Annotated in this window: 67 protein-coding genes, 1 pseudogene and 1 riboswitch (2 of these 69 cut by a window edge); of the genes and pseudogenes, 38 read left to right on the top strand and 30 right to left on the bottom strand. The window is 34.1% G+C overall.

Features of this window, described 5'->3' with window-relative positions; genetic code table 11:
• Positions 1–433 carry the 3' portion of a DNA alkylation repair protein gene (locus tag MHI39_RS18595; protein WP_212942633.1) on the top strand. 275 nt of this gene lie to the left of the window's left edge, so the window shows 433 of its 708 coding nt (coding positions 276–708); its start codon lies beyond the left edge, outside the window; it ends in the stop codon at positions 431–433.
• Between the two features lie 237 nt (positions 434–670).
• The gene (locus MHI39_RS18590) at positions 671–1,942 is read left to right on the top strand and encodes an MFS transporter (protein ID WP_342539916.1); all 1,272 of its coding nucleotides are present in this window, start codon (positions 671–673) and stop codon (positions 1,940–1,942) included.
• A gap of 389 nt (positions 1,943–2,331) precedes the next feature.
• Here the strand turns inward: MHI39_RS18590 and MHI39_RS18585 are convergent, their stop codons facing one another.
• The 8 genes from MHI39_RS18585 to MHI39_RS18550 all read right to left on the bottom strand — a co-directional run bounded on the left by MHI39_RS18585 (position 2,332) and on the right by MHI39_RS18550 (position 7,097).
• Positions 2,332–2,466: a hypothetical protein gene (locus tag MHI39_RS18585; RefSeq protein WP_276513968.1), complete on the bottom strand. Its 135-nt coding sequence runs from the start codon at positions 2,464–2,466 to the stop codon at positions 2,332–2,334.
• A 54-nt stretch (positions 2,467–2,520) separates the two neighbouring features.
• Positions 2,521–3,120 (bottom strand): nitroreductase family protein, encoded by a 600-nt coding sequence (locus MHI39_RS18580; protein ID WP_071977153.1) that lies wholly within the window; start codon positions 3,118–3,120, stop codon positions 2,521–2,523.
• Positions 3,121–3,748: 628 nt separating this feature from the next.
• A complete protein-coding gene (locus tag MHI39_RS18575) occupies positions 3,749–3,958 on the bottom strand; it encodes a hypothetical protein (RefSeq protein ID WP_180212745.1) in 210 nt (69 codons plus the stop codon).
• A gap of 136 nt (positions 3,959–4,094) precedes the next feature.
• Complete coding sequence (locus tag MHI39_RS18570) at positions 4,095–4,472, bottom strand: SET domain-containing protein (RefSeq protein ID WP_212942629.1); 378 nt, start codon at positions 4,470–4,472, stop codon at positions 4,095–4,097.
• A 209-nt stretch (positions 4,473–4,681) separates the two neighbouring features.
• Entirely contained in the window at positions 4,682–5,077 is a 396-nt protein-coding gene (locus MHI39_RS18565; protein ID WP_342539915.1) for a MerR family transcriptional regulator, read from the bottom strand.
• A gap of 80 nt (positions 5,078–5,157) precedes the next feature.
• Positions 5,158–6,000 (bottom strand): SDR family NAD(P)-dependent oxidoreductase, encoded by an 843-nt coding sequence (locus MHI39_RS18560; protein WP_212942625.1) that lies wholly within the window; start codon positions 5,998–6,000, stop codon positions 5,158–5,160.
• Between the two features lie 136 nt (positions 6,001–6,136).
• Positions 6,137–6,604 carry a CBO0543 family protein gene (locus MHI39_RS18555; protein ID WP_342539914.1) on the bottom strand — a complete coding sequence of 156 codons (468 nt, stop codon included), beginning with the start codon at positions 6,602–6,604 and terminating at the stop codon, positions 6,137–6,139.
• Positions 6,594–7,097 carry a CBO0543 family protein gene (locus tag MHI39_RS18550; RefSeq protein WP_212942621.1) on the bottom strand — a complete coding sequence of 168 codons (504 nt, stop codon included), beginning with the start codon at positions 7,095–7,097 and terminating at the stop codon, positions 6,594–6,596. Before MHI39_RS18550 ends, MHI39_RS18555 begins: the two co-directional genes overlap by 11 nt.
• Positions 7,098–7,392: 295 nt before the next feature.
• On the opposite strand from MHI39_RS18550, the gene MHI39_RS18545 reads away from it, so the two are divergent.
• The 6 genes from MHI39_RS18545 to MHI39_RS18520 all read left to right on the top strand — a co-directional run bounded on the left by MHI39_RS18545 (position 7,393) and on the right by MHI39_RS18520 (position 12,334).
• The gene (locus MHI39_RS18545; RefSeq protein WP_180212750.1) at positions 7,393–8,091 is read left to right on the top strand and encodes a Crp/Fnr family transcriptional regulator; all 699 of its coding nucleotides are present in this window, start codon (positions 7,393–7,395) and stop codon (positions 8,089–8,091) included.
• Between the two features lie 330 nt (positions 8,092–8,421).
• Complete coding sequence (locus MHI39_RS18540; RefSeq protein WP_342539913.1) at positions 8,422–9,030, top strand: ECF transporter S component; 609 nt, start codon at positions 8,422–8,424, stop codon at positions 9,028–9,030.
• Positions 9,023–9,763, top strand: a complete 741-nt coding sequence (locus MHI39_RS18535) for an energy-coupling factor transporter transmembrane component T (protein ID WP_342539912.1) — start codon at positions 9,023–9,025, stop codon at positions 9,761–9,763. The genes MHI39_RS18540 and MHI39_RS18535 overlap by 8 nt, the downstream gene beginning before the upstream one ends.
• On the top strand, positions 9,760–10,614 hold the full coding sequence (locus tag MHI39_RS18530; protein WP_342539911.1) for an ABC transporter ATP-binding protein: 855 nt from the start codon (positions 9,760–9,762) through the stop codon (positions 10,612–10,614). Before MHI39_RS18535 ends, MHI39_RS18530 begins: the two co-directional genes overlap by 4 nt.
• Positions 10,615–11,427: an ABC transporter ATP-binding protein gene (locus MHI39_RS18525; protein ID WP_342539910.1), complete on the top strand. Its 813-nt coding sequence runs from the start codon at positions 10,615–10,617 to the stop codon at positions 11,425–11,427. It abuts the gene before it with no gap.
• A complete protein-coding gene (locus MHI39_RS18520; protein WP_280616805.1) occupies positions 11,381–12,334 on the top strand; it encodes a nucleoside hydrolase in 954 nt (317 codons plus the stop codon). The genes MHI39_RS18525 and MHI39_RS18520 overlap by 47 nt, the downstream gene beginning before the upstream one ends.
• Before the next feature lie 320 nt (positions 12,335–12,654).
• On the opposite strand, the gene MHI39_RS18515 is transcribed toward MHI39_RS18520, so the two are convergent.
• The gene (locus tag MHI39_RS18515; RefSeq protein WP_342539909.1) at positions 12,655–12,897 is read right to left on the bottom strand and encodes a hypothetical protein; all 243 of its coding nucleotides are present in this window, start codon (positions 12,895–12,897) and stop codon (positions 12,655–12,657) included.
• A gap of 848 nt (positions 12,898–13,745) precedes the next feature.
• Here MHI39_RS18515 and MHI39_RS18510 point away from each other — a divergent pair.
• Positions 13,746–14,099 (top strand): hypothetical protein, encoded by a 354-nt coding sequence (locus MHI39_RS18510; protein ID WP_058004999.1) that lies wholly within the window; start codon positions 13,746–13,748, stop codon positions 14,097–14,099.
• Positions 14,100–14,340: 241 nt separating this feature from the next.
• Here the strand turns inward: MHI39_RS18510 and MHI39_RS18505 are convergent, their stop codons facing one another.
• Complete coding sequence (locus MHI39_RS18505; protein WP_342539908.1) at positions 14,341–14,661, bottom strand: hypothetical protein; 321 nt, start codon at positions 14,659–14,661, stop codon at positions 14,341–14,343.
• Positions 14,662–14,841: 180 nt separating this feature from the next.
• Between MHI39_RS18505 and MHI39_RS18500 the strand changes: the two genes are divergently transcribed.
• From MHI39_RS18500 to MHI39_RS18485, 4 genes are all read left to right on the top strand, one after another.
• Entirely contained in the window at positions 14,842–15,078 is a 237-nt protein-coding gene (locus tag MHI39_RS18500) for a hypothetical protein (protein ID WP_180212754.1), read from the top strand.
• 46 nt (positions 15,079–15,124) lie between these two features.
• Positions 15,125–15,697 carry a GNAT family N-acetyltransferase gene (locus MHI39_RS18495; protein WP_342539907.1) on the top strand — a complete coding sequence of 191 codons (573 nt, stop codon included), beginning with the start codon at positions 15,125–15,127 and terminating at the stop codon, positions 15,695–15,697.
• A 368-nt stretch (positions 15,698–16,065) separates the two neighbouring features.
• A complete protein-coding gene (locus MHI39_RS18490) occupies positions 16,066–16,608 on the top strand; it encodes an RNA polymerase sigma factor (RefSeq protein WP_342539906.1) in 543 nt (180 codons plus the stop codon).
• The gene (locus MHI39_RS18485; RefSeq protein ID WP_342539905.1) at positions 16,595–18,202 is read left to right on the top strand and encodes a DUF4179 domain-containing protein; all 1,608 of its coding nucleotides are present in this window, start codon (positions 16,595–16,597) and stop codon (positions 18,200–18,202) included. The genes MHI39_RS18490 and MHI39_RS18485 overlap by 14 nt, the downstream gene beginning before the upstream one ends.
• Before the next feature lie 159 nt (positions 18,203–18,361).
• On the opposite strand, the gene MHI39_RS18480 is transcribed toward MHI39_RS18485, so the two are convergent.
• From MHI39_RS18480 to MHI39_RS18470, 3 genes are all read right to left on the bottom strand, one after another.
• The gene (locus MHI39_RS18480; RefSeq protein WP_342539904.1) at positions 18,362–19,450 is read right to left on the bottom strand and encodes a hypothetical protein; all 1,089 of its coding nucleotides are present in this window, start codon (positions 19,448–19,450) and stop codon (positions 18,362–18,364) included.
• A 350-nt stretch (positions 19,451–19,800) separates the two neighbouring features.
• Positions 19,801–20,622, bottom strand: a complete 822-nt coding sequence (locus tag MHI39_RS18475) for an STAS domain-containing protein (protein ID WP_342539903.1) — start codon at positions 20,620–20,622, stop codon at positions 19,801–19,803.
• Between the two features lie 105 nt (positions 20,623–20,727).
• Complete coding sequence (locus MHI39_RS18470; RefSeq protein ID WP_342539902.1) at positions 20,728–21,198, bottom strand: hypothetical protein; 471 nt, start codon at positions 21,196–21,198, stop codon at positions 20,728–20,730.
• Positions 21,199–21,460: 262 nt separating this feature from the next.
• Between MHI39_RS18470 and MHI39_RS18465 the strand changes: the two genes are divergently transcribed.
• The 9 genes from MHI39_RS18465 to MHI39_RS18425 all read left to right on the top strand — a co-directional run bounded on the left by MHI39_RS18465 (position 21,461) and on the right by MHI39_RS18425 (position 27,571).
• On the top strand, positions 21,461–21,973 hold the full coding sequence (locus MHI39_RS18465; protein ID WP_342539901.1) for a PAS domain S-box protein: 513 nt from the start codon (positions 21,461–21,463) through the stop codon (positions 21,971–21,973).
• A 48-nt stretch (positions 21,974–22,021) separates the two neighbouring features.
• Positions 22,022–23,150 (top strand): IS3 family transposase gene (locus MHI39_RS18460; RefSeq protein WP_152984831.1). Its coding sequence is split into 2 segments (ribosomal slippage): positions 22,022–22,285 and positions 22,287–23,150, totalling 1,128 coding nucleotides; the frame shifts between segments, so codons are not numbered across the junction.
• A gap of 321 nt (positions 23,151–23,471) precedes the next feature.
• Positions 23,472–23,945 carry a HAMP domain-containing sensor histidine kinase gene (locus tag MHI39_RS18455; RefSeq protein ID WP_342539900.1) on the top strand — a complete coding sequence of 158 codons (474 nt, stop codon included), beginning with the start codon at positions 23,472–23,474 and terminating at the stop codon, positions 23,943–23,945.
• Between the two features lie 293 nt (positions 23,946–24,238).
• Entirely contained in the window at positions 24,239–24,871 is a 633-nt protein-coding gene (locus MHI39_RS18450; protein WP_342539899.1) for a hypothetical protein, read from the top strand.
• Positions 24,872–25,250: 379 nt separating this feature from the next.
• Positions 25,251–25,736 carry a YjdJ family protein gene (locus tag MHI39_RS18445; protein WP_342539898.1) on the top strand — a complete coding sequence of 162 codons (486 nt, stop codon included), beginning with the start codon at positions 25,251–25,253 and terminating at the stop codon, positions 25,734–25,736.
• Between the two features lie 92 nt (positions 25,737–25,828).
• Complete coding sequence (locus MHI39_RS18440; protein WP_342539897.1) at positions 25,829–26,254, top strand: hypothetical protein; 426 nt, start codon at positions 25,829–25,831, stop codon at positions 26,252–26,254.
• A gap of 102 nt (positions 26,255–26,356) precedes the next feature.
• Positions 26,357–26,917, top strand: coding sequence for an AAA family ATPase (locus MHI39_RS18435; RefSeq protein ID WP_342539896.1), 561 nt, complete (start codon positions 26,357–26,359; stop codon positions 26,915–26,917).
• Positions 26,918–26,920: 3 nt separating this feature from the next.
• Complete coding sequence (locus MHI39_RS18430; RefSeq protein WP_342539895.1) at positions 26,921–27,169, top strand: DUF4362 domain-containing protein; 249 nt, start codon at positions 26,921–26,923, stop codon at positions 27,167–27,169.
• 108 nt (positions 27,170–27,277) lie between these two features.
• Positions 27,278–27,571, top strand: a complete 294-nt coding sequence (locus tag MHI39_RS18425; RefSeq protein ID WP_212942592.1) for a DUF4362 domain-containing protein — start codon at positions 27,278–27,280, stop codon at positions 27,569–27,571.
• A 38-nt stretch (positions 27,572–27,609) separates the two neighbouring features.
• Here MHI39_RS18425 and MHI39_RS18420 read toward each other — a convergent pair whose 3' ends face one another.
• Positions 27,610–28,062 (bottom strand): SRPBCC family protein, encoded by a 453-nt coding sequence (locus MHI39_RS18420; protein WP_342539894.1) that lies wholly within the window; start codon positions 28,060–28,062, stop codon positions 27,610–27,612.
• Positions 28,063–28,274: 212 nt separating this feature from the next.
• Here MHI39_RS18420 and MHI39_RS18415 point away from each other — a divergent pair.
• Positions 28,275–29,403 (top strand): IS3 family transposase gene (locus MHI39_RS18415; protein ID WP_152984831.1). Its coding sequence is split into 2 segments (ribosomal slippage): positions 28,275–28,538 and positions 28,540–29,403, totalling 1,128 coding nucleotides; the frame shifts between segments, so codons are not numbered across the junction.
• Between the two features lie 295 nt (positions 29,404–29,698).
• The gene (locus MHI39_RS18410) at positions 29,699–30,049 is read left to right on the top strand and encodes a hypothetical protein (protein WP_342539893.1); all 351 of its coding nucleotides are present in this window, start codon (positions 29,699–29,701) and stop codon (positions 30,047–30,049) included.
• Positions 30,050–30,160: 111 nt separating this feature from the next.
• On the opposite strand, the gene MHI39_RS18405 is transcribed toward MHI39_RS18410, so the two are convergent.
• From MHI39_RS18405 to crcB (MHI39_RS18380), 6 genes are all read right to left on the bottom strand, one after another.
• Entirely contained in the window at positions 30,161–31,579 is a 1,419-nt protein-coding gene (locus tag MHI39_RS18405; RefSeq protein ID WP_342539892.1) for an NAD-dependent succinate-semialdehyde dehydrogenase, read from the bottom strand.
• Positions 31,580–31,941: 362 nt separating this feature from the next.
• Complete coding sequence (locus MHI39_RS18400; protein ID WP_341043374.1) at positions 31,942–32,955, bottom strand: DUF3231 family protein; 1,014 nt, start codon at positions 32,953–32,955, stop codon at positions 31,942–31,944.
• Positions 32,956–33,219: 264 nt separating this feature from the next.
• A complete protein-coding gene (locus MHI39_RS18395; RefSeq protein WP_341043373.1) occupies positions 33,220–33,519 on the bottom strand; it encodes a hypothetical protein in 300 nt (99 codons plus the stop codon).
• Positions 33,500–34,093 (bottom strand): MarR family transcriptional regulator, encoded by a 594-nt coding sequence (locus tag MHI39_RS18390; RefSeq protein ID WP_212942742.1) that lies wholly within the window; start codon positions 34,091–34,093, stop codon positions 33,500–33,502. Before MHI39_RS18390 ends, MHI39_RS18395 begins: the two co-directional genes overlap by 20 nt.
• Positions 34,094–34,323: 230 nt before the next feature.
• A complete protein-coding gene (gene crcB, locus MHI39_RS18385) occupies positions 34,324–34,683 on the bottom strand; it encodes a fluoride efflux transporter CrcB (RefSeq protein ID WP_341044216.1) in 360 nt (119 codons plus the stop codon).
• On the bottom strand, positions 34,683–35,093 hold the full coding sequence (gene crcB, locus MHI39_RS18380; RefSeq protein WP_342539891.1) for a fluoride efflux transporter CrcB: 411 nt from the start codon (positions 35,091–35,093) through the stop codon (positions 34,683–34,685). Before crcB (MHI39_RS18380) ends, crcB (MHI39_RS18385) begins: the two co-directional genes overlap by 1 nt.
• A 148-nt stretch (positions 35,094–35,241) precedes the next feature.
• Positions 35,242–35,301, bottom strand: a riboswitch (Fluoride riboswitch).
• A gap of 434 nt (positions 35,302–35,735) precedes the next feature.
• Between crcB (MHI39_RS18380) and MHI39_RS18375 the strand changes: the two genes are divergently transcribed.
• A complete protein-coding gene (locus MHI39_RS18375) occupies positions 35,736–36,224 on the top strand; it encodes a PCYCGC motif-containing (lipo)protein (RefSeq protein WP_341043372.1) in 489 nt (162 codons plus the stop codon).
• A gap of 39 nt (positions 36,225–36,263) precedes the next feature.
• Here MHI39_RS18375 and MHI39_RS18370 read toward each other — a convergent pair whose 3' ends face one another.
• Positions 36,264–37,604: a hemolysin family protein gene (locus MHI39_RS18370; RefSeq protein WP_212942578.1), complete on the bottom strand. Its 1,341-nt coding sequence runs from the start codon at positions 37,602–37,604 to the stop codon at positions 36,264–36,266.
• A 248-nt stretch (positions 37,605–37,852) separates the two neighbouring features.
• Between MHI39_RS18370 and MHI39_RS18365 the strand changes: the two genes are divergently transcribed.
• Positions 37,853–38,266: a GNAT family N-acetyltransferase gene (locus MHI39_RS18365; protein WP_342541462.1), complete on the top strand. Its 414-nt coding sequence runs from the start codon at positions 37,853–37,855 to the stop codon at positions 38,264–38,266.
• A gap of 154 nt (positions 38,267–38,420) precedes the next feature.
• On the opposite strand, the gene MHI39_RS18360 is transcribed toward MHI39_RS18365, so the two are convergent.
• From MHI39_RS18360 to MHI39_RS18345, 4 genes are all read right to left on the bottom strand, one after another.
• Complete coding sequence (locus tag MHI39_RS18360; protein WP_212942570.1) at positions 38,421–39,350, bottom strand: alpha/beta hydrolase; 930 nt, start codon at positions 39,348–39,350, stop codon at positions 38,421–38,423.
• Positions 39,351–39,441: 91 nt separating this feature from the next.
• Positions 39,442–41,061 carry a glycerol-3-phosphate dehydrogenase/oxidase gene (locus tag MHI39_RS18355; RefSeq protein ID WP_342541461.1) on the bottom strand — a complete coding sequence of 540 codons (1,620 nt, stop codon included), beginning with the start codon at positions 41,059–41,061 and terminating at the stop codon, positions 39,442–39,444.
• A 251-nt stretch (positions 41,062–41,312) separates the two neighbouring features.
• Positions 41,313–42,674, bottom strand: coding sequence for a glycerol-3-phosphate transporter (gene glpT / locus MHI39_RS18350; protein WP_342539890.1), 1,362 nt, complete (start codon positions 42,672–42,674; stop codon positions 41,313–41,315).
• Between the two features lie 286 nt (positions 42,675–42,960).
• Positions 42,961–43,515 carry a glycerol-3-phosphate responsive antiterminator gene (locus MHI39_RS18345; RefSeq protein ID WP_342539889.1) on the bottom strand — a complete coding sequence of 185 codons (555 nt, stop codon included), beginning with the start codon at positions 43,513–43,515 and terminating at the stop codon, positions 42,961–42,963.
• A 233-nt stretch (positions 43,516–43,748) separates the two neighbouring features.
• Between MHI39_RS18345 and MHI39_RS18340 the strand changes: the two genes are divergently transcribed.
• The 7 genes and pseudogenes from MHI39_RS18340 (at position 43,749) to MHI39_RS18310 (ending at position 48,712) form a co-directional block, all read left to right on the top strand.
• Positions 43,749–44,828, top strand: coding sequence for a LytTR family transcriptional regulator DNA-binding domain-containing protein (locus tag MHI39_RS18340; RefSeq protein WP_058005027.1), 1,080 nt, complete (start codon positions 43,749–43,751; stop codon positions 44,826–44,828).
• A 168-nt stretch (positions 44,829–44,996) separates the two neighbouring features.
• Entirely contained in the window at positions 44,997–45,845 is an 849-nt protein-coding gene (locus MHI39_RS18335) for an ABC transporter ATP-binding protein (RefSeq protein WP_342539888.1), read from the top strand.
• Entirely contained in the window at positions 45,842–46,549 is a 708-nt protein-coding gene (locus MHI39_RS18330; RefSeq protein WP_058005028.1) for an ABC transporter permease, read from the top strand. Before MHI39_RS18335 ends, MHI39_RS18330 begins: the two co-directional genes overlap by 4 nt.
• A 163-nt stretch (positions 46,550–46,712) precedes the next feature.
• Complete coding sequence (locus MHI39_RS18325) at positions 46,713–47,168, top strand: NUDIX domain-containing protein (RefSeq protein ID WP_342539887.1); 456 nt, start codon at positions 46,713–46,715, stop codon at positions 47,166–47,168.
• 32 nt (positions 47,169–47,200) lie between these two features.
• A complete protein-coding gene (locus MHI39_RS18320; protein WP_058005030.1) occupies positions 47,201–47,974 on the top strand; it encodes an AraC family transcriptional regulator in 774 nt (257 codons plus the stop codon).
• Positions 47,975–48,030: 56 nt separating this feature from the next.
• Complete coding sequence (locus MHI39_RS18315; RefSeq protein ID WP_342539886.1) at positions 48,031–48,387, top strand: VOC family protein; 357 nt, start codon at positions 48,031–48,033, stop codon at positions 48,385–48,387.
• Positions 48,388–48,389: 2 nt separating this feature from the next.
• Positions 48,390–48,712: pseudogene (locus tag MHI39_RS18310) on the top strand (VOC family protein).
• Between the two features lie 34 nt (positions 48,713–48,746).
• Here MHI39_RS18310 and MHI39_RS18305 read toward each other — a convergent pair.
• The 4 genes from MHI39_RS18305 to corA form a co-directional block, all read right to left on the bottom strand.
• Positions 48,747–49,712 carry a nuclease-related domain-containing protein gene (locus MHI39_RS18305; protein WP_342539885.1) on the bottom strand — a complete coding sequence of 322 codons (966 nt, stop codon included), beginning with the start codon at positions 49,710–49,712 and terminating at the stop codon, positions 48,747–48,749.
• Between the two features lie 178 nt (positions 49,713–49,890).
• Positions 49,891–50,514, bottom strand: a complete 624-nt coding sequence (locus tag MHI39_RS18300) for a LysE family translocator (RefSeq protein ID WP_058005035.1) — start codon at positions 50,512–50,514, stop codon at positions 49,891–49,893.
• A gap of 195 nt (positions 50,515–50,709) precedes the next feature.
• Positions 50,710–51,174 carry a hypothetical protein gene (locus MHI39_RS18295; protein ID WP_071977271.1) on the bottom strand — a complete coding sequence of 155 codons (465 nt, stop codon included), beginning with the start codon at positions 51,172–51,174 and terminating at the stop codon, positions 50,710–50,712.
• A 140-nt stretch (positions 51,175–51,314) separates the two neighbouring features.
• Positions 51,315–52,265: a magnesium/cobalt transporter CorA gene (gene corA / locus MHI39_RS18290; RefSeq protein ID WP_180212778.1), complete on the bottom strand. Its 951-nt coding sequence runs from the start codon at positions 52,263–52,265 to the stop codon at positions 51,315–51,317.
• Positions 52,266–52,433: 168 nt separating this feature from the next.
• Between corA and MHI39_RS18285 the strand changes: the two genes are divergently transcribed.
• On the top strand, positions 52,434–53,138 hold the full coding sequence (locus tag MHI39_RS18285; protein ID WP_180212779.1) for a gamma-glutamyl-gamma-aminobutyrate hydrolase family protein: 705 nt from the start codon (positions 52,434–52,436) through the stop codon (positions 53,136–53,138).
• Between the two features lie 15 nt (positions 53,139–53,153).
• Positions 53,154–54,080 carry a dipeptidase gene (locus tag MHI39_RS18280; protein WP_342539884.1) on the top strand — a complete coding sequence of 309 codons (927 nt, stop codon included), beginning with the start codon at positions 53,154–53,156 and terminating at the stop codon, positions 54,078–54,080.
• On the opposite strand, the gene MHI39_RS18275 is transcribed toward MHI39_RS18280, so the two are convergent.
• A complete protein-coding gene (locus MHI39_RS18275) occupies positions 54,065–54,439 on the bottom strand; it encodes a DUF3899 domain-containing protein (protein ID WP_071977268.1) in 375 nt (124 codons plus the stop codon). The two genes, MHI39_RS18280 and MHI39_RS18275, sit on opposite strands and share 16 nt — an antisense overlap.
• A 145-nt stretch (positions 54,440–54,584) precedes the next feature.
• On the opposite strand from MHI39_RS18275, the gene MHI39_RS18270 reads away from it, so the two are divergent.
• From MHI39_RS18270 to opp3C, 3 genes are all read left to right on the top strand, one after another.
• Positions 54,585–56,243: a peptide ABC transporter substrate-binding protein gene (locus tag MHI39_RS18270; protein WP_058005041.1), complete on the top strand. Its 1,659-nt coding sequence runs from the start codon at positions 54,585–54,587 to the stop codon at positions 56,241–56,243.
• Positions 56,244–56,348: 105 nt separating this feature from the next.
• Positions 56,349–57,281: an oligopeptide ABC transporter permease gene (gene opp3b, locus MHI39_RS18265; RefSeq protein ID WP_058005042.1), complete on the top strand. Its 933-nt coding sequence runs from the start codon at positions 56,349–56,351 to the stop codon at positions 57,279–57,281.
• Positions 57,278–57,671: the 5' portion of an oligopeptide ABC transporter permease gene (gene opp3C, locus MHI39_RS18260; protein ID WP_342539883.1), read on the top strand. It continues 680 nt past the right edge of the window; only the first 394 of its 1,074 coding nucleotides appear in the window; it begins with the start codon at positions 57,278–57,280; its stop codon lies off the right edge, out of view. The genes opp3b and opp3C overlap by 4 nt, the downstream gene beginning before the upstream one ends.

Raw genomic sequence — 57,671 nt, 5'->3', positions numbered from 1 at the left:
TATGCTGTCCGATTATGTAGTGGCAGTAACATTATCAGAATCTGATATTGCACAAGATGTTGCCGATAAATGGATTGCAAGCGGGGACGAGTTAAAAATGTCAGCGGGATGGAGTTGCTACTGCTGGCTTTTGGGAAATCGATCGGACCATGAGTTTTCCGAAAGCAAGATTTCCACTATGCTTGATATGGTGAAAAATACGATTCATCATTCTCCAGAAAGAACGAAATCTGCTATGAATAATTTTCTATATACTGTGGGGGTATCCTTTTTACCATTACATGAAAAGGCAGTCGCGACAGCAAAGGAAGTAGGTATAGTAGAAGTTAAGCGGGACAAGAAAAAGAGCAGTTTCCTAAATGCTTATGAAAATATTCAAAAAGAAATTGAGAGAGACAGGCTTGGTTTTAAACGTAAATATGTAAGATGTTAAAAATCATCTGAATAACGGGTGTTGGTCCAAGGAGGATTAACGCTCTTTTTGTTGAAGTATTTAACTAAATAGGCTAATTGTCTATCTATTTTCATATTATACATATTAGGACTTTAAATGTAATTTTGATAGAAAGTGGTTTCATACTGAACCTCCAAACCAAACATTATTTTTGGATGCTTTTGTAAAATCCACTATTCTAAAGAAAAACAAATCAATCTAAGCAGGTGTATATGAATGTTGGCAAAAGAGCAAGCTTCCTTTGAGAGTTTTATAGATTCGCCAGAACAGCTAAAAAAAATATATAGACGTGTGTTGTTCGTCGTGAGCTTATCACAAATATTTGGTGGGGCAGGGCTTGCAGCAGGAGTTACGGTAGGTGCTCTTTTGGCACAACAAATGCTTGGAACAGATGCCTATGCAGGAGTTCCATCTGCTTTAATTACTTTGGGTTCAGCGGGTGCGGCTTTTCTCGTAGGAAAGCTTTCACAACGTTATGGGCGTCGTACAGGTTTATCAACTGGTTTTATTGTAGGTGGACTCGGAGCAATTGGCGTAGTCATTGCTGCCATGATGAATAGTGTCATTTTATTATTTGCATCGCTCTTAATTTATGGGGCAGGAACTTCGACCAATTTACAAGCTCGTTATGCGGGGACTGACTTAGCAAATAGTAAACAGCGAGCAACTGCGATTAGTACGACCATGGTGATGACAACATTTGGGGCAGTGGTAGGACCGAATTTAGTAGAAATTATGGGCAAATTCGCAGTGTTTATAGGTGTGCCTTCTCTTACAGGTCCATTTATTTTATCAGCTACAGCATTTATCTTGGCAGGGATAGTGCTTTTTAGTATGTTGCGCCCTGATCCCCTAGAAATTGCTAAAAGGATTGCAGCGTATAAGCAGGTTAAAGGGCATGGAAATAAATCAGATTCTGTCAATAGGTCAAGAAATAAAAGCGGTCTTATGGTTGGTGCAACAGTCATGGTTCTAACTCAAATTGTGATGGTTGCTATTATGACGATGACACCAGTCCATATGAAACATCATGGCCATGGATTATCTGAGGTAGGATTAGTGATAGGATTTCATATAGGCGCAATGTATCTGCCTTCACTTGTCACAGGCATCCTTGTTGATAAAATTGGACGAACAGCAATGAGTATAGCTTCAGGGATTACATTGTTATGCGCTGGCCTGTTAGCAGCATTAGCACCAAGCGATTCTCTTGTTCTATTAATAATTGCTCTATCTTTACTTGGATTGGGGTGGAACTTTGGTTTAATTAGTGGAACGGCTCAAATAGTTGATTCTACAGAGCCTTCAACCCGAGCAAAAATTCAAGGAACCCTCGATGTTTTTATCGCATTAGCAGGGGCTTCAGGTGGAGCCCTTTCGGGAATGGTGGTAGCTAATGCAAGTTATACAGCATTATCTTTGAGTGGGGGTCTTTTATCCTTACTTCTTATACCAATTGTCATCTGGTCTCGTAGAGGGAATGCATAATAGAGGTTTAAAAGAAATCACTTTTTTAAGAATGAATGGAAATGAATGTATCTTAGGTAAAGTCTTGTTACTGCAAAATGTAATAGGGCTTTTATTTTTGAAATTAAAAGTATGATAAGATCGTGTTGTGATAGAAGGTAAGAGTCATAAAATGCAGATGATGAACAAGTATTTTCGTAAAACTGCTCGTATGGTATTTATGAAACTGTATTTGCTACTTCTTCGAAATAATGGTCCTTATATTGGATAATTTTAATATATCATCAGGTTCGGGTTTGTAACGAAACTTCTTCCAATCAGTGGAGCTGCTTTTAGGTAAACATCTTTTCCTTTACTTTAAATAAAAAGCATCCCTTGTTAAAGGGATGCTTACTATTGTTGCTCTTTCTTCAAATCATCTGCAATCGTCCAGAAGTTTTTGTCTGTAATTCTACAGCTGTTTTTACATCATTAAAGATAAAACCGTATAAGTCGATTGCTACTCTTTCATCATGGACGGTCAGTGAATAAAATAGATTTTTCAATACCTCTAGATAAAAAATGTATTTTCTAAAAGAAGGTTCACTTTTTAAATCATCTTATTTATAAAATTTCACACGGTCTTCAAGTGGTTGGAATTCTTTTTCACCCACTGGAGCTGTTGGATTACCAAATGGCATTTGCGCAATAAGCTTCCAATTACCAGGAATATTCCATTCTTTTTTCACTTCATCATCAATTAGGGGATTATAATGTTGTAAAGATGCTCCTAATCCCTCTGATTCCAATGCTGTCCACACAACTAATTGGTGCATACCTGATGCTTGGTTTGACCAAATTGGAAAGTTATCAGCATATAAAGCAAATTGTTCTTGAAGTGATTTAACTACGGCCTCATCTTCAAAGAATAATACTGTTCCATAACCTGCTTTAAAAGAATCCATTTTCTGTTGAGTTCCTGTAAAGTCTCCGTTACCAACTACTTTTCTTAATGTTTCAGTTGTAATGTCCCATAATTTATTATGTGCTTCACCAGTTAATACAACTAAACGTGCAGTTTGAGAATTGAAAGCTGACGGAGTGTATTTTACAGCAAATTCTACTATTTCTTTAATTCTTTCGTCTGATACTTGTACTTCCTTATTAATTCCATAGTAAGAACGTCTTTCTTTAAGTGCAGTATAGAAATCTTTTGTCATAGTCTTACTTCCTCCTAAATTTTACTATCCTTCAAATCTAAAATAAACTGCTGCTTGTCCAATCTACTTCAGAATTACTAACCATTCTCTTTTAATGTATCCTGAGTATTAAGTATTTACACAAGTTTGAACAAGAGTATTTAAAATATCTTGAATAAAGGTATCTTCAATTCGAGATAATTATATTAAATCAAATTCGTATAGTCAACAAGAAAGCTCAAATTACATCGATAAGAATAAAATAAAATCTTGCAACTATTTTCGAAACTTCGCGCCTTTATTACAAACTCGTACTTTAATTCAAATTCACAACAATCCTAATTTCTTGAGATTGCATATAGAAATTAGGATTTTTAATATTGTTGTTTCCTTAACATTGTAAATCCGCATTTATCTTCATTTCATTATGAGAACCATGATCAAAGGTTCTCACATCTTTTACAAGTACACAATGTGTAAAAACAAGGACTTGCTAATGTCCATGTTTCACTTAGAGATGTAGTCCAAAAGTATCAAAAAAAAACACCTTACCGCCAAGAAGATAATAGGAGTAAGGTGTTTTTAAGTAATTTTAATAAAACATAGAGTTCCCTAAAAGAAATTAAGCAATCTCGTATGGAGGATACGTTTAACGGGATGCTTTTGGCGGTTGGCATACGTCACATTTACGTTGATGATTATTTTTAAATTTTGTAAATGTTTTTTCAAAATTGCTGCCACATGCACATTTAAATTGTAACTTTTGAGAAAAACCATGAAATTCAGTCGTTAACAACTTACTATCTGAATTCTTCTCAACGAATTCCTTAATTTTATCGATTGTCCATCGTTTATTCATTCTCTAACACCTCAATATTTTGACATCATAAACGGAGGCTTTTTTATGGCAACCGTTCTATTATGAGTAAAAGTAGTCATCTCATCATCATATGAGCAAACATACAATGAAACAGATCGTTTATTTTGCTATCCTTTTAGTCCTGATTAAACCACAGCTGTTCTTTGTCATCCACATCACCATTATAATTGATTAGAATTTCATCCCCAGCTTTTATATCTGTGTAAGCAAAGAAATCAAATGTGTGATTTTTAAAGTTAATCTCATAAATTGCATTAGGTTCATAAGAATGGTTAAACAACATTCCATAACCAAGAAGGATTGCAGAATGATTTATGCCATACTCAAAAGCGTAATCAGCGAGTATGGTTTGTTCAATGTATTGATGCTGGTCGTTTGGATAGGAAATGACAGGTGCTTCATGGATAAGTTCTCCTTTTTTGATATCACATGTCGCAAATACCCCTCTATTGAATTCTCCATCACTTAGTGGAGATGTTTTTATTTCAATCATATTGTTCGCCTTCCCACTTTAAAAATTTTCTTACTAACTGTATCATTAAATTGGACAAAAAGCTCATTTTATTTAATAAAACCGAATCTTTTTATTCTACTTCATCTATGTAAGCAAGTGTGTTGCTTTAAGTACTACCATTGAATTTCAAATGGTTGGTGCTATTCTATATTCATCCCTCTACCTACAGTTAAAACGCATGTCCTGCACTAACCATATTTGTTGCCTTTATTTATTTGTGGACGAAATAGCGTTTCATCGTTTTCTAGCTTAGCATCAATAAACGCCACAATACTTTGAAGATCATGTATTTGAGTCATGACTTTTTCTTTATATTCTAAAAGAGTTCTTTTTAACTCGGGAGTAGAACTAAGTTTATCTTTTACAGGATATTGTAAAAGATGTTTCATCTCGTTTAATGACATTCCTGTTTTTTTTAGACAAATGATTAGTTCCATTCTCTCTATATCTTCTTCATCGTATATTCGATGTCCATTCAGTTTTCTTTTTGCATAAGGAAGCAAACCGATTTTTTCATAATAGCGAATCGCATCTTCGGTTAAACCGGATTTCTTGGATACTTGCTTGATAGAATATGCACCCAAATCATCACCCCTAACTTGATTTTATTATATGTTAGAATTTAATCCACCGTAATCTACAGCCTAATAGATGTAATTAAAAACTAAACGAGAAACTCATTTTTGTAAATATCATACAGTCGATTAAGAATCGTCCCCTCATACTCCGAGAATTTAATTACAGTTTCTTTGCCCTTGTTTATAAAAATCCCAGTAGTTTCACTGTTGAAATCGAAAGCAGCATCGTATAAGCGAGATGCACCTTTACTTGGCGGAGAAAAAATAACGTTTCTTATTGGAATGAGGTAACTGGGTATTCTTTTGCCTTTAGTCAACTTCGTTCTGTTTGGTCCTGGACAGACACTACGGATTTTTATTCCCTCAATCAATAGCTTCGGAGCAATTCCATTTGTCCACAGCGAAAGGGCTAATTTACTGTTCCCATATGGACCTATAATCTTTTTAAATGGAATGAGCTTAGGATCGATTACTGTATTTAAGTCAAATTGCTTTAAAAATAATAAAGAATTGGAAGATGTATTAATGATTGTTTTATCCTGGCCCTGTAGTAACAGTTCTTTAAGTTCCATCGTAATGATGTAGGGTACTAATGTATTAACTTCAAAATGCATTTCACGTCCCTGTTTGGAATATTTGTATTCAGCAAAACAAACTCCTGCATTATTGAAAATCAAGTCAAGCTTGGCCTCTCTTTTCTTAATCTGACCTAGTACGTTTCTTAGGCTGGAGAAATCGGCTAAGTCAGCTTTATATATTCTTAACTTTTTCTTTCTAAGAGCATCAATGATTATTGGGTGGTCATTTGGAAAGTCAGATCGTATTAAAGAAATTACTTCCATTCCTTGGGATAACAGATTTTTCGTCAGCTCCAAGCCAACCCCAGAGTTAGCCCCTGTAATCAAAACTACTTTATTTTGTGCGTTCATTTTGTTCTTCCTTTCTGTGTTCCAATAGTAAACACAGAATACAACTTGGAGTGAACACCAAGTCAAGATAAATTGATTTAATTACAATATTGTGATTCAGCTTAGAGAAACTCTACTAGTATTAATAGCACATATATCAAATTTTAGATTTTGAAAAAAACCAAATACAGAAACTCCGTACTATAAAAAATGAAATAAAAATTGTAATCCAGCTGATATACCATTCCCAATGTATGTAATGAATGAGTTCGGTGTAATTTTCTAAAATTATTTCACCGATCGTCAATACTGTGCTGAAAACTATATAATAAACCAACTGGATAAGGGGACTTCGATGATTTGGATACCATACATTAAAAACGGCACATGTGACTGGAAAGAAATAAAATTCATAGTCAAAGCTAGTCCGGTTAATTGAAGCAAATGACCGAATAGGATATTCAATCAGTCCCAATTCTACGACCAATAGACCTACAAGAAAAGTAATGACCTGTTTAAACAAAAAGGCAACTACTGCAAGTCGAATTTTATTTTTTGGTATAAACAATAGAATTCCTGTTGTTACTGCATACAAAGATAACAAGATCCACCATTCAATCCTCATTAGTGCCTCCAACGTACGAATGAATCGGAGTTTTTTCCTTATAGAACCAATTACAGCAGACTAGACTTATAGAAAAAAGAAATCCAATGTAAATCCACATACCTAACCAAGTTAAGGATCCATATTTTATTAAATCTGTATATCGTTCGAGAATGTAATCATAAATGGTGATGATAGAAATCCATACGAAAAAGGATGTAATTTTTAACCAAAGACTGTTCATTGACTTGCTATGTACATAATAAATGGAAAATAATATCGGATAAAAGAAATAATTGATTGTAATCGTGAGGTCAGTTGCTTTAGGAAATATACGAACGGGCGCACTTAACAAACCATATGTAAAAGAAGGCATATCACACAGCCAAATCAATGCTTGAAACATAATAGCGGCTAATAATCCCTTGCGCCGATCCTTTTGTGGTATAAACAGAATAAAGCCAATCGTTCCGAATAGCCACATTGCTGTCAAAATCATGTACTCCTTTACCATATTACAGAAATCCCCCTCCTATAAGAGAAGTATTGTTTTAGTATTTTGCCACCAAAGTTCATTTTTAATTATTTTCCAATCTACTTTGTTTTCCCTATTAAGGAAGTAACACATGATATAATATCTGTTAATTAAATAAACAGATTGAAATAATCAGTTATACGCTACTTTGATGTACTAATAAGGACATTTGGTATAAATTACTTCAACTAAGCTTTCAGGAAATGTCGTAAAGGATTATCTGCATAATCATTTTGAATGATCTATGAGTATAAAGATATAGGAGAGAATCTGGATGAACTTAAAAAAAATGTGGGAGAAGTATGGGAATGAAACCGAGTTTAACTTTTCCGTAATATCCGAGTTTATAGATGAGTTTGGGACAGAGTTAGTGTTTGAACCAAACTCTGTCATTATTTCTAGAGGAGACTTTCCAAATCATGTCTATTTCATTAAAGATGGCATAGCTATGGGTTTAAGAGATTATGAAGATGGAAGTGATTATTCCTATTTTCAAGTGGATAAAACGAACGGAAACATAGGGTTATTGGAGATAATGTCTAGAAGAGAACAATACATTGCCACGATAACCTGTTTAACAAAAGTAACGGCAGTTAGAATAGAGTCGGCATTAGTTTATCAGTTGATTATGTCAGATATCTCCCTTTTGAGACGATGTTCTGTGTTATTAGCTGAAGATTTATATATTAGTTCAGGAAACGATGGTATTTTTTATCAATATAAAGGTATTGATCGAGTCAGATATTTTTTGATTAGATATTATGAGAGGAATAGTAATAAAAATAGTCTAACGAGATCAATTTATATTGATGATCAATATAAGGATATTGCAAGTCAAATAGGGCTAAGCATTCGTACAGTTGGTAGAAGCATCAAACAATTAAAAGAATTGAATGAGATATCAAGTTCTAATAGAAAATTAACGATGTCAAAACAGCAATATATAAAGATGAAACATAGTATAAATGAATGAAGTGCAAAAATGATAAAGTTCACTCCAAAGGCGATATCCTATAAAAAGAATATCCGAACGTTATCGAATCTTTTCGCAAGGATTTGATGACGTTCGGATTATTTTTTGCCTGAAAAAAATAGTTGTTCCATCTCATTATGAAATATCAAGCGAAAGGACATTTGACCTTTTATCCGCTTTATAGCTGAATATATACTATATTTAAATCTTATATCTAGTGAACAATGAAATGTTAGCGCTTTAAAATAAATGATTACTGGAAGCAATATTTATTTGTGACATGTCATTTATACATATGAAATTTTAAATCTAATAAAAAGGAGCAGGATGATGAAAAGAGGGATAAGGTATGATTTTTCATTACTAGCATTATTATTAATCCCAGTAGGTGTTTCATTAAATGTAGTTGGTTATCAACTATCGACTATATTAAAGTTGCCAGTTTTTGTTGATCAAATAGGAACAATAATGGTATCGATGATTGCAGGACCTTGGATTGGATTGCTAACTGGTCTTTTAGGAAATGTCGTAAATGGGATGCTTAATCCTATTGCAATAGGGTTCAGTATCGTGTCAATGAGTATTGGTTTTGTATCAGGCTACTTATCAAAATGGAAATTTTATACGAATATTTTTGGTATCATTCTATCTTGTATACTATTAACAATTGTATCAGCATTCACGGCAGCTATCGTTACAGTTTTTATGTTTGGTGGAGTAACTGGTGCAGGGACAGATTTAATTACAGCAACGTTTCTTGCAACAGGAAAAGAATTATGGAATTCCGTTGTATCCACAAATTTAATTTCAGGTTCTATTAATACAATCATAAATTTCGGTATTAGTTGGCTAATTATTAGAAGAGTTCCAGATAGATTTTTAATTAAGTTAAATTATGGTGAGCCATATATTAAGAATGGGGGAAATGTGAATGGATAGTCGTATTGGAAAACTTTATCCTTCATCTAAATTTGCTTTTGTCATTCTAATTATTTTATTAAGTATGTTCACACCTGGATACATATTCCAATATATGGTTCTTCCATTCATGTTACTAATAAGTCTTTGTTCCAGAACAGCTACTAAGTTTTTAGCAACGTTTGTGAAGTCAATCGTAATTGTTGTGTTATTTATATTTATTATCCAAGTTTTTATTGTTGTGAATGATGATTCTCAAAAAATTTGGGGAATCATTCATTTTTCTCAAATTGGTTTAACGACAAGTTTAAATATGACAGCAAAGATTATTGCTATCAGTTCTAGCGTTATTTGGTTTTTCCAAGTCACTAGTGTAAAAGATATTATCTATGCTTTAGAGAAATCTGGAGTTTCTCAAAAAGTGACTTTTGTAATCGCTTCTACTATTCAGCTTATTCCGCAAATGATGAGTTTATCTAAAACGATCACTGATGCTCAAAGATCTCGAGGAATTGAAACCGAGGGGAGTATGTTCGTTAGAATGAAAGCTTTTGTTCCTATGATCGGTCCGTTAGTTTTATCATCTATTCAACAAATTGAAGAAAGAGTGTTAACTTTGGAATCACGCGCTTTTTCTTCTGGAGCAAAAAAGACATCCATTTACGAACTTAAAAAGCAAAAGGCTGATTATCTGATTATAACGTTATGTGCAGTCATTCTAATCAGTTATATTGTTTGGAGGATACTATCATGAGCATTCTATCGTTAAAGAATATTAGTTACAAATATCCTTTAGAAAATAAAGAAACGATTCACGATGTTTCATTTGAGTTTGAAAAAGGACGCGTCTATGGTCTAGTGGGAGCAAATGAGTCAGGAAAAACAACATTATGCAATATCATTAGAGGCTTTATCCCTGAACTTTACAAAGGGCAGTTAGTAGGGGACGTAATGGTAAAAGGGAAACATTTAAATGAATATAATATCGGAGAGCTTGCCACAATCATCGGTTATTCGTTTCAAAATCCTTTTACCCAGCTATCCGGGGTAAAAGATACCGTATATGAGGAGCTTGCTTATGGGATGGAAAATATAGGTGTGCCACGTGATGAAATGATAAAAAAAGTTAATGATCTAGTCAAAATGTTTCGCTTAGAAGATTTGATTAACAAGAATCCTTTTGAATTATCGGGTGGACAAAAACAAAGGGTTGCAATAGCGTCAATCATTGCTTTAGATCCTGAATTTATCATTTTGGATGAGCCAACTTCACAATTAGACCCTAAAAGTAGTGAAGATATTTTTAAAATTATCCATCTTTTAAAAAAGCAAGGTAAAACCATCTTGCTAGTGGAGCATAAAGTCGATTTATTAGCGGAGTATTGTGATGAAATTCTATTAATGAGTAAAGGACAGCTGGCTATGACCGGTCCTACAAAAGAAATTTTATCAGATCCTAATGTGCTGAAGTATGGAGGACAATTGCCACAAGTAGCGTTATATTATATCCAAAAGACTAAGGACCATCATTCGGAAACTGCGGATACGATACCTTTAACAGTACAAGAAGTTCAGGACATCTTACGTAAGGATGGTGAAGTGTAAGTGCCTTATCTATCACTAAAAAATGTTTGGTACACATATTCGAACGGTTATGAAGCTGTTCAAGATATTAAATTAGATTTTGAACTAGGTGAATCAGTTGCCATAATTGGGCAGAACGGTGCAGGGAAGACAACGACAGTTAAACTAATGAATAGGTTGCTAATACCAACGAAAGGTGAAGTTTTAGTAGAGGGTGTTTCTACCAAGAAGGCAACGACTGCAGAGATTTCTAAGAAGGTTGGTTATGTATTTCAAAATCCCGATGATCAAATTTTTCAAGATACTATTTATAAAGAGATTGCATATGGCCCTAAGAACCAAAAATTAGGAGATGCTGTCGTGAAAGAAAGAGTAGAGAAAGCAGCTGAAATTTGTGGTTTAACAGAGTCTTTAGATGAACATCCTTATAACTTACCTTATTCGAAAAGAAAATTTATCACTATGGCTGCGGTAATAGCTATGGATCCGCATGTGATCATTTTAGATGAACCTACTGCTGGACAAGATAGAGAGTCAACTGAACGGTTAGGCAATATTATTAACTATTTATCAGATCAAAAGAAAACAGTAATTACGATTACGCATGATATGGAATTTGTTGTACGTGAATTTAAACGAGTGATTGTTTTTGCGGATAAACAAAAAAGAAGAGATGCATCACCAATGGAAATATTTTGGGATGAAAAACTTTTAGAATTTAGCGATTTAAAACAGCCAGTCATTTGCCAATTGGCTACTATTTTAGGCTATGAAGGCGTATTAACAATTGAAGATTTATTGGAAAGGGAAAAACATGAAAAATATAATAATTGATTGTGATCCAGGACATGATGATGCCTTAGCTATTTTGACAGCGATAGCTAATTCTAACAAATTAAATATATTAGGAGTTACAACGATTGGTGGTAATCAAACATTAGAAAAAGTTACAACGAATGCAAAAAACATATTGGAATTTGTAAATTCTACTATTCCGCTAGCAATGGGACAGTCAGAACCATTAACAAAAGATCTCTGCGTTGCTCCAGAAGCTCATGGAGAAAGTGGTATGGACGGCCCTTACTTTAATGGAGAAAAGTACCCAATCACTTCAAACAATGCTATTTTATTTATGTATGAAACAATAATGAAATGCAATGATAAGGTGATTTTAGTTGGTTTAGGTCCATTGACTAATATAGCGTTATTAATAAAGGTATTTCCTGAGGTTCGAAGTAAAATAGAATACATTAGCATTATGGGTGGGGGACTTGACCGTGGCAACAAAACACCATTGGCTGAATTTAATATTTATGTAGATCCCGAAGCGGCACAAATAGTGTTCCATTCTGGCATACCTGTTGTTATGTCAGGTTTGGATGTCACGGAGCAGGCTGAAATAACTATAGAAGAAATTAATTCACTAAAAAATAAAGGTAGAGTCAGTCATTTAGCTTACGAACTACTTCATTTTTACAATAAATCGGGCAGACAATTTGGTTTTATCAATAGCCCGATTCATGATTTATGTGCAGTGGCATATATATTAAATCCTAAGATGTTTTCTGGAACTTCCTACTATGTCGATGTGGTGACAGAAGGAAAAGCAAGAGGATTAACTTTTGCTGATAAAAGATTAGTCGCAAACCAAGCAAAAAACATACTAGTATTAGAGAAGGTTAATCGAGAAATGTTTATATCTGAGTTAATAAATGCTTTAGAAGTTTTGGATGAGATATAACCATTGAAAAAAATCATTTAGAAACACTAAGAATGGTATTAATAGGAACAGTTATTGGATAGATATATAGAAGCATAAATTATGAAATTTTTTAACTTGAATATTATGTTTTATGTATCATTTCGTACCAAGAATTTAATAAAACACTCCATGAAATTAGAGTCTTAGCTTCTATGCAAATTCTCAACTTGAATTGCCCCGTAAATGTTAGACACCAACTAATTTTCACGGGGTGTTATTTATATATTGAATATACGGCAATATGCTTGCCTAGTAATGTTTTATAGCAATGATGCTAGAGCTATTATTTTTTTGCTAAACTAATAGTAAATAGTTTGAATCATTCTATAGATGCAAGAAAATATTCCTAACAAACCAGCAATTATGAATAAAATTTTTACAAGCCAATAATTTATAATTTGCGGTAGTGGTGTAAATTTTAATAAATACTCCATTCCATCATCTGGGTCCTTATATCTTCTTTTTTTAAGATAAAAAATGCCTGTCCATAGTAAAATTACACTCACGGTAAAAACAAATATACCTGAAAAAACTTCTTCCACAATATCCCTACTTATCTCTAAGTCTTATTTAATAATAAATTAAAGCAGTAATAACAGTAAACCAGCTAAAATAAATAAACCTCCAAAAAAAATACGAATTCCTACACTAGTAATTGGATCTGATATAATATCTAAAATAACCTCTAAAATACCAATTATGTAGTACCACCATTTTTTATCTTTTTTATTCTCTTTTAATAAAGGCTATTTTTGTATAGTTTGTTGCTTTTGTAAAAGCCTAACTACCGGCTTTTTACTCCTAATTAAGGATTCTAGCGGTTCTTACAAGATAGCAGCTCTTTTCTCAGTAAAATGAATCATGTAGCCATCCTCAGTCGATATTTATTCGTTATAACTTTACTTAAATAGCAACAATGTTTGAGAAAAGAGCCTTAAAAAACATTAATTCCAGATGCAACTAAATAAACTCCAACAAAAATAAATAATATGATAGATAAATATAACAACCGAACATCTCCTTAAAAAATTTCAACCTTTGCTCCTATAAGCTATTGTTTTATACAACTTAACTGAGTTTGAACCAAAGTTAATCATGTTATTTTCAACGCTGACAGTGACAGGAACATTACAAAATTATCTAACCATAAAATTTGATTGATTTCCTACTGGAAGTTTTCCGAAAGGATTGTAACATTTTTAATTAAATTATTTCCATGTTTTATTGTGGTATTTATTTAAAATAAAGGAAATGTTGGTATATTAGTCATGTAATATAGTAAAAGATTTATTCTAAAATGAGAGAATAGAAGGGGATAGAGGAGACTGTGCAAGCTTTATCCTATCAATGGCACTACATAATATTCATATTAAAATAAAGGAGGCAAACCATGAAAAAAATGATTTGGTCAGTTATTACATTAGGTCTTATCCTTTTGGCTAATTGGGGGATTGCCAAACTATTCAACAGTTCATTTCTTGATTGGTCCTTTCTAACCGGACTTTTAGCAACCATCATCATCAGTTTTTTTAATTCTTCAGGTGGTTTTGCTTCAGAGCTCACTAATTCTAAACTGCAAAGCAGTAATGAAGATAATGAACTCGAAGTAGAGGTTTGGACTAGATTGGATAAAGTAGAAAGGAGCTTTCGAGCAACACCCTCATTTTATTTAGCTTTGAGCTATACAATTATTACAGGCATCCTAACGTTTATTTTCTACAAAGATTTTATTTTCACTAAATAAACATTCATGTACGATAATTAAATTTTCCTTCTTATGCATGACTTAATATAAAAAGCGAGTATTTCCAATACTCGCTAATCCCGTTTTATAAATAAACAATTTGAGACATAATTCTGAACCAGATTTTGTTTATTAAGGTAATTATGGTAGCTCCTTTTAGCAAAAGACGCTATTTATCATGATCTTTTAGTGCTAATTCATTCCTATTCCTGTTGGTTAACAAGAGCATATGGATAATGAATCACAGCAAATAATCTCTATAATAGATTAGTAATACGATTAAAGAAATGATGGTGTAAATGAGTGATGTGAGGAATGTAATAGTAGGTGAAAATTTATATCTTTGTTGTTCAATTTTGTATCCAGTCGTCGATTGAACCTGCATATCTAAGCTATGACTGGTTATACCTCCCTTTGAAGAAAAGAACCAAATAACTACAGTGACTATTACTCCTACAAAAAATGTGATGTCTATAATTTTTGTATTTGTAAAATACGCTGTTCCGAAACTGAGTATGAATAAAATGATTAATGTAGTGAAGATTTTTAATAACTTTTTCATCGTTTAATTCATTCCCCCTTTTACTCTCAATAATAGCATAAAATGGAAAGTGTATTCAAAAAAGTAGAAATATTTAAAGAAAACTATATCAAAACGAAAAAACATAAGGGATTAATCATGCTATAAACAATTAGTATGATAAACTAAAATTACAAATAATTCTAAAAAAGGAGGGTGTATATGAAAAAATATATTATTTTTATCGTTAGTTTTCTATTGTTTTATGCGGTATTACAAATAATATCAGGTCTCATTTTAACTGCAGTATATACTCCAGATCCTTCGATATTAGAGGGTAATCATCCTCAAGAGGTAGTGTTTGGAGGAACTTCTGCAATGCCACTACTGATAATATTGATTACTGCTACAGCTTCCTATATTCTGTCTCAAAAAATAGGCAAAACAACAAAGAATTGAATAAACCCAAACCAGAAATGATTCATTGATGGGAGGGGATGAATAGTTGATTACATATAGAGAAATTGATGAATCATTTTTAAATGAATATGACAGGATTCCTATGCTAATACATGTAAAGAGTATATTTAGTATAGAAAAGATTGACAATGGATTAGGAGGATTTCTATTAAAAGAAACTCCAGTTAAAGAGTACATAAAAGATCTAGGCGTATATGAACTGGCGACGAACTATTCTCAAAGTTTCGATATTTCCAATTGGGCATTTTTTATGGCATTTGATAATGAAATTCCTATTGGTGCTGTGACTATAGCTTCAAAAACAAAAGATGTCGATATGCTTGATGATCGAGAAGATATGAGTGTGTTATGGGATATAAGAGTGGATGATAGATATAAGCAACAAGGTGTAGGTACAGAATTATTTAAGAAGGCTGTTGAATGGTCTAAATCAAATGGAATGAAGCAAATGAAAATAGAGTGCCAAAATAATAATGTTCCAGCATGTAAATTTTATCATAAACATGGTGCAGTATTAGGAAAAGTAGACGAATATGCCTATTACAAAGATGCTGAAATAAAAGATGAAATTCAATTTATATGGTATCTAGATTTATAAGCTTCTCATTGGAATATTAGAGGTGAAATTATTAATCCATTATCGATAAATGGAAGCGATCCCTTTAACAAGGAGATCGCGCTTTTTTTTTTCCTTCAGTAAAATTTTATTAATTAAAATGAACGTTTTAATCGATAAAATTGTTACTTGTATAGAAAAAGGCACTTTTCTCATAGATTCCTACGTTCAATAAGTCAGGTTTCAAGTCTCGATTCTAATCTTAGAAATTCTTAGTAATAGTAAACAACGATAAAAGTCTCTTGTATATAGGGAAATCAGAAAGGGAGATTTTACAGTTGAAATGCACAAGGGTATTTAACAGCAGTGTTTTAGAAGAGAGCCTTAAAAATAAAATGGGGGGTGGATTAATGGAACAAGTTAATGAAGGGAAGGAGCTATTTCATACTTATTATAAAGATGTTTTTCGAGCTTGTTATTATATGGTTCAAAATAAATATGATGCGGAAGATCTTTGCCAGGACGTATTTGCTAAAGCATTATGTGAGGATTTTCAAGCGATTCAAAATCAAAAATCCTGGCTACTCAGTATTGCCATGAATATGTCACGAAATTATTTAAAGAATAATAAAAGAATGATATTAAAGGAAACTGTTCAACTTCTTACATTCATGCGTTTCGGGGATAGCCTAACTATCGAACAAAAAATCGAAAAAAGTGAAAGTAAAAGTGAAGTAGTTGAATTAATGAATAAACTACCTATCCGTTTAAGAAAGGTCATGGTATTAAAGTATGTTCATGAATGTAAAGATAAAGAAATAGCAGATATTTTAAAGATTCCAGAAGGTACGGTAAGGTCTAGACATTTTAAAGGAAAACAATTAATTAAAAAGTTAATTCAGGAAGATAAAAATCTTTTCATTGAATGGAGGAATGGGCTTGAGAAGTATTGAGGATCTATTAAAGGTAAAAGTAAAAAACGATAATGTTGATATTCCTAATGAAAATAAAATGTGGAATAAAGTTGTCTCTAATCTTCAAAAGGGTGATCAGGTCACAACTAAACGTTTAATGAAGCCAAAGCTTGTAGTCTCGGTAATATTAATGGCGATCGTTTTAACAACTACTCCTGTATTGGCAAAATACTCGAATGAACTTTTAGAATGGATGCGAGATATAAATGGAAATGGAATTATCACCTCTTTAGAAAATGGATTCGGACAAGAAATCAACAAAACGACAAAAAATGGACTCGGAGTGTTACAGGTGCATAATGTCGTTTCGGATGAAAATGGTACTACTATTAATATTAGCTTAGATCTCGATCATGATCATTCAATAAGTGCAGCAGGATTTGATGATGCACTGTTAATAATGGAAGATGGAAAAGAAGAGAAGCTTGAAGCAACTGTAGTTTATAATAAAAAATCTGATAAATTAGTCGGCTACTTGCATACTGATAAAGAGATTCCAGCGGATAGTAAAGTCATTCTCCAAATTGGCGGTCTTTCCGAAATACAAACGAAAACAGTAAAGCTTAAATCTTTGATTCGGGACGATACAAATACGATTCCAATAAATCAAGACGGCATATCTCAAATCAAGTTCATTTCTAATGAATATCGTAACGGGGAGTATCAAATAGATTATCTTATTGAATTAGAAGAGAAAAATAATATCAATCATGCTTCCTTAGTTTTTAGTTTTCAAGATAATCGCATTTTAAGTTCAGGAGTAGTATATAAACGTCCCCAACCGAATGTTCTAAAACTCAGTGAATCATTCAGGCTGGATAAAAATGAACTGGATAATGTAGAAATGAGTTTAGAATATAATGATAGAGACAATTATTATCCTGAAATGTGGAAGCTGGAATTTGAATATAATCATAATCTCGCAAAAAAATCTACCTATTCGATGAAATTAAACAAAACAATTAATATGGGTATCCAGCAGCTTCGATTGAAGAACTTAGTCATCACTCCAAGTAGAGTGAAGATATATTTTGACAAGAAAAATATTAATAGTGAATCAAATGAAGTTTTTATTAATTATAATGAAGTAACTTTGCAAATCGGTGAAGAAAGTTTGGAAGGATATATAGATAGTGAAGGCTATATTTCTTTTGAAACTCAGGGAGTTTTAGAGAATATAAAGAGTAAACAAATTTCACTGTCCTTTAATGATGCGAGAGTTAGTTATAAAGGGGAAAAACAAGACAAAGTTCGCCTTACGAACATTTCTAATGAACCAAATACCATTCACACGGAAATAAAAGGTTTTCCAATAGAAATTACTTATTATTCTAAAGGTGATGATTTGATTGTAGAGTCTGAAAGTAATGACAAGCGCTTTGGTGGGATTACACAAAGTGTCATTTATAAAAAGGACAAAAGGATTTTTGCTGATAAGCGCTCCGAGGATGGATTGCATCGACATAATAATCAAGTAGAAACATTTAAAAATATAAAGGATAAAGATCTTACTTTAAATATTTTTTTATTTACTGTTTACGAGGAACGTCCGAAAACTGTTATTCTTAAATAAACCATGTAATAATCTTAGCTCTAACGATCACTCATTTCGGGACTCATTCAATGGAAAGAGTCCCGAAAATACTTGGTCAATCAAGATTCATGGACGATTTTTTGCTTCAGTAAGGGTTTCGTTCTTTCAAGTAATCTTCGTAAAACCGAAATTACTTAATTACTTTCGATTCGCCAGTGTGATAGGTAATCCATTCCCATCGATTTTGATACAATTTGTCGGTCTGTTTTGATCGTTAATCATTTCTTTATATACTCCGCTATTTCCACTTAAGAATTCCTGAAGAAATGCTATCGTTAGTTCTTGAATGGACTTCATTACTTCAGGTGATTCTTCAGAGATAAGCCTACTAATCGTTGAAAATGATAAATGCTTCGCTCCGATTACTTTTATAAATGAGCTACTTTTAGGTAAATGCTCATACATTTCCATTTGTTTCTTGATATAGCGTGTAGCAATATTCTTGTTCTGTTCTTCGTCATCTTCGTCTAAAATTGCAACGAGATACTCTTCATAAGAAGACGCTTCTTGACGAATATTCAGAATTGGGATTTTAGGCATCGTTTGATCGATTAAATGCAAACTTGCATCATATAAAATGGCACATCGTATACGTTCATCAATTGCAGCAATATTGAAAACGGTTGCTCCACCTAGAGAATGGCCTAGTACGGCAATGTTATCGGTATCAAATAATCCATTGAAAAATTTCTCCTGGTTCCATTTTTCTAAAGAATCCAATACTAATTGTACATCCTGCATTCTAGTTTTGATCTGTGTTTTGTCATTTGGATGTCTTTCTGCTTGTATCACGACTTCACCATTTGGAAAGACCGTTAAGAAACTATCATATGGAACACTAATTGCAACAACAATGTATCCTTTTTGGACCAATGCTGTTGTGATCTCAATATACAAATCTCGATCGATCCCAAATCCTGGAGAAAATAATACGACCGGAAATGACGTATTTGGAATAGGATTCGCATGATCTTTAAGAGAAATATTAACCTCTTTTAACTTTTCAATATGAATCCCTACATTGGAAAAGGTGTCTATTGCTTCATGAATGGCAGGGGAGAAAAGAGAGATAAGATTTGTTTCTATGTCATTTATTGCATTATCTAATGCTGGGTAAAAGATGCTGATAGGAAAAGAGCGCGATCCCCTATCTTCTTTATATATATCTTTTCGACTTGTATCCTCAACTACTTTAATTACTCTACCAACCTTTAGATTAGCGAACATCCGAATTCCCCCATATAAAAGAAATATCTAGTTTATACTCTTAGTTTTGTTTTCACCATTCACGTAAATATTCCACAAATAGATAAATATTCCTCCTATATTACAGCGAAACTAGATATAAATTAGTATAAAATTGCAATTAAGCATAGCTTAAAACCATACTACATCCTTTATTACTATTTAATTTTCAAAACACGTGAATATTAGAATGATAAAGGAAGTAAAAGCGGGGAAAAATGAAGTAGGAAAGAAGCCACTCTGGGGTCAGACCCCCACCCGGGATATCTAGAATACATATAGCTTTTCTGTATTAGATACAAGAATTTGGGGTCAGACCCCCCTTTTACCCATTAATAATTAACAGCTTTTTCTTCATCAAGGGCTTGTGCAAGGGAAGCTTTGATTGTTACCTTATTTAAAGGTAGATTTAAGTGAATAGCAGCCATAGCTATTTTAGGGTGGAGGCCAGACAATATCGTTTTTACACCGATTAGTTGTAGGGCATCGATTAATTGGGAGAGATGATAGACAGACTCTTCATCAATTGTATGTACACCTGACAAATCTATGTACAGTGTTTGAATACCGTTCTGTGCACACTTTTGAAGCGTACGTTCTATTAATAAGCTTTTATCAAAGTCAATATCTCCGATTAAAGGTAGTAGAGCACTATTCTTGTTTAGTGAAATGACTGGGGTGCTCAATTCACGAATAGTATCTTGTTGTGCTTTATTATTTGCTTCAGTAAATTTTTCAATGACTTTACTAAAAGCTTTAATAATGACTAAATGCCAGGAATGAATTTGCGAATGATTAAATTCCCCTTCATTTATTGATATAAACTCTTCAATTAAATGGAAGTATTGATCCTGTACTCGAAAAAACTCCCTTATTATTCTGTTAATAGGAGTTTTTACATGCTCTTCATCATAGGCAACTTCATTGATCCATTCCTCAAAGGAATTAAAAAATTTTGCTTCCTCTTCAATAAAAACTTTGCATAAGTGCTTATGGAAATCATTATTTTGCCTTTTTAATTTCCTTATAACTTCAGAATTATTGGAACTATATACACCATCATCATCATCTTTATTTAATGAGTCATACCAATCCTCAGTTAATTGGTTGATTTTATTTAATAAAAAATTATACAAATCATTATTTCTATGCATATTTTTCCACCCCCAAATCAAAGTTACCAATTAATTATATATCTTTATTCTTTTGGAGGGAATATTATTAATATTTAAATAAGAAAGGGGTTATTACAAAGACTATTATTTCACCTTATTTTTGAATTTAATTAGTAATGTTTTGATTGCCCAACCAATAGCTATCCCTGGTATAACAGACAAAATCGGTAACCAAATCGGACCAAATAACTGGCCGAATAAAGTAAATGTTGATGAGTATATTGTGCCAACTGTAACGGTATATGCGGTGAACACAAATATGATGGAGGTATAAGATTTTTTGTCACCACCTGCATCTTTGAATGCATCCCACATTGAAAAGAAATATAAACATGGGTAAAACATGAGCCAATCATAATTTGCCAGTGCAATGGATTTTTCAATTTCTCCATGAAAACTCAATACGATAATCGCATTAAAATGAGCTTTGACATTAATTAATACTTCCAATATTAAAAAAACAAGTCCTTTTACATACTTACCATTAATAATTTGACCGAATCCTGGGAAAGCGATACTCCATAATAATGCTTCTGTTGGTTTTTGTCTTGCCACATTACTCTAACCCCCTATTTAATTATTCTACGGGTAAAGTTGCAACTATCTCTCTAGAGTTTAATTTCTATTTTAATATGCCCTAATCAAATTTCCTTCAAAAATGTAACTATTGGCAGAACAACTAATGGAATGGGTCTGAAAAAAATCAAGTTAATATTCGAAATGAATAAATAATGATATTATTCTGATTTGGCTGTGAAATAAAGTTTAATTAAATTTATTTTTGGGTATATAAATAAATTGCAAAGGAGGTTAATCAATGGAAATAATCATGAAAAATATGAATTTTGATTTTCAACAAATCATAGAAGGAAATTTAAATGCAAATATTATTTTAGATGACCGAATCATTGTTTATGCCAATAAAGCAAGTAAGTTGTTATTAGGATTTAATGAAAATGATGAGATCCTCGGTAAAAGATTCGATCAATTTTTACATCCAGAATTTCATTCCATATGTAAGGAAAGACTAAGACGAGTGACAGAAAACATGGAGATTGCTCCATTAATGGAACAAAAAATGTTTCAAAAAGATGGTTCAGAAATTGATGTAGAAATAATGGCCATACCTTATAAACATTCAAATAATAAGATGATGTCTCAAATTGTTGTACGGGATATAACCGAAAAAAAACACACTCAGCACCTTATCATGCAAACAGAAAAATTATCACTTATTGGAGAATTAGCAGCAGGTATTGTACATGATATCCGTAACCCCATCACTGCTATTAAAGGATTTCTGCAATTATTAAAAGCAGAAATAGTATAATGGACCCAAGAAACTAGACACGAAATGAGGAGATGTTAAAGTAGGTTTATGAAAAGAAATCGATACACACCAGAGTTTAAAGCTCAAATCGTGCTAGAGGTCCTAAAGGAAGAAAAGACCATGAATGAAATCGCTTCATCTCATGGAATTCACGTCAATCAAATTAGACAATGGAGGAATGCATTTCTTGATCAAATGCCTTCGATCTTCGCTAAAGAAAATAAAAAAGCGGATCAAATGAAGGCGGAATATGAAAATCAAATTGAAAACCTCTACGCTGAGGTTGGCCGTTTAACCACGCAATTGTCGTGGCTTAAAAAAAAATCTGGAATCAAGGAGTAGGGCCGAGCGTATTCAAATGATTGATTGGGATGATAAAGAGCTGCCAATCACTACCCAGGCTCAGCTGCTTGGGCTCAATCGTACTAGCTTGTATTATAAGCCAGTCGAGCCTTCTCCTGAGGAAATATTTATCAAGCACAAGATTGATGAAATTTATACCAAGCATCCCTATTTTGGGTCTAGGCGAATTACTGTTGTTCTAAACAACAATGGAATAAATATTAATCGCAAGGCTGTACAACGTCATATGCGGGAAATGGGCATTGCAGGGATTTCTCCCGGCCCTAACCTTAGTAAACGCAATCTTGAGCACCGGATCTATCCGTATCTTCTTAGAAATTTGGCCATTAGCCACCCTAACCACGTCTGGGGAATCGATATTACCTACATTCGCCTCCAACGAGGCTGGATGTATCTTGTAGCTCTGATAGACTGGTATTCTCGCTTTGTCGTTAGCTGGGAGCTAGACCAAACACTAGAGATTGACTTTGTCTTGGAGGCAGTGAAACGGGCTCTGTCGGTAGGACAGCCAGAGATCTTAAATAGTGATCAGGGTAGCCATTTTACCAGTCCCCAATATACCGGATTACTGCTGGATAAGGACATCCGAATTAGCATGGACGGCAAAGGAAGAGCCCTTGATAATATTGTTACAGAGAGGTTATGGAGAACGATTAAATATGAGGAGGTTTACTTAAAAGATTACGAGAGTCCAAGAGAAGCAAGGAAAGAGATTAACAATTTTATCCACTTCTATAACTATGAACGCCCTCACCAATCGATTGGCTATAAACCCCCCGCCTCCGTTTATGGCCTCGGAGTGATTCATCCATAAGGGATGATACTTCTCAGGGAAGAACCTGTCAAGGGTATGGCTAGCCCTCGCTCCGCTCGCCCTTGACAGAACCTCCCCTGAGAAGGAAAAATAGAGTAGGATGAATCACTCGCAAAAAAATGTGCACCTACCACCCCCCTAGCCCCAGTGAGCACCTCTAGCTCCTATAAAGCAGATATCCATAATGGATTCTGACCCACCTTAAAAAATTTAAATTAGTGTCTTGACGAAGGGGTCCACTTTATAGCTAATAACACATACATAGATATAATTGAAACAGAAATTCAGCAAATTGAGGATATTGCCAATGAATTATTATTTTTGGCAAAACCTAAAGAAACCGTATGGCAAGTTGAAAGCCTGTTTGATATCTTAAATGAATCAGTAAATTTATTTAGTACGGAAGCATTTAAAAGGAAGATAAATATTAATATTTATACGGGGAAATATAAAAAGCTTTTTGTACTAGGAGATAAGGTTCAGTTAAAGCAAGTTTTTGTTAATTTAATCAAAAATGCACTCGAAGCCATTAATAAGAGCGGAGAAATTACCATCGATATTAATAAAGATGATAAATATGTTTATACGAATATTCGAGATAATGGAATAGGGATTCCTTCTGATAAATTAGATCATATTGGACAATCCTTCTTTACTAGCAAAAAGGAAGGAACAGGTCTAGGTTTAATGGTTACCCAAAATATTATTTCTAGCCATAAAGGGAAAATTATGGTGAAAAGTAAAGAAGGAATTGGAACAAATTTTACCATCCAGTTGCCATTATACCCTTCATAAAAGTTCATTTTTATATCAATAAATTTATTTATACATATATCTTTTCAAGTTCATCTTTTACATAGTAGAAAATAATTTTTCTAACAGCTTTCATTCTTAGATAATAAATACAATTAACATATGTAAATTATTACGGAAAAACGTTTGGAGATTACTGCCAAACGTTTTTTTATTATTGGTGAACGAAATGTAGAATAGTCATTAGGGTGAAATTACCAGATGAAAGAGATGAATCAAACAATTACTATAAAAGGAAGAAATATCATTTCAATGAAATTTTAGAGGATACATAAATGAAATTAATAATTAAGAATCTGCTATATTATTTTTGTATATTTTTATGTTGCATATTGTTGAGCGCAATATTTAAACATCAGTTAAACCTTTCATCAACTTTTTTTAGTTGCCTAGGTTTGTTTTTGGAAAATTTAGTGCTTGTCTATTTCAGATCAAAAGGATTAGTAAAAGACAATCTAAAGGGAATAGCGAATTTAATGTATGAAGATGTTTCAGAAGAAGAATGGGATCAAGAAAACCTTACAAAAAGAAATTTAGATTTCACGATTGAAAGTATTCAATATATTGATTTGTATACAAAAAAACTAATGAAAACCGAAAAGGGTACTGTATTGTTAAATGAAGCTCTTGATAATATGGTAAATCGCATTGGTGCATATATTGGTGAAGTAATAAAAAGGACTATCAATCAAGATTTTACTTGGTATGAATTCAACTCTGTTTATCATCATTCTAAGTCACTTGCTTGTGTGGCTGAAATTACTAGGCCATATACTCTCCTCTACTCTAAAAAGAAAGATAGAGCTATTTTACCTTTGAGCGTGGTAGAACAATTTTTAAAAGGGGATTCAGTATATACAAGCTTACAAGAATATGTTGAAAAAATGATACGTGCCTATTCACAATGATAAAAACTGTGTCCTAATATTTATATTCTGACAATAAAAATCCATTCATTCAATTATTTTGAAATAGTAGGTAGACAATTTTAAGTCTACCTTTTTTGCGACTTATTTTTCTATTTAACGTCTAAGTATGTAGAAAGGAGATTGAAATAATAAATAATGGTATGGCAATTACGTTTGATGGTGAGGGTCTATCAGTAAGCTGATACTTAACTCAGGATACCTTTGTCAAGCTTACCGAAAATAAATTTTAATTGCTAATTAGTAAGGTGTTAATGAATAAATATCAATTAAGTGGAAAATGAAGTAAATTATCCAAATAACATACAATGGAATGATATAATTTAAGAACGATTTAAATAGTAAAGGGAGGTAAGTGTAAGTGGTTTCTTTTATCGTTCAAATCGGTATTGCTAGTACTTTATTTATATTCTCTAGTATTGCCGCATGGTATGAAGGTAGCGAAATAATGGATAACCCTTGGGAATGGAGGTACTCTACACCTTTTACACATTTATTAAAGGGGGGAGTTAGTGATGCAAACGAAATACTTCCTCTAGATTATTTTGTATATGCCGTAAAATTTCAACCTACCTTTCCAATCATTATGCTGATGACCAGTTTATATTTGACCATAATCATTGGACACCGTTTATTGAAACAAAGAAAAAAATGGTTTGCTTATTTTCTGACTTATATAGGTGGCACATTCGTTTTAGTTAGTTATTTCACTTCCAGTTCACCAACCGTTGGAGGTCGCATGATGTTTAAACTTTTCTTAGCTCTTGGTTTCTTGTTTATAGGAATTGGACTGATGAGTTATTTTAAGCGATTCAATCGAATGAAGGTGAAAAGGGGAATAAACTAGTTTGAACGTTAACTGCAGTGGCCCATTTAAGAAGGATGAACTTTTGGACTTCACAATATTATTGTGATAGTGAAGAAAGGAGAATGAACGGATTGAGTTTAACGAATTACCTAGGATGTAATTTTATTCTACCAACCAATAATTTTTCTAGTAATAATATGATTATCATAGGAAATAACTTTTCAGATCACAGTAATAGAAAAAATGTTAGAAAACATATGACAACACAAAATATCTATGAAATATCTACTTCAGAGAATGTGGGAATTTGTTTGGATAGGCAAGAAAGTAAAATTTCACCTCATAATTATCAAAAGGAACTACGAGCATTGAAAGCTCTACTTAACATGCTGGATAATTATCTCGATAACGGAGATTATTGTGAATTATATACTTGTTGGGTTGGAGAGGAATTAGAAGAAAGAAATATAGAACTGGATCAAACGATTATCCTCGGTGATTTAAAGATAAATAATGTTGAAATTAAAGAGAATACACTAATAACTATAAGAAAGTAATTTTTTATCATAATCCACTGAACTATATAGGTTTAATGAGTCGAAATGAAAGTGACAGTTAAAATTTACACTGTAACAATTGTTATAAAGGAGTGAAGGGATATGAAAAGGTTTGTGATTATAACTGTAGGTAAAACACATAGCGGAAAAACTACTTTTGCTAAATACTTAGAGCAAAAATTGCCTCATTCACTTGTCATTGACCAAGATAATCATGCTGAATTCATCAACAAGTATTATAGAGGCTTAATACCTAATAAAGGGCCGAATATGATCAAATACACCATTACTCAAACAATTGTTGATTACGCGGTTAATCAAACAAATGATCATCTTATTATTTGTAATTCAAATCGTGCTCGTAAAGGCCGCTTGGATTTGCTTCATTACTTTCAGCAAAAGGGATTTTTTCGTATCCTCGTTCATTTTGATATTCCAGATCATGTTCTTCAAGAGCGAGTATCTACCACTAAGCGAAGTACAGCTATATTTAGGAGTGCTTCTACATTTGAAGAGGTACTTACTCGTCAACAAGCGGAGTCGAATAGAAGTGACATAATGGATCCAATAGAGGGAGAAGCAGAACACTTATTTATCATTAAAAACCCAGAGGAAGTTCATTTAATCACCCAAAAAATTATTCATATTGCACAAGGTTGTTAAGGTATGGGCAAATTGAATTCAAGGTATTTCTCTATGCGTGATAAAAAGGTTTATTTAATGCTTATCCTATTTGTTTTCCTTGTATTCTTTGGTTGTACGAAATCACCATCTCATAAAGAACCATTCGTACCTGAATCAACAGACATAGTAAGCTCATATAAAGGAATAGAAAATGTAGCAAGACTTAAAGATTTTATTCGGAATGTACGGAATGAGAAAGAAGATCAGATAAGGGTAGTTTCCTATACATAGGCGGTTTCTGTATAATAGTCTTTTGTAAAAGCCCTACTGCCGGCTTTTACACCTAATAAAGTATTCAGCGGTTGTGATGAAGCTTGCAACTCTTTTCTCAGTGAAATGATGGGAAAAGCATTTTTCACCAGATATTTATTAGTAATAACTTACTTAAATATTTACAATGTTCGAGAAAAGACTATAGAAGGGGATCCTATCATCAGTGATATTTCTTTCAATGGAGAATTTCTTGAAGTGGAAAGAGATACAACACGAGATAAGTATGGTGAAAATACAATTACAAACCATCATTGTAAATCAATATCAGTGATGAAAGATGAGAATAATTATGATCAATATATTTTGACGGAGTGTAGTGGCTTTCAAAGACCTTATTATTTAGGAACAGATAAAAAATAAGATTCATTTATTTCCTTTAAATTAATCAAATATCTGAATCATGTTTTCTCTATAATTCTCTTTAATTCTTTTGCGCGATCTTCAAGAAAACACTGCATATATTTTTCTAAAAATAATCTATCTGCTATGCTTCCGAGTATTCCAAAGGGTGATTGATAGTCAAAGGTTTCCATCATAAGTGTACCTTTTCCGTATTCAACAAACTCATGTGTATGAATAAACGAGTGGAATGCACCTTTTACCATAATGTCGATAAATTTATGTAGTTTGTCCATTTCTATAATCTTAGCTGTCAATTTTTGTTTTACTCCAAAATGTATAGCTTCCCATACAACTATATCTCCATTTTCCAAGAGACCAGCAGTAACACCGCCAATTGCTCGTTCACTTGTTTTTCTAGTGGTTTTCATATGTATTTCTACACTTCGAGCATAATCAAAACAAATAGTAATAGGTGCTTCAATATAAATCGAATACTTAATAATTGGCATGTTTTTATATCCCCCTGTATATAGTAATGGATAGTTATTGTTTTAATTAGGCTGTATTAGTATAGTTTGTTGCTTTTGTAAAAGCCCTACTGTCAACTTTTACACCTTAAAGGAATTCAGCACTTTTTTTGAAAATTGTGAAACATTCAATGCGATCTCTATAATGGACCCAAGAAACTAGACACGAAATGAGGAGATGTTAAAGTAGGTTTATGAAAAGAAATCGATACACACCAGAGTTTAAAGCTCAAATCGTGCTAGAGGTCCTAAAGGAAGAAAAGACCATGAATGAAATCGCTTCATCTCATGGAATTCACGTCAATCAAATTAGACAATGGAGGAATGCATTTCTTGATCAAATGCCTTCGATCTTCGCTAAAGAAAATAAAAAAGCGGATCAAATGAAGGCGGAATATGAAAATCAAATTGAAAACCTCTACGCTGAGGTTGGCCGTTTAACCACGCAATTGTCGTGGCTTAAAAAAAAATCTGGAATCAAGGAGTAGGGCCGAGCGTATTCAAATGATTGATTGGGATGATAAAGAGCTGCCAATCACTACCCAGGCTCAGCTGCTTGGGCTCAATCGTACTAGCTTGTATTATAAGCCAGTCGAGCCTTCTCCTGAGGAAATATTTATCAAGCACAAGATTGATGAAATTTATACCAAGCATCCCTATTTTGGGTCTAGGCGAATTACTGTTGTTCTAAACAACAATGGAATAAATATTAATCGCAAGGCTGTACAACGTCATATGCGGGAAATGGGCATTGCAGGGATTTCTCCCGGCCCTAACCTTAGTAAACGCAATCTTGAGCACCGGATCTATCCGTATCTTCTTAGAAATTTGGCCATTAGCCACCCTAACCACGTCTGGGGAATCGATATTACCTACATTCGCCTCCAACGAGGCTGGATGTATCTTGTAGCTCTGATAGACTGGTATTCTCGCTTTGTCGTTAGCTGGGAGCTAGACCAAACACTAGAGATTGACTTTGTCTTGGAGGCAGTGAAACGGGCTCTGTCGGTAGGACAGCCAGAGATCTTAAATAGTGATCAGGGTAGCCATTTTACCAGTCCCCAATATACCGGATTACTGCTGGATAAGGACATCCGAATTAGCATGGACGGCAAAGGAAGAGCCCTTGATAATATTGTTACAGAGAGGTTATGGAGAACGATTAAATATGAGGAGGTTTACTTAAAAGATTACGAGAGTCCAAGAGAAGCAAGGAAAGAGATTAACAATTTTATCCACTTCTATAACTATGAACGCCCTCACCAATCGATTGGCTATAAACCCCCCGCCTCCGTTTATGGCCTCGGAGTGATTCATCCATAAGGGATGATACTTCTCAGGGAAGAACCTGTCAAGGGTATGGCTAGCCCTCGCTCCGCTCGCCCTTGACAGAACCTCCCCTGAGAAGGAAAAATAGAGTAGGATGAATCACTCGCAAAAAAATGTGCACCTACCACCCCCCTAGCCCCAGTGAGCACCTCTAGCTCCTATAAAGCAGATATCCATAATGGATTCTGACCCACCTTAAAAAATTTAAATTAGTGTCTTGACGAAGGGGTCCACTTTACTCCTCGTATATTTTTACTAACAGAAAAAAGTGAAAAAGGGGGAGATATATATGTTTATGGGGATGCAAACCTTGCCTGTTGTATATGTTGATAATAATACCATTGAAACCTTAGAGAATGTAACTATTACATTTGATGGTGATAATGCGAAGGAGCCTACTTTTAAAAAAAATAAAAGTGGAGAAAGAGTTTCGACAGCATTGTATAATAAAGTGGATGGCAAAAAAACAGTATATATGAAGTATTATAATAAAAAATTAAGGATTACAGAAAGACAAGAAATCTTCGAAGGGCTCGATCAATCACCATTAGGTACAATGGGGACGATATTGGTCGAAGTTCAAAATAAAAAAAGCGACGGGAGATATGAAATTAATATATTGAAAAATTTCACTTTATAGAGACAATGTGGGAATGCAGTCTTAAACTCATACACTCACGACAAATATGAAAAAAAGAGGTGAGTGTATGAATAGCATTAAGGCCGACATATTAATAAGGCTATTATTCTTTTATAATCCTAATGAAACATATTTAACTTCTAAATATTCCTCAATTCCGTGGTGACCACCTTCACGCCCAAGTCCACTTTGTTTGAAACCACCAAAAGGAGCTTGAGGGGTGGAAGGGAGACCATCATTGAATCCGATGATACCGTATTCCAAACCTTCGATAATTCTGATGCCTTCTGAGATGTTTTCAGTAAAGACGTAAGCAGCCAGACCGAAAATGGAATCATTTGCTCGTCTAATTACTTCCTCTTCACTTGTGTAGGAAGCAATAGGAGCAAGTGGCCCAAAAGTTTCCTCTCTCATACAAAGCATTTCATCATTTACATTTGAAAGGACAGTAGGTTGGTAGAATAATCCGTTTTCTAAGTTACCACCTGTTTCAATCTTTGCCCCTTTCTGTACAGCATCCGATACATGCTGTTGTACCTTAGAAATCGCTGCCTCATCAATTAAAGGACCAATTTCTGTTCCTTCATCCATTCCATTCCCAATCCGTAGCTCTTTTACCTTCGCAGTAAATTTAGTTGTAAATTCATCTAGAATTTCTTCGTGTACATAGATTCGATTTGAACAGACACATGTTTGTCCAGCATTACGAAATTTAGCGGCAATTACACCGTCAACCGCTTTATTCATATCAGCGTTTTTAGTTATGATGACAGGGGCATGGCCACCAAGTTCAAGCGAAATTTTTTTAACAGTGTCTGCTGAGCCGCGCATTAACAGTTTTCCTACTTCTGTTGAACCAGTAAAAGTAAGTTTTCTCACCTTTGGATCCTGTAGCCATACTTCACCAATTTCCTTCGGATCACCTGTAATAACATTAATAACGCCTTTTGGGATTCCGGCCTTTTCAGCTAATTCAGCAAGCTTTAAAGCCGTTAACGGAGTCTGCTCTGCAGGCTTGACGACAACAGTACAGCCAGCAGCAAGTGCTGGACCCACTTTACGTGTAATCATGGCAGCTGGAAAATTCCAGGGTGTAATAGCAGCAACGACACCAACGGGTTGCTTTTGAACCCACAGTCGTTTGTTTCGCTGTGTGGCAGGAATCATTTCCCCATAAACTCTTTTTCCTTCTTCAGCGTACCAGGATAGAAAACCATTTGCATATTGAATTTCTCCAAGTGCTTCCTTTAACGGTTTTCCTTGTTCAGCGGTCATGATGTTTGCAAGCTCCATTTCATGTTCTTTAACGAGGTCATACCATGCTCGAATAAGATCTCCGCGTTCATAGGCTGAAAGTGCAGCCCAGTGAGGAAATGCATCACTTGCTGCGTCAATGGCAAGCTGTGCTTCTCTTTTTCCACCAAAAGGCACTGTTGCGATGACTTCACCTGTAGCGGGATTAGTAACCTCTAATACAGGGTTATCGCTTCCTATCCATACGCCATTGCAATACATTAACTGTTTTTTCATGCTTTTTCACTCCATTCTGTTAAACTTCTACTACCTATCGAGAAAAACGTATGATTCATTTCTTTCGAAGTCTTTTCTATAATTAAGGATACAAGGAAGTATCCATTCAGTAAAACCATTTGCATTCGTATCCATTACATAGAAGATGTTTTTCAGGAAACTACAGAAAAAATAGATACAAAATAGAAGAAGGAAAGAGTAAAAAAATCATAATCAAAATTTGCAGCGACTTATTAGTAGTCAATCTATTTTGGAAACGAACATGAAAAAATCCTCCATTAATAGAAGTTATCACTTTCTACCAATAGAGGATTTGTAATGTATTATAGATTAAAGCTCTGTGAATTATAATTCATCCAACTTTATTTTCCTTTTGCTAATTTTTCATGATCAATAAATTGAGGAGGCTGTTCCATCCAGCCCTTTTCTATCATTAATGTCATCCCATCTTCACCGTAAGCACCAGTTTTTGTAATGAAACTTCCATACATCGCACTTATATCCCTACGCATTGTAGCCGATAATCCAGCACCATATGTCATCATTCCAAGATTTGAAAGAATGCCGATTATATAAAGCATTAGCTGATCTGAAAAAGGGGCAGTGGTTGAGCCATTTACACTTTGATCCCATATATTAGGAAAGGGTATATCACATTCTTCTAGAACATCACGAATTGAACTGAGGATGTGTTTACTCAATTGTTTGCCACGACTAAAATATTCTCGGAGTACTTGTTCCTGTGCTACTTGGGAAAAGCCTATACAGATTGCTCGCCCAATTTCGTTCTGATAGGCATTGGTGATTAAATGAGTGACTTCGATACTTAATAGGGAGCGCTTACGTCCAAGCCATCCTGTCAAGAAGTTTTCTTTTTTGACAAAGTCTATCTTGGTAGGATAGGTCATAAAAGGCATTCGAACAAAAATTCCTTTTTGCTGCAATTTATCAATGGTATCATTATATAGCTGAGACGCATCATCGATAAAGTCTTTGAACATGAAACGAATATCTTCTCTTGCAGAGCTTGCAAAGAATGTAGAGTGGGAACTAATCCCAAAACGGCACATTTGATAGGCACTTTGTATATAAAAAACGTCAGAAAATAATTTAGGAGCTTTCGGAACTACATGTTTTTCAATTTTAAAAGCCTCAGGTATAACAATATTTTCCTTTTGGAAGAGTTCAGCGATCCGGTCTATATGTTTATTTACAATCTTTTGAATGCTTGTAAGCACTGAATCTATTTCTGGATCTGTGTTTGTTTCTATAAAGTGAGTCAGTAGACAATTAGCTACACTATCGTTCAAATATGTTGTCCAAAGAGCTGAAATTTCAGCACTTGTTAGCTTCACAATATTTATTTTATCGCTCATTTTTCATATCCCTCCATATTTCTATATTTCCCGAATAGATGAAAGGATATAATAACTAATTCACGACATTCTTAAGAGAAGGCTGTTTTCGTATCGTTTGTTGCTTTTATTCCCAATAAAGGGTTCTAGCGTATCTTATGGTGATTGCAGCTCTTTCTCAGTAATATGAAACGTGTAGCGATCCTCAGTTAATATTTATTAGTTAAAATTTTACTTAAATAGAAACAACGTTTGAGTAAAGAGCCTAAGAGAAAAATATTACTCTTAATAAGACGAACGTTTTATCAGATTGATAAAGAGTAATAAACTATTACTTAAAATACTTGCAATGCCTAGCCAAAACAACCAATGGTTAGAGGTGACCCACGCTGTATATAGGATAAATAGTGCAATAAGGATGGAAATATAATTTCCCGCCCGATTTGTTTTTCTATTACTTTGAAGCTTTTGAGTTATTTTAGAAATAGAATGCTTTACTGATTGTTTTACGTAATAGGATTTTTCTTTGATCTTTTTTTTAACAAGCGTTTTCTGCTCAATTAAATTATTTACAGTTGAATTCATCATTTTTCCCACCCCGATTCCGACGTCTGGAGAACTCAGTCAATACTTGTTTTTGAAAACGATCGATCATTTGGGGATCCTCTTCCTGAATTTCAATCGTTGCTATTTCTTCAAAACCATCATGCTCTTCTCCATCAAAGTGATAGAGCTTTTTTAATAATTTCCAAAAAGTTTCTATTTCATCCGTTGTAAAATCATGAAATAGTTCTGCTAAAAAATACGTGGATCTTTCCGAACATGCAACCAATATTTTATACCCTTCTGGTGTAATTTCGATATTAATCGCTCGCTTATCTAGTTTACTTGAAACTGTTTTTATGTATCCTTTTTTTGATAGACTTGAAATTAACTTGTTTGCATTCTGTTTTGTCGTACCTAGCTTTTTAGCAATATTCATAAGAGTGGTACGTTCAAGGGGCAAATGTGCAATGGCGATAAGAGCCATATGCTGTCGAGAAGTTAAATCCTCTAGAAATTCATCACCGTGAGATTGAACTTTATTGACAACGGAAAACAATGTCGCATAACTTTGCTGCATAAAATGCAGTTCTTTTAGTAAAAGATTAATATTCATATGTGGTTCCTTTCTAAAAAAAAGTCAACATGTTTACAAAATAAGAATACCATTTCTGGAATAAAAGTCAATATGTTGACTAAAATGATGTAAGTATTGATTAGGCTCTCAAAACTTGTTGTTAAGTAATATTATAAAAAAATAGGCTCCTAAAAATGAGAGATAGTAACCTCATAGTTTTTTTAGGTAGCCCTAAATAGCGTAAAATATGATGGAGCAATTTTAGCTTATTACATTTTCCCAATGATTACTCCTAGAAAGGCTAGGCTTATCCCTAAAAGATAGCTAAAGACTAAATAAATAACTTGAGTATTCCATTTTTTATTTACTATTAATTGAATATTTTCTAACTTAAAGGTTGAAAATGTTGTAAAAGCACCCATAAACCCAGTTCCTAATAATAGGAGGGGGAGACCACCTGTTTCTGTTCCATAAATGAAACCTAGTAGAAATGATCCCATTAAGTTAATGATAAATGTTGCTAGCGGGAATGAGGTTGGTTTTCTCTTTTTCATCCACTGACTGATCGAATAACGGGTAATGGCTCCAAAAAAGCCTCCAAATGCTACCGCAATTGCGTTAATCACCATCATTTGTATGTTTCTCCTTCTCTTTGTAATCGATTCTTTGTACATATTTCTCCTAAACGGTAACCGAAGTATGAAAAAAATAATCCACCGAAAAGACTACCAAGGACATAGAGAATAGCAAACCCCCATAGTGAGTTTTGTATTAATTGAATGGACTCGACACTAAAGGTTGAAAAGGTGGTAAACGATCCTACCAGCCCAGTACCGAAGCCAGTTAAAAGGGCAGGTGAAAGAAGTTTTAATTTGGATAAATAGGTTGTAAACCACCCTAAGACAAAACACCCAATTAAATTAATTATTAATGTTGCAATAGGGAATGGGAAGGACCACCAAATAACGGAACTTAAACCAATATAATAACGTAAAAGGGAACCAATTATCCCTCCAATTCCTACAGATAAATAGCTCATTTGCTCACCTCAAAAATTATTCGTTTGATTCTATTTTCTCTATACTCACTAAAAAAAGGTGTGTTGAAATCGTAGTATAAATCAATCATTCCAGTTTATACGATAAAAGGATCGACTTTTGCCTAAAAAAAATTAGACTCCTACCCTATATAGGGTAGGAGTCATTAGCTTTAAGCACTTAAGGGCGAACTCCATCGCCGCATATTTAATTACATGTATTTTATCATAATTGCGTAAAAATGTTTAGTGTTTTTAGTGAATTTTAAGATCCTTGCTGAAAAGGTTACTATATAAAAGTTCATGAATATCCTCTTTTTCAGCTTCGTATGAACTTTTGGAAAAGACTCTTTTCTCAAACATTGTTGGATTTAAGTTGAGTGATAACTATTAAATATCAACTGAGGATCGCTACACGTATCATTTTACTGAAAAAGAGCTGCAATCTCCATCAGAACCGCTAGAATCCTTTATTGGGAGTAAAAGTCGGCAGTTCGGCTTTTACAAAAGCAACAAACGATAAGAAAACAGCCTTGGAAAAAGCAAGTTGTGATGATTTTATGTCATTCATAGGAGAGAACTTGTTTGTTGCAATAATTGTTTCTAAAATAAAAGGAAAGATTATCCTTGAAAGGATGGAAATAAATGTTTAAGAAAAGTGTCTTAATTATTCCACTGATCGTAGTAATGTTCATCATTTCAGCATGTTCTAATTCTGGTGATGAGAGTAAAGAACCAAAGGAAAAAGAGGTTAGCCACACAATGCCAGTGGAGGAAACAGCAAGCGCCGCTATTTTACCTAGTTTTCTTGATAATAGCTCTGAAACGATTCAAACGATTTATCAAGCCGCTGCCTCACATCAAGAATTGCTAGAACATATGCCATGTTATTGTGGCTGTGGAGAAATGGGACATGAGAATAACTATGATTGTTTTATTCAGGAGAATAAACAAAATGGTGCAATCGTATGGGATGAACATGGTGTGAACTGTGATGTATGCTTAGAAATTGCTGCTGAATCAATGGTTGAATACCAAAAAGGAAAATCGATGTTAGACATTCGAAAAGAAATTGATGAAAAATATAAGGAAGGTTATGCTAAACCAACGCCTACACCAATGCCTGAAGCATAAAAAAACCGGGACTGTTTAATAAACAGTCCCGAGCTTTTATTAATTTGCAATTGAATCTGTCAAAAAGTCTGTGTCTGGTTTTGCCTTTAATTTTGTTACTTCAATATAGGAGATATGCTGGTCCTCAATCTCCTTAACTTTAAAACAATACCCGTCTTCTTCAATAAAATCATTTTTCTTTACATTATATTTCTGGGTGAGTATCCATCCACCAATTGTATCCACATCTTCCTCATTCAGATGGGTTCCTAGTAAATCATTCACTTCAGTAATCAAAACCTTTGCGTCAAACAGATAATGACCATTAGAAATCTTTCTTACTTCTGATATTTCATCTGAGTCAAATTCATCCCGAATTTCCCCTACGATCTCCTCGAGAATATCTTCAATGGTCACTAACCCTGCAGTACCCCCATATTCATCAATTAAAATGGCTAAATGTGTTCGTTCTTTCTGTAATTTAACGAGTAATTCATGGATAGGAATACTTTCAATGACTCGGATCACTGGTTTGACAAATCGTTCAATTGACATATTTTCTGAGCTTAGTTCCTTATTAATCCAAGCCGTCATTATTTCTTTTATATTAATGACACCAATCATATTATCTTTATCGCCATCCATTACAGGATAACGTGTATATCTTTCATGATTTACTATTTCAAGTACCTCTTTGATTGATGCATCAATTGATATACATGCAATCTCGGGACGTGGCACCATTATTTCCTTTGCAATTCTCTCATCAAACTCAAAAATATTGTTAACATATTTGTACTCAGACTGATTGATTTCACCATTTCGATAGCTTTCTGATAAAATAAGGCGAAGCTCCTCTTCTGAGTGTGCTTGTTCATGTTCAGATGCTGGTTTTAATCCGAATAGCCCTGTTATAAAACGTGCAGAACCATTTAATGCCCATATAAATGGGAAAAGAATTTTGTAAAACCAAATCAATGGTTTCGAGATCAGTAATGTAATAGTTTCAGCTTTTTGTATTGCGAACGTCTTTGGAGCGAGTTCTCCAATAACGACATGTAAAAATGTAATAACAAGAAATGTTACAATAACAGAGACCAAATGTGAGGTTGAGTCTGACATGTTCCATTGATGAAATAATTTCTTAAATAACTCCCCAACAGTGGGTTCTCCTAACCATCCAATTCCAAGAGCGGTAACTGTTATTCCGAGCTGACAAGCTGATAAATACTCATCTAAGTGGCTAATTATTTTCTTCGCTGATAGAGCCATTTTATTTCCATCTTGAATGAGTTGATCAATTCTTGTTGTTCTCACTTTTACTACTGCAAATTCTGCCGCAACAAAAAATGCAGTTAACGCAATTAAAATCACCAAAACAATTATATTTACTATGTCCAATTAGTTCCTTCACTAATGTGAAGGGTTCACCTCCGTGAAAAGAAATTTTAGAATTATACAATTTTACTATACCATTTTAAAGAATAAAAAGAATCCTATTTATTGTATAAATATTGAATATTTTATGGTTATAATTGGTTACAAACAAAAATATAAGGAGTTTATATCATGGGGAAATTCCAAATTAACTTGCTAGAAAAGAAGAAGGACAAGCTATTATTCAGTTATTACAAGAAACTGCACAATGGATTAAGGATCAAGGGATTGATCAGTGGCAATATTTATTAGATGGAGGAGAAAATCAAGAAATTCTTCAGTGTATTGGTCAGAATTTGACTTATATAGTGTACCACCAAGAGGAAATGATAGCGACTTTTACCCTTTATACAGAGCAAAATGAATGGGATCAATATATCTGGAAGGAAGACTCAAAAGATGCAATATACTTGCATCGATTAGCGGTGAAACCAAGTTATATGAAAAATGGTGTCGGCAAAGAAATGATTCATTGGATCGAGACGGAGTATCAAACAGATAAAACATATTTTAGGCTAGATTGTGTGGCAGGGAACGAGAAGCTTAATCAGTTTTATCAAAAAATGGGCTTTGAGCTTCTAGGGGTATCAAAAGACCATAGTCGATATCAGAAGCTTCTAAAGTGAATAGGAGGGGAGTGGCTTTGTGCTAAGAAGGCTTTTTTTTCAAAGCTCTTTTCTCAAACATTGTTGCCATTGAAAGTAAAGTTTTAACTCAGGAGCTGCAAACTCCATAAAGATAGCCGATAATAAAGAAGTGAACACGCTAGTGTTCACTTCTTTATTTGATGTGGTTATTAATCCAGTTAAGTATAATCTGGTAGACCTCATCTTTATTTAACTCATTCAACATCTCATGGCGTCCATCTTTAAAAAATTGGTATTCAAGATTCCTTAAACCATTCTGCGTGTATTGTTGAATGACTTTTCTTACACCTTTCGTATGTCCACCAACAGGATCATGGTCCCCACTGAAAATAAGGATAGGCAATTCTTTCGGAATTTGTTGGATAAATGGTTGATGGTGAATCTTTTCTAATCCAGTGAATAAATCGTAAAAAAATCCAGAACTACAAATAAATCCACAATAAGGGTCATTTAAATATTTTTCTACTTCTATCGGATCACTTGAAAGCCAGTCGAATTCTGTTTGCGGATCATCAATTCCACGATTATATGCCCCAAACGATAAACGATTGAGTACAGTGCTTGGTTTTTTCAGTCCGTACTTTCGTATTTCTCGTTTTGCAATTTGTTTTCCAATCTTACCTGCGATGCCTGGATTTCCTCCTGTCCCTGAGATGATCACCCCTTGAATCGAATGTGCATATTCCTGAATATATCTTCTAGCAATAAATGATCCCATACTATGTCCTAATAAAAAAATTGGCACATTTGGATATTTAGCTTGGATGAATTGATTGACTTCATAAAGATCAGTAACTACCCGGTCAAAGCCATTTTCTTCAGCAAAGAATCCGTGCAAACCGGCCCTTTCTCCTGTATGTCCATGACCACGATGGTCATTTCCATATACAAAGATTCCTTCTTGCAGGAGAAAGTTTGCAAATGAATCATATCTCTCAATATGCTCAGCCATCCCATGTGATAGCTGAACGATGGCTAATGGCTGTTTATCTGCCATCGTCCAATTTCTTAAATACACTTCAACTTGATCATCCATTGTAAGCCAATCATACGTTCTCACCATTTATTTTCCACCTTTATCATTTGAATGCTGTTAATCTTAATTTCAGATTAAGATAAATTTAATAGAAATAGCAAGAGTAAGAATGATAAAACTATTGGATATCAATTGGAACAACAGCATCTCTAATCTCTTTTTCTAATTCTGCTGTGTATTCATTTGTTTGCTCAGAGGTCCAACCAAACATTTCTTCCATTTTAGAGATGATTGGTTCCTTCCATTTCTTTGCCCAATGAATATTGAAGAAGACAGCTCCTGTTCGTCGGATAAAGAAATCAACAGGCTTTAAGACCATTTCATGTTCAATTGCATACATGAGTTGTGCGTATACAAAAGGGGATAATTGATTTTCTTCTTGCTCTGTACATTCCTTAGCATATTGGAATAAGAAATCAATATTTGTACCATATTTGCTGGCGAGAATAAGGCCCTCTTCTGTAGTTAAACCGTATTGAATGGCTTCTTTTGACTTATTATTTATAAAGGATTCATATTTTTCAGAGCCACCGAAGTCTCCTCCTGATATAGGAAAATGGATGGTTTGACACGGCTTAAACGTCCTTTGTTGTGTTTCAGATAATTCTTTACAAACGAGATCAAGCACATTTTCTGCCATCTTTCGATAACCGGTTAATTTACCACCAGCTATGGTAATTAAGCCACTATCTGCCTCCCATATTTCATCTTTTCTTGAAATTTCTGAAGGGTCCTTTCCCTGTTCATAGATAAGCGGACGAACACCAGCCCAACTAGACTCAACATCGTCCTTTGTAATTTTTACGTCAGGAAAAATATAGTGGATTGCATCAATGACATAATCTCGATCAGAAGATAACATTTTAGGATGTGCCGTATCCTTGTCATAAAAGGTATCCGTTGTTCCAACATATGTTTTACCATCACGAGGAATGGCAAAGATCATTCTTCCATCCGGTGTATCGAAGTAAACAGCTTGATGTAAAGGGAACACAGACTGATCAAAAACTAGATGAATTCCTTTCGTTAAGCGAAGCTGCTTATTATTTTTAGAATAATCGTTGCCTCTTACTTGATCGACCCATGGTCCTGCAGCATTGACAAATTTTTCAGCATGAATTTCAAACTTTTCATTCGTTAGCAGATCTCGGACGATAGCACCGTTGATTTTTTTATTTTCATCATAGAGAAATTGTTCCGCTTTTGTATAATTTACAACGTTAGCCCCGTTTTCTACAGCTGCCTTCATCACTTCAATGGTTAATCTTGCATCATCGGTACGGTATTCGACGTAATAACCGCCACCTTTTAGTCCTTCTTTTTTTATAAGAGGTTCCTTCCTAAGCGTTTGTTCAGCAGATAGCATTTTGCGACGTTCAGTCTTTTTTACTTGAGCTAAATAATCATATAATTTAAGTCCGATAGACGTTGTGAATGCACCAAAAGTTCCCCCTTTATGAAATGGAAGAAGCATCCATTCAGGAGTTGTTACATGTGGACCATTCTCATACACGATGGCACGTTCTCGTCCTACTTCCTTAACAACATTTATTTCAAATTGCTTTAAATAACGTAATCCTCCGTGTACTAGTTTAGTTGAACGGCTAGATGTTCCGGCCGCAAAATCCTGCATCTCAACTAAGGCAACCTTTAACCCCCGTGTAACCGCATCTAATGCAATTCCAGCACCCGTAATCCCGCCTCCAATAATGAGAAGGTCATATTTTTCCTTTGCCATTTGTGCTAGATTATTTGAACGATGAAAACCCGAGAAATTGTTATTCATTTGAACCGTCTCCTCTTTCATATATTTATCTTTATATAATTATTTGATTGAAAGTAAAAGGTTGAAAAAACAAAAAGAGACCACAACAAGCATTTTAGTCTGACTACTAAAATGTTGTGTGGTCTCTCTTAATCTCCAACCGAATTATTAACTTGATTTTATTCTAACACATAATATTTTTAAGTCCAATGATAAAAATTGAATTAATGTTTTACGACTTCTTGTCCACGGACATTCCATGTAATGGCAAATACGATTGCTGCAAGTACACAAGAAGCAGTTAATAGTATAAATCCTGCGTTCCATCCAGCATAATCCACGATATATCCCATTAATGCATTCGCTGTAACGGTTCCACCTAAATAACCAAATAAACCAGTTAATCCGGCTGCAGTACCTGCTGCTTTTTTTGGAACAAAGTCAAGTGCTTGTAAACCAATTAACATAACCGGTCCATAGATAAGAAATCCAATTGCGATCAAGGAGATCATATCAATCATTGGATTTCCGGGTGGATTAAACCAATAAACGAGAACGGCAATTAAAACCCCTAGCATAAATACAAACCCTGCCGGACCACGACGTCCCTTAAATAATTTATCTGAAATATACCCGCAAAGTAAGGTTCCAGGGATTCCGGCCCATTCAAATAGGAAGTAAGCCACACTTGATTTGTCCATATTAAAATCTTTTTCTTCACTCAAATAAGTTGGTGCCCAATCAAGTACGCCATAGCGGACAAAATATACGAAAATATTTGCAATGGCAATGGCCCAAACCCATTTATTATTTAGTACATACTTAAATAGAATTTCTTTTGTTGTTAATTCAGTTTCAAATGTCTTTTTTTCTTTACTTGGATAATCATTTCGATATTCCTCAATTGGTGGAAGGCCAACCGATTGCGGTGTATCACGGATTAATATATAAGAAATTAAGGCAATTACGATAGCCACTAAGGCAGGTAAAATGAAAACCCCTTCATATCCATTTGAATGTGTCCCCAAGATAATCGCAAAAAGAGAAGCTCCGCCTACTGCAATTGGTGCCATTATTCCACCACCAACATTATGCGCGACATTCCATATAGCAGTTTTTCCTCCTCTTTCACTTACACTAAACCAGTGAACGAGAACACGACCAGATGGTGGCCACCCCATACCTTGAAACCAACCATTGATAAATAGCATAATAAACATAATTGCAATAGATGAGGTGAAAAAGGGAACAAATCCCATAAGTAAACAGATAATTGCAGAAAGAATTAAACCCGCTGGTAAGAAAATTCGGGAGTTACTCCTATCAGAGACGGTCCCCATTACAAATTTACTAATTCCATAAGCGATGGAAACAGCGGATAAAGCAAGACCTAGCTCTCCTTTGGAAAAACCTTGGTCTGTTAAATAGGGCATCGCAAGAGAGAAGTTTTTGCGAAGTAGATAATACGCTGCATAGCCAATAAAAATTCCAATGAATACTTGAATTCGATGTTTCTTATACTCAGAATCAATTTGCTCATTAGGTAATCTTTCTATCGGTGGTGCAGGTTGAAAAAGTTTAAGCATACAAATCCTCCTTATTAGTATTAAACAAGTTTACAAGACAAAAAAAACCATACTTTTTAACACACCCTTTGAAGCAGGTGTGTAATATAAGTACGGTTCTCCGAATCTCCATCATCTTTAACTTGTAACATTATATTACTTTCTTGTGAAAGCGATGTCAATATATTAATATTATAACTTTTTAATAATACATGTTTAGATTCGTGATAATTAGGAAAATACAGCTGGAAAAATATATATTAGGAAACTTAAAACGCTATAAATGAAAAAAGTTTTGAAGAGAATACTAGATAAAATGCTTCCATAGTTCTGTATTAGAGGTAGTAATTGCGGATGCACCTGCCTCAATGGCCTGTTCCACTTCATCTGGATTATCGATTAATCCTCCTGCAAAAATTGTCTTTCCGGTTTTTTCCTTTACCTCAGCTATAATTTTGGGAATGACACCTGGAAGCAGTTCGATATAATGTGGATCCGTTTTTTCAATCAGTTTAATACTTCTTTCAAGCGCACTGGAATCAATTACAAATGCTCTCTGTGTAGCAAATACACCTTTTTGTCTTGCTTTTGTAATCACTCCTCCCTTAGTAGAGATCAATCCATATGGCTTAATTTCCTGACATAAATATTCTGTCGCTGCTTCATCATGGCTAAGCCCTTGTATTAAATCAACGTGAAGGAACATATTTTTTTTATGACTTCTAGCATATTCAAACACACTTTTTAGCATCCCAATATGCAAGTCAAGGAAGACACCATATGTAAAAGGAGTATCCAGCATCTTATCAAAATCTTTCATTGATCGTATTGCGGGAAGAATTTTTTGCCCATGAAACGTCATTATTACACCTCAAATCTATATATTTGTCACTCATTGTATGGCGAACAGTCTAATGAAATCAATCTAACATGAAAGAGGCATGATCTCAATTATTTTAAATACTTCATTTGTTATTAATAGTAAATGAATTATAAATGTTATAAATGTTTTATTATGGTAAAATTATCAAAGTTAGGTATTTAGTAGTTGATAATTTTTTTTCTTATTATTAGGGTTTGATAGGGGAGTTAAGGTTGAATATATTAGAGATAAGACAACTAGAGAAGCGAATAGAAAATACGGTTTTAATCGCTCAAATGAATTTAGAAATTAAAAGTGGGGAAGCAGTGGCCATTCAATGTAATGTAGAAATTGGTAAGCAGCTTATCCAAATTTTATTAGGAGAATCTTCAGCATCAGGCGGTCAGGTACTTGTTTCTGGAAAAACATTTTCTTCATTTAAAGCAATATGCAAAAAGGTAGGTATTGTGTTACTAAATGAATCATTATATGATCGCCTAACCCCATTTGAATATTTAAGTTTTTATAAAAGGCTTTATGAAGTAAAAACAGATGTAAATATGCTTCTTCAAAAAATTGGTTTGGTAAAAAAAGTGAGAATAGATAAGCTTACTTTTTCAGAAAAAAAACGTCTTCAGATTGCTCGTGCGATTCTTCATCAACCTGAACTGATTATTCTTGAAGAGCCTATTCAAAATATAGATATTGAAAGCCAATATATCATTAGGAATCTAATGAATGATCTTATAGATGAACAAAAAGCGATATTAATAACAACTAGTAATTTAGAAAATGCAATTACCATGACGGATCATGTGTATTTATTGAATGAGGACGGTTTGAAGAAAATAGATGTCATGGATAGTGAGGAAGAACAAAAGAAAGAAATCGAACAAGGAGAATTGCAAACTGACATTCCGACTAATACAGAAGAAATAGAAAATGTTCAAGAAAGCCAGACAAATCCTATTCCATTTCGATTTGAAAAAATTCCTGCTAAAGTAAACGATAAAATTATTTTACTTGATCCCACTGAAATCGATTATATCGAAAGTAATGACGGAATTTCCTACTTGAATGTAAAAGGGGAGGTATTTCCTTGCAGTTATTCTTTGAATCAGCTCTTTGATCGACTCTATCCATTTGGCTTTTTCCGCTGTCATCGCTCGTATATCGTCAATCTTCAAAAGGTACGAGAAGTTATTACATGGACGAGAAATAGCTATAGTTTGATTTTAGAGGATTCAAAGAAAAGTTCGGTTCCTCTGTCAAAAGGTAAAATGAATGAACTGAAGGATATTATCGGGATTTAAAAATTGCCACCCTGTAATTTTTTCATTGAATGTATGCTCCACTCACCAATAAAAATACTCCATTCAACTTAATTTATACTCCTTTTACCATGATATTACTGCGTTCTTGCAAAATCACAGCTAAACTATGATCAAGCAAGTGAATCGAGGATGAAAGGGAGTAATCAAGTGGAAAATGTCATTGAAGTGAAAAATTTAGTCAAATCGTTTGGAAACAAATCTGCCATTAAAAACGCAACATTTAATATAAAAAAGGGAGAAACGTTCGGATTTTTAGGACCGAGTGGATCTGGAAAAACGACAACAATTAAAATCTTAACTGCACAATTAAAACATACATCGGGAGAGGTTCAAGTGTTTGGCAAACCATTAAAACATTTGAAAGATCCATCATATATGCGACGGATTGGAATTCTAACCGATAATAGCGGTCTCTATGAGAGGCTAACAGTATACGATAATCTTGCATTTTTTTGTAAATTATATGATGTAAATGAAGGTCAAATAAATGAAGTATTGGCAGCAGTTAATTTGATAAATGAGAAGAATATGGTCGTCCAAAAACTTTCAAAAGGGATGAAGCAAAGGGTTACTTTAGCAAGAGCAATCCTTCATAAACCAGACTTATTGTTTTTAGATGAACCAACATCTGCACTCGATCCCATGAATACGAAGCATATACATGATGGTTTAAAAAGGTTAAATGAACAAGGGACAACGATATTTTTAACGACCCATGACATGCAAGAAGCCGAAGAATTATGTGATCGTGTCGCATTTCTGCATCAGGGTGAAATAAAACTATTAGATACTCCGCAAAGTTTACGGCTGAAATATAGTGATTCAACGATTAAGCTTCTATTAAAAGATGATCGAACAGTAATTGTTCCGAAAAATCAAGAGGGAGCTGAAAAAATCTATGAATATATGAAGAATGATGAAATAATGTCGATCCATTCTAATGAACCTTCATTAGGTGATATATTTGTTCAATTAACTGGGAGGGCTTTATCATGACATTTTCACTAAAAAGAGTACAAGCTATTTTTCTTAAAGATTGGAAGGATTTATTAAAGAATTCATATATTCTATTTACAATGGCGATACCATTAGCGTTTGCAGCATGGTTAGGACGTATAGGGTCAACAACAGATGCATTTCATTCGATGCCAATTAGTTTAGCCCTTGTCATTGCGGGCTGTTTTGTACAGGCGGCAATGGTTGCGGAGGAAAAAGAAAAGAACACATTAAGAGGTTTGCTATTATCACCTGCGAATACATTAGAAATATTGATTGGAAAAAGTGCTTTGACATCAGCTGTCACAATAGTCATTATTATCGGTTCGATCTATTTAAGCGAATTCAAGGTGAATTCGATCCCATTATTTGCATTACTTATTCTATTAAACTTAATTATATTTATCTCGATTGGAACAATTCTTGGGTTAATGTCAAGAACAGTTATGGAAACAACTATTGTTGGAATGCCTGTAATGATCCTGTTTGGAATGGGTTCAATGCTTCGGGCCTTTATCAATAATGATACCATCCAAAAAATCCTATATTATTTACCAAGTGAACAATTTGAAAAAGCTTGGCAGTCCTTAAGTCAGGGTGGTGGGCTTGGTAGTGTCGGATCACAGCTACTCATTTTATTGGTTTGGTGTGTCGCCACATTGGTCATTACGGTGATCATCTATGGAAAGCGTAGATTTGATTAATATGGTTTAAAGCAGTGTTTTTTCATCCTTAATGCGCTAAAATCCTTAATTATTTTCGTAAGCAAGATAGGAAAAAATCCTATCTTGCTTCAATTGTAATTAACTGAAAATTAAGTGTACTTTTGTTAGAATATAATCAAATAGATAGAAATAAGGTGATCATTTGGCTATTAGAAATTCTGTGAAAGCGCTTATTATTCAAGATGGTAGAATCCTAGTTACAAAGAATCAGGATCAAGAGGGATACTTCTATTTATGCCCTGGTGGAGGTCAAGAGTTCGGAGAGACCTTTCATGAAACATTGCAAAGAGAATGTTTGGAGGAAATTGGGAGAGAGATGCAGGAAATAGGGGAGCTAATTTTTGTGCGAGAATTGGTTGGGAAAAACTATGGACTCCCCTCTGTTCACCAAGTAGAATATTATTTTTCATGCACTATATTGGACGGTGGAAACTTCATTAGTCAAGGGGTTAATCCCGATGAACATCAGGTAGGAGTTGAATGGCTACCTATAGCTGACATTATAAAGTATCGATTTTACCCACAGGAAATGAGGGAGGTAATCCTACGATATGAAAATGGAGAATCGGTACCAATTTATCTGGGTGGTATTAATTAATGATTCTAGTACTTTGCAAGTGGGTGTAATAGTTGAATGATGAGCATATAAAAATAACGGTGGAAGCAATTACATATATGAAAATGAATTTGTCAGCAGACATTACGACGGAAGAATTAGCATCCCATGTGGGGTATAGTCATTTTCATTTTATAAGAATCTTTAAGGAGGTAACCGGGATTGCGCCTAGACACTACCTTTCTGCACTTCGTATTGAGGCAGGAAAGTCCCATTTAAGTGAGTCCACTTCATCTGTTTTAAAAGTATTATTATCACTTGGATTCCAGAGTATAGGAACGTTTAGTTCACGCTTTAAACAATATGTAGGACAGTCTCCTAGGGAATTTCGCCAGAAAATGGGTACATTACAGAATCAGCTGATTCAATTTGGAACAATGGAACAAACTCAATCCTTAGAAACACTTCAATTTCAATCTGTTAGATGCAAAATTATTCCTCCACTAGATTTTAAAGGCATATTATTTGCAGGACTTTTCCCACGTCCAATACCTGACCAACGGCCGATAGTTGGTACTGCACTTTTACATAAAAATAGCTCTTGTTTGTTTTCGAATATTCCTGAAGGTAAGTACTACATGCTGATTGCAGGGATTCCTTGGAATCTTAATCCGAAAAAATACTTTTCTAGCGATAGTTTATTGCGAGGGAAATATGAGCAACCACTTGAAATAACATCGGGCACAAATATCGATATCACGGTTAAATTACGGGAGCCGATGCCGTATGATCCACCTATACTAATTAACCTGCCATTATTACTATTTGAAAAAAACAGAGCAAAGTAGAAGAAATAATGACGGATAAATTTTGATAAAGTGAATGTAGAAAAGGGGGAGAAAAGATGTTAAATCAAATTGGTGTTTTAACGATTAACGTGCATGAAATAGATGAAGCGGTGGAGTTTTATACAAATATCCTTGGATTTGAACTATCACAAAGATATGGAGAAAATATTGCTACATTAAAACAAGAAGCGTTTACGATTGTATTAGAAAAGGCTGAAACAGTGCATACAAATACAAAGCCGTATGTCCTTCCTGGAATCATTTCCAAAAATTTAGATGAGGATATCAAACATTTAAAAGCGAAACATGTAAAAATGATATTTGATGAGCCACGACCTTGTCCACCTGGACGTTATATGATTATTGAAGATCCAACCGGAAATCATCTTGAGTTAATTGAGTTCTCAAAATAGCCATGATAGATGAAATGACGGTACAAGTTAGAGTGCTTGACATAAAAGAAGGTCAACAGTGGTATGAGACATTTTTATCTAGAAAGCCTGACTTTATACCTCATGAAGGGTTTGCAGAATGGGAACTAATACCAGGATGTTGGTTACAAGTAGCTGAAGGCAAGCAAGCTGTTGGAAGTGGTCCTATCCGTTTTGGTGTTTTAAATCTATTCATTCTCGAGAAGAGGTTCCTGTAAAATGGGGGACATTTACTGATCCTTGGGGAAATCGACTTGGATTGTTTGAGTATGTAAATGAAGGGGAAATTAAAACAAGCTACAAGTGAAAGACCTTCGAAAGTGAAGGTCTTTTACTGAGGTTTACTTGATTTTTCGAAAATAGACTCTTCCTTTTTTTGACCCATTGTATGGAAGTCCCATTGAGATTAATAATCTAGTTGCAGTATCGGATGATTGTATTAGCAGAAACTCACATAATTTTTGATTCGTTAATTCGTGATCAATCAATAAAAAGTAATCATCAACGGCTTTGTGATGTGCATCTTTTGTGGAGCTTTGACAATGTTGACACACCCATCCCCCGTGCTTTCGATACATAGGAATATGTTGACAATATGGACACTGAACTCCATGAAGTATATCGGACTTTTGAATGCCAAATGGACATGGGGGGATATTGATTAAGAGGGTATGATTTTTTAAGAGAAGTCTTTTCATTTTGTTTATATCTTTTTTACTAAGAATGGTTTTTCTATATAGTAGGGAGATTTCTTCAATTTTTTCAATTAAATGCTGAGCATGACAAATTTTTTGATGAAGCTTTGTCATGTATTTAGGTGGGTGGATGATGGTTGATGGAAAACTGATTATGATTAAACTTTCGATAGGGATACTAGGGAGCTTATGGGATATTAACCATTCTCTTAATTGTTGCTCTTGCCTTCGGACCTGTGATAATGGGTCTGGAAAGCCTTCTTCCTTTTCGTTCATTTTTCGAATCAGTTGATGATACATAGGTTCAAAATGTAAAGTTCCAGCAATGTTTTTGATTTCTAGTATGAGTAAAAAAGATGGGGTAACAATTAAAGTATCAATCTGAAAATAATAATCGTATAGTTTTAAGCGAAGATCATGAAAAATATAATAGTTATCTTGGGGAAGGAATTGTAAATAGTAGTCTATAGCCTTTTCACCTTTAAAGCCTGCTTTTATTTTTGAGAGTTCCTCTTGAATAATATTTCTTTTAGGATGTTTCAACGTAATTCTTCTCATGAGAGCATCATAAACCTCTAGTTTTAATGGGATTGTCCTTTCTTTTACAATCAAATATGCTCACTCCTTTCATTTACTTACCTTAATCTTCGCTAAAAATAATAAAACTCCTTCCAATTTTAATAGGGAAGCATAATATCCGCGAAAATTTGAATTTATCCGCTAATTATTCAATTTATCCGCGAAAAAACGGATATATCCGCGATTTTTCAGATATATCCGCATATCCTTATTATGTTCGCCTCTCAAAGGCAAGTTTAATGGCAAATCCAACTAGGACTACTCCGGTTAATCCTTGAATAAACTTTTGTGTTTTCGGTTTTTTCATGTATTCATTCATCCGTTGAATGAAAAGAATATAAAAGACAAACCATATGACAGTCAATGCCGTATATGTAAACCCCATAAGAAGAAATTGACTCCATGAATGTACTTTTGGGTTAATAAATTGCGGTAAAAAAGTTAAAAAGAAAACAGCTACCTTTGGATTTAAGAGATTTGTTAAAAAGCCTTGCCGGAAAAATGATGAATGTCCTGTCATTACATGATGTGTATCATCATCTTGGACAACATCTTTTCTAATGGAGAGTAATGTTTTCACACCTAAATAGATTAAATAAATTGCACCTATATATTTTATAATTGAAAATAGCATCGCTGATTGAACAATAATCGCAGATATTCCTGCGATAACCGCAAAAGTATGAATGCAGAGGGCACAGCATGTTCCAAATACAGTTTGTAGCCCACCTTTATAACCAAAGGTTAGTGTGTTCTTAGTGGTAATCGCTGTATCTGGACCTGGTAAAATAATCAAACAGACAGACATAAAGACAAACATCCAAAAGTTACTCATCGTTTCCCACCCTTTTATATAAAAACAGATTTACTACATTATATAAAAAATGCTGGGAATTCGAAATCATCTTTTAAATAAGGCTGTTAAAGTAGAATTTGTTCCTTTTGTAAAAGGTTCAGACAGTTTACTTTACTTATTAGCAACAATTTTTACAAAAAAAAAATGCCTCGATCAGCTCGAGACATTGATTAGTTAGACTTTTTCGGAAAAAATTTTTTCCTGCCATAAATGATAAACATAAATAATTAATGAAAGAATAAAGGTCACAATGAAATATTGCCATTTATGAATATTAACGAGCGTAGTTACACCTAAACGTTCCAACAAGCCTAGCACAACGAAACATAGAAAAGCATCCATAATTAAATTAACGATAAGGAATATACGGAAATTATTAGCGGCAAGAACAAAAATCCAAAACGTGCCCACAGCAAAGATTCCGTACGCAAAACTAATATCAATCATATATCCCCAAGGAACGATATAGCTGTCAATGGTCCACCACTTATAATTGTAAGCAATTTGAAAAACGATGGTCATTAGCAAACAAGTAAAAATAGTAACAGGCATATATCGTCTTACAAGGTTTTTATTTAGAAATACAACCGTAAGCCATGGGAGAATTAGTGCTAGAAGTAATAACAGCTTTATTAGCAAAGAAAGTCCCCCTAATAAATTTTTATTGCTATATACAGATTAGTATTAAATATTTAATCTAAATTATTCGTTTTTCTTAATAAACGTTTCCAAATAAAAACAACTCCCCTATAGGAAGCTGTTGTATAGTAGACCAAACTCTATTTAAACCAACCTTTTTTCATAAACCAAAGTGACATCCCTGCCCCTATGATGAACATGAGGATAAGAATAATAAAGTAACCTAGATTCCAATGGAGTTCAGGCATATAATCAAAATTCATTCCATAAATACCGGCAATGAGTGTCAGCGGCATGAAAATGGTGGTAATGACCGTTAGTACTTTCATCACTCGATTGGTCTGATGGGCATTCAAAGAGAGATAACTATCGCGAATATCTGCTGTCAATTCCCTGTTTGCATCAATCATCCCAGTTAATTTCAAAAGATGGTCATGAATATCAGTAAAGTAGGCAGCTCTCCTTTGTATTCCATCTAGGCGATGAGAATTTAGCATTCGGTATAATAAATCACTCATTGGCGTAACTGTATGTCTCATGGAGAGCAATTCATGTCTTGTATCGAATAGACTTTCCAATAATACCTCCATTGTTTCATTCTTTGAATTATCCTCAATTTCATTAAGGCGATCCTCAAGTTTATAGATAAGCGGAAAATAATTATCAACGATTTTATCCATCAACTGATACAAAATTAAATAAGGATCCCAATTTTCGTAAGAATCGCTTTCGATAAAAAGGCTCCAAACATCATGAATTTCTTTGGCTAGATGCTGATGGAAAGTGACGATAAAATTCGTTCCAAGGAAGATATTTATTTCTTCTTTTATCAATTCTTCCGGATGAAGACTATGGAGAACAAAAAAAGTATGGTCCTCATAATAATCTAATTTTGGTCGCTGTAGTTTATGGATACAATCTTCAATCGCTAATGGATGAAATCGTAATGGATTTCTTAATTTTAAAATTTCCTCCTCAGTAGGACGATCAAAGTCAATCCAATACCAAAGACAATCCATATCGCTTAATTCCTCAAGAGTCACTCCTTTTAATAGTTCAAAGTCTCTAGTAATCACTAACGTTCGTATCATACATTACTCCTTATAAATTTCAATCTCTCTTACATTCATTATACCCTTTAGTTTTACATTGACACATTTAAAAGATTGGAAAAATTCATAAAATTTAATTGTGGAACGTACAAATTGCGATATAATTGTAAGACACATATATCAAATAAAGAGGAAGGGGAGATGATAGTGAAACCGATTATCGGGATAACTGCACATGTAGAACTTGATTGGAAACATACACTAGCCAATGATTATATTCAAGCTGTCATTTGTGCTGGAGGGATTCCTTTGATCATTCCGGCTGGAATAGATGCAGATGTGGATCAAATAGTAGACAAAATTGACGGTGTTGTGCTTTCTGGTGGAGGGGATATTGATCCTACCCTGTTTGGAGAAGAACCACATCAAAATCTTGGATCAATTTCACCAGGTAGGGATAGTTTAGAAGTCGCAATCATACATCGCTTTTTAGAAAAAAATAAACCGATTTTAGCGATTTGCCGTGGCATTCAAATTTTAAATATAGCTGCCGGTGGAGATATGTTCCAAGATATTTATAGCCAATCTGAGTCACAATTACTTCAACACGCACAGAAGGCTACACGTTCACATTATTCACACTATGTCAATGTAGAGAAAAATAGTTTACTAGAATCCATTGCTGGTCAAACAGAGTTTAAAGTGAACTCTTTTCATCATCAGGCAGTGAGGAATGTGGTGAGTCCATTTATAGTCACAGCTCGGGCATCTGATGGAGTGATAGAGGCTATTGAAAGCACTGAACACCAATTTGTCTTGGGGGTACAATGGCATCCTGAACCATTAGCATTGAATGAAGATCATATTTCAAAAGCGATTTTTCAAAGATTTATAGAGGCATGTCAATCTTAATTGGAGGATAAAAAAATGAAAGTAATTGATTTACATTGTGATGCATTAATGAAACTAGCTTATGCAAAAGGGAAATTATCCTATAGTAATGCAGAAGAATTAGATACAAATAAAACCCGTTTACAACAAGGAGATGTGATGGTTCAAGCCTTTGCCATTTTCATCGACCCAGATATTAAATCTGATCAGAAGTTTCAGGCAGCTCTTGATCAAGTCTATTATTTTAAAAATGAAGTGATTGGGAAAAATCCGGAAATGAAGCAGATTACAAGGTGGCAGGATTTTAACCGACTGAAAGAAAATGAAATCGGTGCAATGCTTACTTTAGAAGGGGTAGATGCAATTGGAAATGATCTTCAAAAATTAAGCATTTTACATGAGTTAGGTGTTCTTTCGGTTGGCTTAACTTGGAATAATGCCAACTTAGCTGCTGATGGTGCTGGAGAAGAACGTGGTGCAGGTCTTACATCCTTTGGAAAAGAAATTGTCTCATTCAATAATGATCATAAGATTTTAACCGATGTGTCTCACCTTTGTGAAAATGCCTTCTGGGATGTTATAGAAGTCGCAAAGTATCCAATCGCAAGTCACTCGAATGCGAAGGAAATATGTAACCATGTTCGTAATTTATCTGATCAACAAGCAAAGGCTATGTTCGAAAAAAATGGCCTCGTTCACGTTGTATATTGCCCTCCTTTTGTAAAGGAAGATGGGAACGCGACATTATCAGATTTAATTAAGCATATTGATCATTTTTGTTCATTAGGCGGTGTGAAACAAATAGGTTTTGGTTCTGATTTTGATGGCATATCTACAAAGGTAGAAAAACTTGAAAACTCCGCAATGTATCAAAATTTAATCAATGAATTATTAAAGTATTATTCAGAAGAACAGGTGAGAGGATTCGCCTATCAGAATTTTATCGATCACCTACCAGAATAGACCATTAATAATGACAGTAATAAGCTTAAAATACAAAATGAAAAACCATTAATAATCCAAGGCTTGGGGGATGGGATTTGTCGGTTAACAGACGGCAGCTCAACCTGTCTCCCTTCAGTTTCTTGGATTATTTGTTCTTTTTTATTTATAGAACGAAAAAAGCGCTTACAGCTATAGATAAAAGCTGAAAAGAAATTTCCTCTAATAATGATTAGCACACATCCTATTAAAAGAATAACTATTCCAATATAAAAAAGTATATTAATCCATCCTAAAAAATCCCATGACTGGTAAAAGGATAAAACGATAATAAGCGATAAAACTAAGGAAAAACTATTAAACCATAAATATTTTTTCAAACGAACAACCCCTTTCTATCACTAGTTAAAAGTAGTTTAACATACTTTTACTTTGTTTGAATATTTAAAAATATATTGATAATATCGTAGGAACTATATAAACTATCAGTAAATATAGAAAATTCTAATTAGAGGGGGAAGGCGAATGAAGAGGAAAAAATGGTTATCCATCTTAATTTTCATGCTAGTAATCTCAATGGCTCTTTCTGGATGTGGCTTTGGTTCCAAAAAAACGGAAACAAATGATAATGGGAAAGAAAAAGCCGGAGAAGAAAAAAGTACGGATACAAAACAAGTATTAAACGTAACAGCAACTGCCGAGATTCCTACGATGGATTCAACGAAAGCTCATGATGCGGTTGCATTTACAGTTTTAAACAATGTAAATGAAGGTCTTTTCCGTCAGGATCAGAATAATAAACCGATTTTAGCTATGGCAGAAAATCATGAACAAAGTGAAGATGGCCTCGTTCATACATTTAAAATTAGAGATGCGAAATGGAGTAATGGTGATCCTGTTACTGCTAATGACTTTGAGTATGCATGGAAAAGGGTGTTAAAAGAAGCTGGTGCATATAACTATATGTTTGTAACCGTTGGAGTGAAAAATGCACAAGCTATTATTGATGGGAAAATGGATGTTGATCAGTTAGGTGTAAAGGCAGTCGATGAAAAAACATTGGAAGTTACTCTTGAGAATCCTAACCCATTATTAGAAACACTATTAACCTTTGGAACCTTCCTTCCTCAAAATCAAAAATTTGTAGAAGAAATGGGGGACCAATACGCTCTTGAAGCAGATAAGTTACTATCTAATGGACCATTTAAATTAGCAGAGTGGAAGCATGAACAAAGTTGGAAATATGTAAAAAATCCGGAATATTGGGATGCAAATACTGTAAAGCTGGATGAAATAAATGTCTATGTTGTAAAAGATGATGCTACAGGTTTGAATCTCTACGAAAGTAAAAAAATTGATAGAGTGACATTAACGGCAGAATCTGTAGACAATTATAAGGATGATAAGGAATTTAAAACAACTACACAAGCAGGGATTGGATTCCTTCGTTTTAATTTAAATCACCCCGTTTTAGGAAATGAAAATATTCGGAAAGCGGTTAACCTAGCTATCGACAAGCAAGGACTAACCGATATTGCATTAAATAATGGAGCGGTTCCATTATACGGTATAGTTCCTGGAGAATATTATTTTTCACCAGATAATAAGGATTTCCGTGAATTAAATGGCGATCTTTTAAAAGGATCCCTTGATGAAGCTAAAAAATACTGGGAAAAGGGATTAAAAGAAACAGGAGTGAAAGAAGTAAAAGTTGCTATTAATCTTGCTGATACTGACTCTAGTAAGAAAATGGCGGAATTTATACAATCCCAGCTAGAGACGAATCTTCCTGGATTTAAATTAGAAATTAAAGCGGTTCCTTTTGAACAAAGACTAGAAATTGAAAAATCAATTAAATATGATATTTCATTATCAACATGGGGACCAGATTATAGTGATCCGATGACATATTTAGATATGTGGATTACAGGAAGCTCATCCAACCGTGAAGATTATTCTAGAAAAGATTATGATGCATTAGTTGAAAAAGCGAGACTTGAAACAGATCTATCCAAACGATATGAAATGTTATTACAGTTGGAAAAAATGTTAATTGATGAAGATGCAGCGATTGCACCACTTTATCAAACTGGGCAAGCGATTTTAATTCATAGCAATGTTAAGGACTTAATTGAACATCCTAGTGGTGCAGATTTTAGTTATAAATGGACCTATTTGGAGTAAGTTTACTCTGATAAAAGTAGAGGATGTATCGTTTTACGTACATCCTCTTTTCTGATTTTTTTTTCACCATACATAGAGTTTTTTCTAAAGGAATGGGGTGTTTTTATGAAACGTTACTTGCTTCAAAGACTAGGTTATATGATTATTACTCTTTTTATCATTGTGACATTAACTTTTTTTCTAATGAAATTGCTTCCAGGGACTCCGTTTAATAACCCCGAAAAGCTTTCGGACAAGCAAATAGAGGTCTTAAACGAAAAATATGGGCTTGATAAGCCTGTAGTGTTGCAGTATATCCACTATTTAGGGAATTTAGTAACAGGTGATTTTGGCTTGTCCTTCCAATATGAAGGTCGAACTGTAAATAGTATGATCGTGGATCGAATTGGTCCTTCAGGATTGATCGGTTTTCAAGCCATGGTATTTGGTATAGTTTTTGGATTATTACTTGGGATTTTATCTGCACTAAAACATAATAGTATTTATGATTATGGATCGGTTACATTAGCTGTACTAGGTATGTCCATTCCATCCTTTGTATTTGCTGCACTATTACAATATTTTATTGGTGTGAAATTAGGTTGGCTACCTCCTGCACTATGGGAAAGTTATAAATACACATTGTTACCCTCCTTTGCTTTATCTGTTTCAGTGACGGCAACGGTAGCAAGATTTATTAGGACAGAAATGCTAGAGGTATTAGGTCATGATTATGTTATTACTGCTAGAGCGAAAGGAATTACTGAATCAGGTGTAGTGATTAAGCATGTATTAAGAAATGCATTAATCCCAGTAGTTACAATGTTAGGACCATTAGCAGTTGGAATCATGACAGGTACCCTAGTCATTGAAAAAATCTTTGCTGTTCCAGGTTTAGGTGAACAATTTACATTATCCATTTTAGTAAATGATTATAGTGTCATTATGGGGATAACCGTTTTTTATAGTGCATTATTTATATTCGTTGTGTTTATTGTTGACCTTTTATATGGACTACTAGATCCTCGCATTAATTTTAAACGGGGGGCTGAAATATGAAGATAGAAATGAATAAAGAAAGTCAACCAACGATCTATCCTCACAAAGGTGATCAATCAAGCACCAATCAAATCCCAACTGTTATTACGGATGATTTATTTGTTCCTGCTCCAATAGATCCTTCCATACATGAGGAAATTACAAAACCTCCTGTTACATTTTGGAAGGAAGCATGGATGAGGTTGTTGAGAAATAAAGGGTCCGTCATTTCTCTTGTTGTATTACTTATCATCGCTCTCCTTGCGATTTTTGGTCCAAGCTTTAATGAGTATACCTATAAACAACAAAATATTGCCCATCGAAATCTTCCGCCTAAGATTTCTGGTTTAGAATGGCTTGGATTAAATGGTAAAGATGTACACGGTGTTGATCAATATGAAAAAAGAGATA

It is taken from the genome of Heyndrickxia sp. FSL K6-6286 (assembly GCF_038630395.1).
Classification (GTDB): domain Bacteria; phylum Bacillota; class Bacilli; order Bacillales; family Bacillaceae_C; genus Heyndrickxia; species Heyndrickxia oleronia.
Note: the sequence above shows the minus strand (reverse complement) of the source record. Positions and strands in the feature narration are given on the sequence as shown.

What these genes read in the sequence shown, in the direction of transcription:
- MHI39_RS18410 (WP_342539893.1), top strand. Translation starts at nt 29,699, where the DNA reads ATGTTTATGGGGATGCAAACCTTGCCTGTTGTATATGTTGATAATAAT.
- MHI39_RS18505 (WP_342539908.1), bottom strand. Translation starts at nt 14,661, where the DNA reads ATGAAAAAGTTATTAAAAATCTTCACTACATTAATCATTTTATTCATA.
- MHI39_RS18575 (WP_180212745.1), bottom strand. Translation starts at nt 3,958, where the DNA reads ATGAATAAACGATGGACAATCGATAAAATTAAGGAATTCGTTGAGAAG.
- MHI39_RS18560 (WP_212942625.1), bottom strand. Translation starts at nt 6,000, where the DNA reads ATGAACGCACAAAATAAAGTAGTTTTGATTACAGGGGCTAACTCTGGG.
- corA (WP_180212778.1), bottom strand. Translation starts at nt 52,265, where the DNA reads ATGATACGAACGTTAGTGATTACTAGAGACTTTGAACTATTAAAAGGA.
- MHI39_RS18490 (WP_342539906.1), top strand. Translation starts at nt 16,066, where the DNA reads ATGGAACAAGTTAATGAAGGGAAGGAGCTATTTCATACTTATTATAAA.
- MHI39_RS18430 (WP_342539895.1), top strand. Translation starts at nt 26,921, where the DNA reads ATGGGCAAATTGAATTCAAGGTATTTCTCTATGCGTGATAAAAAGGTT.
- MHI39_RS18535 (WP_342539912.1), top strand. Translation starts at nt 9,023, where the DNA reads ATGGATAGTCGTATTGGAAAACTTTATCCTTCATCTAAATTTGCTTTT.
- MHI39_RS18315 (WP_342539886.1), top strand. Translation starts at nt 48,031, where the DNA reads ATGTTAAATCAAATTGGTGTTTTAACGATTAACGTGCATGAAATAGAT.
- MHI39_RS18530 (WP_342539911.1), top strand. Translation starts at nt 9,760, where the DNA reads ATGAGCATTCTATCGTTAAAGAATATTAGTTACAAATATCCTTTAGAA.
- MHI39_RS18435 (WP_342539896.1), top strand. Translation starts at nt 26,357, where the DNA reads ATGAAAAGGTTTGTGATTATAACTGTAGGTAAAACACATAGCGGAAAA.
- MHI39_RS18400 (WP_341043374.1), bottom strand. Translation starts at nt 32,955, where the DNA reads ATGAGCGATAAAATAAATATTGTGAAGCTAACAAGTGCTGAAATTTCA.
- MHI39_RS18375 (WP_341043372.1), top strand. Translation starts at nt 35,736, where the DNA reads ATGTTTAAGAAAAGTGTCTTAATTATTCCACTGATCGTAGTAATGTTC.
- MHI39_RS18590 (WP_342539916.1), top strand. Translation starts at nt 671, where the DNA reads ATGTTGGCAAAAGAGCAAGCTTCCTTTGAGAGTTTTATAGATTCGCCA.
- MHI39_RS18500 (WP_180212754.1), top strand. Translation starts at nt 14,842, where the DNA reads ATGAAAAAATATATTATTTTTATCGTTAGTTTTCTATTGTTTTATGCG.
- MHI39_RS18425 (WP_212942592.1), top strand. Translation starts at nt 27,278, where the DNA reads ATGGGAAAAGCATTTTTCACCAGATATTTATTAGTAATAACTTACTTA.
- MHI39_RS18450 (WP_342539899.1), top strand. Translation starts at nt 24,239, where the DNA reads ATGAAATTAATAATTAAGAATCTGCTATATTATTTTTGTATATTTTTA.
- MHI39_RS18270 (WP_058005041.1), top strand. Translation starts at nt 54,585, where the DNA reads ATGAAGAGGAAAAAATGGTTATCCATCTTAATTTTCATGCTAGTAATC.
- MHI39_RS18540 (WP_342539913.1), top strand. Translation starts at nt 8,422, where the DNA reads ATGAAAAGAGGGATAAGGTATGATTTTTCATTACTAGCATTATTATTA.
- MHI39_RS18510 (WP_058004999.1), top strand. Translation starts at nt 13,746, where the DNA reads ATGAAAAAAATGATTTGGTCAGTTATTACATTAGGTCTTATCCTTTTG.
- crcB (WP_342539891.1), bottom strand. Translation starts at nt 35,093, where the DNA reads ATGAGCTATTTATCTGTAGGAATTGGAGGGATAATTGGTTCCCTTTTA.
- MHI39_RS18395 (WP_341043373.1), bottom strand. Translation starts at nt 33,519, where the DNA reads ATGAATTCAACTGTAAATAATTTAATTGAGCAGAAAACGCTTGTTAAA.
- opp3b (WP_058005042.1), top strand. Translation starts at nt 56,349, where the DNA reads ATGAAACGTTACTTGCTTCAAAGACTAGGTTATATGATTATTACTCTT.
- MHI39_RS18555 (WP_342539914.1), bottom strand. Translation starts at nt 6,604, where the DNA reads ATGAGGATTGAATGGTGGATCTTGTTATCTTTGTATGCAGTAACAACA.
- MHI39_RS18405 (WP_342539892.1), bottom strand. Translation starts at nt 31,579, where the DNA reads ATGAAAAAACAGTTAATGTATTGCAATGGCGTATGGATAGGAAGCGAT.
- MHI39_RS18280 (WP_342539884.1), top strand. Translation starts at nt 53,154, where the DNA reads ATGAAAGTAATTGATTTACATTGTGATGCATTAATGAAACTAGCTTAT.
- MHI39_RS18300 (WP_058005035.1), bottom strand. Translation starts at nt 50,514, where the DNA reads ATGAGTAACTTTTGGATGTTTGTCTTTATGTCTGTCTGTTTGATTATT.
- MHI39_RS18570 (WP_212942629.1), bottom strand. Translation starts at nt 4,472, where the DNA reads ATGATTGAAATAAAAACATCTCCACTAAGTGATGGAGAATTCAATAGA.
- MHI39_RS18465 (WP_342539901.1), top strand. Translation starts at nt 21,461, where the DNA reads ATGGAAATAATCATGAAAAATATGAATTTTGATTTTCAACAAATCATA.
- MHI39_RS18545 (WP_180212750.1), top strand. Translation starts at nt 7,393, where the DNA reads ATGAACTTAAAAAAAATGTGGGAGAAGTATGGGAATGAAACCGAGTTT.
- MHI39_RS18360 (WP_212942570.1), bottom strand. Translation starts at nt 39,350, where the DNA reads ATGGTGAGAACGTATGATTGGCTTACAATGGATGATCAAGTTGAAGTG.
- MHI39_RS18580 (WP_071977153.1), bottom strand. Translation starts at nt 3,120, where the DNA reads ATGACAAAAGATTTCTATACTGCACTTAAAGAAAGACGTTCTTACTAT.
- MHI39_RS18420 (WP_342539894.1), bottom strand. Translation starts at nt 28,062, where the DNA reads ATGCCAATTATTAAGTATTCGATTTATATTGAAGCACCTATTACTATT.
- glpT (WP_342539890.1), bottom strand. Translation starts at nt 42,674, where the DNA reads ATGCTTAAACTTTTTCAACCTGCACCACCGATAGAAAGATTACCTAAT.
- MHI39_RS18345 (WP_342539889.1), bottom strand. Translation starts at nt 43,515, where the DNA reads ATGACGTTTCATGGGCAAAAAATTCTTCCCGCAATACGATCAATGAAA.
- MHI39_RS18480 (WP_342539904.1), bottom strand. Translation starts at nt 19,450, where the DNA reads ATGTTCGCTAATCTAAAGGTTGGTAGAGTAATTAAAGTAGTTGAGGAT.
- crcB (WP_341044216.1), bottom strand. Translation starts at nt 34,683, where the DNA reads ATGGTGATTAACGCAATTGCGGTAGCATTTGGAGGCTTTTTTGGAGCC.
- MHI39_RS18475 (WP_342539903.1), bottom strand. Translation starts at nt 20,622, where the DNA reads ATGCATAGAAATAATGATTTGTATAATTTTTTATTAAATAAAATCAAC.
- MHI39_RS18390 (WP_212942742.1), bottom strand. Translation starts at nt 34,093, where the DNA reads ATGAATATTAATCTTTTACTAAAAGAACTGCATTTTATGCAGCAAAGT.
- MHI39_RS18330 (WP_058005028.1), top strand. Translation starts at nt 45,842, where the DNA reads ATGACATTTTCACTAAAAAGAGTACAAGCTATTTTTCTTAAAGATTGG.
- MHI39_RS18355 (WP_342541461.1), bottom strand. Translation starts at nt 41,061, where the DNA reads ATGGCAAAGGAAAAATATGACCTTCTCATTATTGGAGGCGGGATTACG.
- MHI39_RS18550 (WP_212942621.1), bottom strand. Translation starts at nt 7,097, where the DNA reads ATGGTAAAGGAGTACATGATTTTGACAGCAATGTGGCTATTCGGAACG.